This window comes from Methylobacterium sp. J-090 (assembly GCF_022829345.1).
Lineage (GTDB): Bacteria > Pseudomonadota > Alphaproteobacteria > Rhizobiales > Beijerinckiaceae > Methylobacterium.
In genome coordinates this window covers 1-55,704 of sequence record NZ_JAKSXV010000060.1, presented here as the reverse complement: position 1 = coordinate 55,704, position 55,704 = coordinate 1, and the positions used below count along the sequence as shown (strand labels likewise).

General features: G+C 68.5%; 59 protein-coding genes, 1 other RNA gene and 1 pseudogene (1 of these 61 only partly in view). 36 read left to right on the top strand and 25 right to left on the bottom strand.

What is annotated here, in order from left to right:
- Positions 1–207 carry the 5' end (the start) of an autotransporter domain-containing protein gene (locus tag MKK49_RS08425; protein WP_244027681.1) on the bottom strand. 2,877 nt of this gene lie to the left of the window's left edge, so 207 of the gene's 3,084 nt are visible here — the first part of the coding sequence; its start codon is at positions 205–207; the stop codon falls past the left edge of the window.
- Positions 208–715: 508 nt separating this feature from the next.
- Here MKK49_RS08425 and MKK49_RS08420 point away from each other — a divergent pair.
- Positions 716–928 (top strand): hypothetical protein, encoded by a 213-nt coding sequence (locus MKK49_RS08420; protein WP_244027679.1) that lies wholly within the window; start codon positions 716–718, stop codon positions 926–928.
- An 82-nt stretch (positions 929–1,010) separates the two neighbouring features.
- Here the strand turns inward: MKK49_RS08420 and MKK49_RS08415 are convergent, their stop codons facing one another.
- From MKK49_RS08415 to MKK49_RS08395, 5 genes are all read right to left on the bottom strand, one after another.
- Entirely contained in the window at positions 1,011–2,369 is a 1,359-nt protein-coding gene (locus MKK49_RS08415; protein ID WP_244027678.1) for a diguanylate cyclase domain-containing protein, read from the bottom strand.
- A gap of 140 nt (positions 2,370–2,509) precedes the next feature.
- The gene (locus MKK49_RS08410; protein WP_244027677.1) at positions 2,510–2,932 is read right to left on the bottom strand and encodes a hypothetical protein; all 423 of its coding nucleotides are present in this window, start codon (positions 2,930–2,932) and stop codon (positions 2,510–2,512) included.
- A 178-nt stretch (positions 2,933–3,110) separates the two neighbouring features.
- Complete coding sequence (locus MKK49_RS08405) at positions 3,111–3,485, bottom strand: hypothetical protein (RefSeq protein ID WP_244027676.1); 375 nt, start codon at positions 3,483–3,485, stop codon at positions 3,111–3,113.
- Between the two features lie 67 nt (positions 3,486–3,552).
- Entirely contained in the window at positions 3,553–5,403 is a 1,851-nt protein-coding gene (locus tag MKK49_RS08400) for a methylmalonyl-CoA mutase subunit beta (RefSeq protein WP_244027675.1), read from the bottom strand.
- A 171-nt stretch (positions 5,404–5,574) separates the two neighbouring features.
- The gene (locus tag MKK49_RS08395) at positions 5,575–6,378 is read right to left on the bottom strand and encodes an undecaprenyl-diphosphate phosphatase (RefSeq protein ID WP_244027755.1); all 804 of its coding nucleotides are present in this window, start codon (positions 6,376–6,378) and stop codon (positions 5,575–5,577) included.
- Between the two features lie 247 nt (positions 6,379–6,625).
- Here MKK49_RS08395 and MKK49_RS08390 point away from each other — a divergent pair, with 247 nt between their 5' ends.
- From MKK49_RS08390 to MKK49_RS08380, 3 genes are all read left to right on the top strand, one after another.
- Positions 6,626–7,318: a glutathione S-transferase family protein gene (locus tag MKK49_RS08390; RefSeq protein WP_056171871.1), complete on the top strand. Its 693-nt coding sequence runs from the start codon at positions 6,626–6,628 to the stop codon at positions 7,316–7,318.
- 65 nt (positions 7,319–7,383) lie between these two features.
- Positions 7,384–8,502: a tRNA epoxyqueuosine(34) reductase QueG gene (gene queG / locus MKK49_RS08385; RefSeq protein WP_313899150.1), complete on the top strand. Its 1,119-nt coding sequence runs from the start codon at positions 7,384–7,386 to the stop codon at positions 8,500–8,502.
- 19 nt (positions 8,503–8,521) lie between these two features.
- Entirely contained in the window at positions 8,522–9,394 is an 873-nt protein-coding gene (locus MKK49_RS08380; RefSeq protein WP_244027674.1) for an SDR family oxidoreductase, read from the top strand.
- Here MKK49_RS08380 and MKK49_RS08375 read toward each other — a convergent pair.
- From MKK49_RS08375 to MKK49_RS08365, 3 genes are all read right to left on the bottom strand, one after another.
- On the bottom strand, positions 9,391–10,509 hold the full coding sequence (locus tag MKK49_RS08375) for an acyltransferase family protein (RefSeq protein WP_244027672.1): 1,119 nt from the start codon (positions 10,507–10,509) through the stop codon (positions 9,391–9,393). The genes MKK49_RS08380 and MKK49_RS08375 overlap by 4 nt on opposite strands.
- Positions 10,510–10,578: 69 nt before the next feature.
- Positions 10,579–11,607 carry a GNAT family N-acetyltransferase gene (locus MKK49_RS08370; RefSeq protein ID WP_244027670.1) on the bottom strand — a complete coding sequence of 343 codons (1,029 nt, stop codon included), beginning with the start codon at positions 11,605–11,607 and terminating at the stop codon, positions 10,579–10,581.
- Between the two features lie 201 nt (positions 11,608–11,808).
- Positions 11,809–12,195, bottom strand: a complete 387-nt coding sequence (locus MKK49_RS08365; protein WP_244027668.1) for a DUF2267 domain-containing protein — start codon at positions 12,193–12,195, stop codon at positions 11,809–11,811.
- A 170-nt stretch (positions 12,196–12,365) separates the two neighbouring features.
- Here MKK49_RS08365 and MKK49_RS08360 point away from each other — a divergent pair, with 170 nt between their 5' ends.
- The 15 genes from MKK49_RS08360 (at position 12,366) to MKK49_RS08290 (ending at position 26,087) form a co-directional block, all read left to right on the top strand.
- Positions 12,366–13,901, top strand: coding sequence for a helicase HerA-like domain-containing protein (locus tag MKK49_RS08360; protein ID WP_244027667.1), 1,536 nt, complete (start codon positions 12,366–12,368; stop codon positions 13,899–13,901).
- Between the two features lie 208 nt (positions 13,902–14,109).
- Positions 14,110–14,424, top strand: a complete 315-nt coding sequence (rplU, locus tag MKK49_RS08355) for a 50S ribosomal protein L21 (protein ID WP_244027666.1) — start codon at positions 14,110–14,112, stop codon at positions 14,422–14,424.
- 38 nt (positions 14,425–14,462) lie between these two features.
- On the top strand, positions 14,463–14,729 hold the full coding sequence (gene rpmA, locus MKK49_RS08350) for a 50S ribosomal protein L27 (RefSeq protein WP_244027665.1): 267 nt from the start codon (positions 14,463–14,465) through the stop codon (positions 14,727–14,729).
- Between the two features lie 120 nt (positions 14,730–14,849).
- A complete protein-coding gene (locus tag MKK49_RS08345; RefSeq protein ID WP_244027664.1) occupies positions 14,850–15,311 on the top strand; it encodes a hypothetical protein in 462 nt (153 codons plus the stop codon).
- Between the two features lie 75 nt (positions 15,312–15,386).
- On the top strand, positions 15,387–16,421 hold the full coding sequence (obgE, locus tag MKK49_RS08340) for a GTPase ObgE (RefSeq protein ID WP_244027663.1): 1,035 nt from the start codon (positions 15,387–15,389) through the stop codon (positions 16,419–16,421).
- Positions 16,418–17,572: a glutamate 5-kinase gene (proB, locus tag MKK49_RS08335; protein ID WP_244027662.1), complete on the top strand. Its 1,155-nt coding sequence runs from the start codon at positions 16,418–16,420 to the stop codon at positions 17,570–17,572. The genes obgE and proB overlap by 4 nt, the downstream gene beginning before the upstream one ends.
- Before the next feature lie 106 nt (positions 17,573–17,678).
- The gene (locus tag MKK49_RS08330; RefSeq protein ID WP_244027661.1) at positions 17,679–18,974 is read left to right on the top strand and encodes a glutamate-5-semialdehyde dehydrogenase; all 1,296 of its coding nucleotides are present in this window, start codon (positions 17,679–17,681) and stop codon (positions 18,972–18,974) included.
- Between the two features lie 36 nt (positions 18,975–19,010).
- Positions 19,011–19,622 carry a nicotinate-nucleotide adenylyltransferase gene (locus MKK49_RS08325; RefSeq protein WP_244027660.1) on the top strand — a complete coding sequence of 204 codons (612 nt, stop codon included), beginning with the start codon at positions 19,011–19,013 and terminating at the stop codon, positions 19,620–19,622.
- A 115-nt stretch (positions 19,623–19,737) separates the two neighbouring features.
- On the top strand, positions 19,738–20,181 hold the full coding sequence (gene rsfS / locus MKK49_RS08320) for a ribosome silencing factor (protein WP_244027659.1): 444 nt from the start codon (positions 19,738–19,740) through the stop codon (positions 20,179–20,181).
- Between the two features lie 21 nt (positions 20,182–20,202).
- Positions 20,203–20,700 carry a 23S rRNA (pseudouridine(1915)-N(3))-methyltransferase RlmH gene (gene rlmH / locus MKK49_RS08315; protein WP_244027658.1) on the top strand — a complete coding sequence of 166 codons (498 nt, stop codon included), beginning with the start codon at positions 20,203–20,205 and terminating at the stop codon, positions 20,698–20,700.
- Entirely contained in the window at positions 20,697–22,100 is a 1,404-nt protein-coding gene (locus MKK49_RS08310; protein WP_244027657.1) for a murein hydrolase activator EnvC family protein, read from the top strand. Before rlmH ends, MKK49_RS08310 begins: the two co-directional genes overlap by 4 nt.
- Positions 22,100–23,422: a S41 family peptidase gene (locus MKK49_RS08305; RefSeq protein ID WP_244027656.1), complete on the top strand. Its 1,323-nt coding sequence runs from the start codon at positions 22,100–22,102 to the stop codon at positions 23,420–23,422. The genes MKK49_RS08310 and MKK49_RS08305 overlap by 1 nt, the downstream gene beginning before the upstream one ends.
- A gap of 133 nt (positions 23,423–23,555) precedes the next feature.
- Complete coding sequence (locus MKK49_RS08300; RefSeq protein WP_244027750.1) at positions 23,556–24,764, top strand: divergent polysaccharide deacetylase family protein; 1,209 nt, start codon at positions 23,556–23,558, stop codon at positions 24,762–24,764.
- A gap of 67 nt (positions 24,765–24,831) precedes the next feature.
- Entirely contained in the window at positions 24,832–25,389 is a 558-nt protein-coding gene (locus tag MKK49_RS08295) for an RNA pyrophosphohydrolase (protein WP_244027655.1), read from the top strand.
- Positions 25,390–25,430: 41 nt separating this feature from the next.
- Entirely contained in the window at positions 25,431–26,087 is a 657-nt protein-coding gene (locus MKK49_RS08290; protein ID WP_244027654.1) for a DUF2939 domain-containing protein, read from the top strand.
- Positions 26,088–26,187: 100 nt separating this feature from the next.
- Here the strand turns inward: MKK49_RS08290 and MKK49_RS08285 are convergent, their stop codons facing one another.
- Positions 26,188–27,267, bottom strand: coding sequence for an ROK family protein (locus tag MKK49_RS08285; protein ID WP_244027653.1), 1,080 nt, complete (start codon positions 27,265–27,267; stop codon positions 26,188–26,190).
- Between the two features lie 214 nt (positions 27,268–27,481).
- Positions 27,482–28,759 (bottom strand): MFS transporter, encoded by a 1,278-nt coding sequence (locus MKK49_RS08280; protein WP_313899149.1) that lies wholly within the window; start codon positions 28,757–28,759, stop codon positions 27,482–27,484.
- A 120-nt stretch (positions 28,760–28,879) separates the two neighbouring features.
- On the opposite strand from MKK49_RS08280, the gene MKK49_RS08275 reads away from it, so the two are divergent.
- Positions 28,880–29,809 (top strand): LysR substrate-binding domain-containing protein, encoded by a 930-nt coding sequence (locus MKK49_RS08275; RefSeq protein WP_244027652.1) that lies wholly within the window; start codon positions 28,880–28,882, stop codon positions 29,807–29,809.
- Positions 29,810–29,832: 23 nt separating this feature from the next.
- On the opposite strand, the gene MKK49_RS08270 is transcribed toward MKK49_RS08275, so the two are convergent.
- The gene (locus MKK49_RS08270) at positions 29,833–30,201 is read right to left on the bottom strand and encodes a photosystem reaction center subunit H (protein ID WP_244027651.1); all 369 of its coding nucleotides are present in this window, start codon (positions 30,199–30,201) and stop codon (positions 29,833–29,835) included.
- Between the two features lie 24 nt (positions 30,202–30,225).
- The gene (locus MKK49_RS08265) at positions 30,226–30,669 is read right to left on the bottom strand and encodes a response regulator (RefSeq protein WP_244027650.1); all 444 of its coding nucleotides are present in this window, start codon (positions 30,667–30,669) and stop codon (positions 30,226–30,228) included.
- A 168-nt stretch (positions 30,670–30,837) separates the two neighbouring features.
- On the opposite strand from MKK49_RS08265, the gene MKK49_RS08260 reads away from it, so the two are divergent.
- The 10 genes from MKK49_RS08260 (at position 30,838) to MKK49_RS08215 (ending at position 39,065) form a co-directional block, all read left to right on the top strand.
- Entirely contained in the window at positions 30,838–31,506 is a 669-nt protein-coding gene (locus MKK49_RS08260; RefSeq protein WP_244027649.1) for a YoaK family protein, read from the top strand.
- A 52-nt stretch (positions 31,507–31,558) separates the two neighbouring features.
- Positions 31,559–32,566, top strand: a complete 1,008-nt coding sequence (locus tag MKK49_RS08255; protein WP_244027648.1) for a WD40 repeat domain-containing protein — start codon at positions 31,559–31,561, stop codon at positions 32,564–32,566.
- Between the two features lie 3 nt (positions 32,567–32,569).
- Positions 32,570–32,857 carry a hypothetical protein gene (locus MKK49_RS08250; protein ID WP_244027647.1) on the top strand — a complete coding sequence of 96 codons (288 nt, stop codon included), beginning with the start codon at positions 32,570–32,572 and terminating at the stop codon, positions 32,855–32,857.
- 175 nt (positions 32,858–33,032) lie between these two features.
- Positions 33,033–33,236, top strand: a complete 204-nt coding sequence (rpmI, locus tag MKK49_RS08245; protein ID WP_018044555.1) for a 50S ribosomal protein L35 — start codon at positions 33,033–33,035, stop codon at positions 33,234–33,236.
- A 50-nt stretch (positions 33,237–33,286) separates the two neighbouring features.
- Complete coding sequence (rplT, locus tag MKK49_RS08240; RefSeq protein ID WP_244027646.1) at positions 33,287–33,661, top strand: 50S ribosomal protein L20; 375 nt, start codon at positions 33,287–33,289, stop codon at positions 33,659–33,661.
- Positions 33,662–33,875: 214 nt separating this feature from the next.
- Positions 33,876–34,958, top strand: coding sequence for a phenylalanine--tRNA ligase subunit alpha (gene pheS, locus MKK49_RS08235; protein ID WP_244027644.1), 1,083 nt, complete (start codon positions 33,876–33,878; stop codon positions 34,956–34,958).
- Between the two features lie 9 nt (positions 34,959–34,967).
- Complete coding sequence (locus MKK49_RS08230; protein WP_244027643.1) at positions 34,968–35,276, top strand: hypothetical protein; 309 nt, start codon at positions 34,968–34,970, stop codon at positions 35,274–35,276.
- Complete coding sequence (locus MKK49_RS08225) at positions 35,276–35,761, top strand: hypothetical protein (protein WP_244027642.1); 486 nt, start codon at positions 35,276–35,278, stop codon at positions 35,759–35,761. The genes MKK49_RS08230 and MKK49_RS08225 overlap by 1 nt, the downstream gene beginning before the upstream one ends.
- 18 nt (positions 35,762–35,779) lie before the next feature.
- Positions 35,780–38,203, top strand: coding sequence for a phenylalanine--tRNA ligase subunit beta (pheT, locus tag MKK49_RS08220; RefSeq protein ID WP_244027641.1), 2,424 nt, complete (start codon positions 35,780–35,782; stop codon positions 38,201–38,203).
- A 25-nt stretch (positions 38,204–38,228) separates the two neighbouring features.
- Positions 38,229–39,065 (top strand): DUF1186 domain-containing protein, encoded by an 837-nt coding sequence (locus tag MKK49_RS08215; protein WP_409565040.1) that lies wholly within the window; start codon positions 38,229–38,231, stop codon positions 39,063–39,065.
- A 3-nt stretch (positions 39,066–39,068) separates the two neighbouring features.
- On the opposite strand, the gene MKK49_RS08210 is transcribed toward MKK49_RS08215, so the two are convergent.
- On the bottom strand, positions 39,069–39,845 hold the full coding sequence (locus MKK49_RS08210) for a HesA/MoeB/ThiF family protein (RefSeq protein WP_244027639.1): 777 nt from the start codon (positions 39,843–39,845) through the stop codon (positions 39,069–39,071).
- A 112-nt stretch (positions 39,846–39,957) separates the two neighbouring features.
- Between MKK49_RS08210 and dapE the strand changes: the two genes are divergently transcribed.
- On the top strand, positions 39,958–41,142 hold the full coding sequence (dapE, locus tag MKK49_RS08205; protein WP_244027638.1) for a succinyl-diaminopimelate desuccinylase: 1,185 nt from the start codon (positions 39,958–39,960) through the stop codon (positions 41,140–41,142).
- Between the two features lie 10 nt (positions 41,143–41,152).
- On the opposite strand, the gene MKK49_RS08200 is transcribed toward dapE, so the two are convergent.
- The 5 genes from MKK49_RS08200 to recR form a co-directional block, all read right to left on the bottom strand.
- A complete protein-coding gene (locus MKK49_RS08200; RefSeq protein WP_244027637.1) occupies positions 41,153–42,409 on the bottom strand; it encodes a hypothetical protein in 1,257 nt (418 codons plus the stop codon).
- Positions 42,410–42,605: 196 nt separating this feature from the next.
- On the bottom strand, positions 42,606–43,391 hold the full coding sequence (truA, locus tag MKK49_RS08195) for a tRNA pseudouridine(38-40) synthase TruA (protein WP_244027636.1): 786 nt from the start codon (positions 43,389–43,391) through the stop codon (positions 42,606–42,608).
- Positions 43,391–44,323: a methionyl-tRNA formyltransferase gene (fmt, locus tag MKK49_RS08190; RefSeq protein ID WP_244027635.1), complete on the bottom strand. Its 933-nt coding sequence runs from the start codon at positions 44,321–44,323 to the stop codon at positions 43,391–43,393. Before fmt ends, truA begins: the two co-directional genes overlap by 1 nt.
- A 22-nt stretch (positions 44,324–44,345) precedes the next feature.
- Entirely contained in the window at positions 44,346–44,861 is a 516-nt protein-coding gene (def, locus tag MKK49_RS08185; protein WP_244027634.1) for a peptide deformylase, read from the bottom strand.
- 100 nt (positions 44,862–44,961) lie between these two features.
- The gene (gene recR, locus MKK49_RS08180; protein ID WP_244027633.1) at positions 44,962–45,567 is read right to left on the bottom strand and encodes a recombination mediator RecR; all 606 of its coding nucleotides are present in this window, start codon (positions 45,565–45,567) and stop codon (positions 44,962–44,964) included.
- 338 nt (positions 45,568–45,905) lie between these two features.
- On the opposite strand from recR, the gene MKK49_RS08175 reads away from it, so the two are divergent.
- Complete coding sequence (locus MKK49_RS08175) at positions 45,906–47,525, top strand: phosphoenolpyruvate carboxykinase (RefSeq protein WP_244027631.1); 1,620 nt, start codon at positions 45,906–45,908, stop codon at positions 47,523–47,525.
- Positions 47,526–47,564: 39 nt separating this feature from the next.
- Here MKK49_RS08175 and MKK49_RS08170 read toward each other — a convergent pair whose 3' ends face one another.
- The 3 genes from MKK49_RS08170 to ffs form a co-directional block, all read right to left on the bottom strand.
- Positions 47,565–47,885: a YbaB/EbfC family nucleoid-associated protein gene (locus MKK49_RS08170; protein WP_056087003.1), complete on the bottom strand. Its 321-nt coding sequence runs from the start codon at positions 47,883–47,885 to the stop codon at positions 47,565–47,567.
- A 63-nt stretch (positions 47,886–47,948) separates the two neighbouring features.
- Positions 47,949–49,832 (bottom strand): DNA polymerase III subunit gamma/tau, encoded by a 1,884-nt coding sequence (locus tag MKK49_RS08165; protein ID WP_244027629.1) that lies wholly within the window; start codon positions 49,830–49,832, stop codon positions 47,949–47,951.
- A gap of 70 nt (positions 49,833–49,902) precedes the next feature.
- Positions 49,903–49,999: signal recognition particle sRNA small type (gene ffs, locus MKK49_RS08160), an RNA gene on the bottom strand.
- 150 nt (positions 50,000–50,149) lie between these two features.
- On the opposite strand from ffs, the gene MKK49_RS08155 reads away from it, so the two are divergent.
- Entirely contained in the window at positions 50,150–50,557 is a 408-nt protein-coding gene (locus MKK49_RS08155) for a DUF5991 domain-containing protein (protein WP_244027627.1), read from the top strand.
- 30 nt (positions 50,558–50,587) lie between these two features.
- On the opposite strand, the gene MKK49_RS08150 is transcribed toward MKK49_RS08155, so the two are convergent.
- Positions 50,588–50,851, bottom strand: coding sequence for a PepSY domain-containing protein (locus MKK49_RS08150; protein WP_244027625.1), 264 nt, complete (start codon positions 50,849–50,851; stop codon positions 50,588–50,590).
- Positions 50,852–51,020: 169 nt separating this feature from the next.
- Here MKK49_RS08150 and MKK49_RS08145 point away from each other — a divergent pair.
- A pseudogene (locus MKK49_RS08145) lies at positions 51,021–51,674 on the top strand (magnesium chelatase domain-containing protein); the annotation flags it as partial.
- Positions 51,675–51,716: 42 nt separating this feature from the next.
- Positions 51,717–53,462, top strand: coding sequence for a recombinase family protein (locus tag MKK49_RS08140; RefSeq protein WP_244027623.1), 1,746 nt, complete (start codon positions 51,717–51,719; stop codon positions 53,460–53,462).
- A 443-nt stretch (positions 53,463–53,905) separates the two neighbouring features.
- Here MKK49_RS08140 and MKK49_RS08135 read toward each other — a convergent pair whose 3' ends face one another.
- Positions 53,906–54,670, bottom strand: a complete 765-nt coding sequence (locus MKK49_RS08135; protein ID WP_244027621.1) for a hypothetical protein — start codon at positions 54,668–54,670, stop codon at positions 53,906–53,908.
- 142 nt (positions 54,671–54,812) lie between these two features.
- Here MKK49_RS08135 and MKK49_RS08130 point away from each other — a divergent pair, with 142 nt between their 5' ends.
- A complete protein-coding gene (locus MKK49_RS08130) occupies positions 54,813–55,184 on the top strand; it encodes a hypothetical protein (protein ID WP_244027619.1) in 372 nt (123 codons plus the stop codon).
- Positions 55,185–55,194: 10 nt separating this feature from the next.
- Here the strand turns inward: MKK49_RS08130 and MKK49_RS08125 are convergent, their stop codons facing one another.
- Positions 55,195–55,413 (bottom strand): hypothetical protein, encoded by a 219-nt coding sequence (locus MKK49_RS08125; RefSeq protein WP_244027617.1) that lies wholly within the window; start codon positions 55,411–55,413, stop codon positions 55,195–55,197.
- Positions 55,414–55,704: the final 291 nt, after the last annotated feature.

Genomic DNA, 55,704 nt, shown 5'->3' with positions numbered 1-55,704 from the left:
CGCGTTGTTGATCGCGATCGACTGCTGGAGATTGTCGCGCAGCGTCTGCCGCCCGATCGCGGTCGCGTTCAGACCGAGAAACGGGGACAGCAGGTTCAGAACGTTGGCGTCGGCGGGTGTGACGGTGGCGGTCTGCGCCTGCGCGACCGTCGATCCGAACGCCGCGACCATCACCGCGATGATCGAGACACTTTGCTTCAAATCCATGATTCGCCCCTCTCACGCCGTTCCGGACGGCGGCCGGAGAGGTCCTAGCGAAGTCTACGCATGAGTCTTGGTCATAATTCGTACATAAAACATCCGTTTTTCTTATGTGGTCTTAAAACAACACACTATAGATATAGTCGACAAATTATATACTCCAGCATGTTCGCGATAGTAATATGCTTATACTATGAATGTTTTAGGTATGTATTGAGATATATAATTGCGAAATCATTCCCTGTACGGACCTGTGTTTCATAAGAGACACGGTATTTCGAGATGACGTGGGGGATTCGGCGTTGACGTGGACGCAGTGGGTTGGCCGTTCGTCTTCGTCGGCGTCGCCGCGTGTCATGAGGCGGTCCGGGGCCGCGCATGCCGATTCCTGCCGATACCGAGAACGTGCTCACGCAAGAACGGATGGACGCACGCGATCGTCTTCGGATTTCGCGGGCACGGGGGGCGCAGGCGTTCCGGTCGGCCTGCTGGGGTGTGATGTTTCGAGGGTTGCATGGATGCGCCGCCGATCGTCGTCGCCTTCGATGAAGGCGACCCGGTCGCGCCGGGCTTCGTCCCGGGCCGACGCACGTCGCTGGCGGCGGTGTTCGATCGTGCGGGTCTCGAAGACGCTTTCCCTCGGCACGTCGACGCCCGTCTCTTCGTCGACCGAGCACCGCACCTGATACGATCGTCCGAACGAGGCCGACGGTCGGGATGGGCGTGACTGTGCGGTCCCGATCTTCGAGGACCCATTGAGGTCTACCACACTCCAACCGCCCCATGACGGACGGGCGTACCCCCACGACTCAGGCGATGGCACCTCGCCGCGTCCGGGCCGGTGCGCCCGGGGCGAGGGCCGGGGCGAAACTCCGAACGGTGTTCCGGCCCGCGGCCTTGGCGGCGTAGAGCGCCCGGTCGGCGCGGGCGAACAGCTCGGTCGCACCGCAATCCCCGGTCCGCGCCAGGCCGACGGAGGCACCGAGCCGCACGCTCAGGCCGTTCCCCCGGACCCGGGAGCGGAGGGCCGCGACGATCCGTTGGGCGCAGGCCTCGGGCTCCGCTCCGGCGAGCGGGCCGCCGAGCAGGACGGCGAACTCGTCCCCGCCGATCCGGGCCACGAAGTCGCCGGGGCGGCAGGCCTTCCGCAGGCGCTGGGCCGCCTGGGCCAGGCAGGTGTCGCCCATGGCGTGCCCGAAGGTGTCGTTGACCGCCTTGAACCCGTCGAGGTCGATGAGCAGCAGGGCACCGTAAGGCGCCGCACCCGGCGAAAACGGGTCCGCGCCGGGTCCGTCCAGGGCGGCGAGCCGCGCCTCGAACACGCTGCGGTTGGGCAGGCCGGTCATCCCGTCGGTCTCGGCGCGGTGCCGGGTCCGGTCGGCCTGGAGCCTCTCCTCGGTGATGTCCTGCTTCATGCCGAAGAGGCGCACGGGCACGCCGTCCGCGCACGCGACGGTCGCGGTCAGGCGCATCCAGCGGTGCCGGCCGCGCGCGGTGACGATGGGCGTGTCGAGGTGGAAGCCGCCGCCCTCGGCGATGGCCCGGGCCCGCAGGGCTTCCATGGTTTCGCGGGAGCCGGGCGGATAGCAGCGCAGGGTCGCGTCACGGTCGAGGACGCTGCCGCGCTGAAACTCGAAGAGGTCGTAGACGGCGTCCGTCCAGGTCAGGCGCTGGTCGCGCAGGTCGCATTCCCACACGCCGATCCGGGCGACCTGACTCGCCGCCTCGAAGGTCTCGCGCAGGTGGGCGAGGGCGGCGGACTGATCGCGGACGATGGCGGCGAGGATCGTCCGCTCGGTGCCGAGGCGCATCAGGGTGGCGGCGTCCCGCTCCCGCTCGAGGACGAGGCTCGCCGCCAGGACGAAGCCCGACAGGCAGGCCTCCTGGGCCGCCGACGGGTGTCGCGCCCACGGAGCCGACAGGCTCAGGGTGCCGAGAGGCCCGCCGTTTTCCGAAGGCCCGTTCCCCAGCGGAATGTCCACGGACGGATGCGGCTCCGCGCGGTCGCGGCCGTCGCCGCTGCGCATTACGGACCCGTCTGACAGGCGGATGTCCGCCGACGCGATCGCCAGGGCCTGGCACAGCCGGTCCAGCAGGGCGACGAGGCCGACCGGCGGCGACGCGATCTCGTACGGGAGACGCGTTTCGGGCCGCCGCACATCCAGCATGAAGCCGCTCTCCCTCCGCGCAAAGCGGCACGGAGACGCCATCCTGCCACATGAGTCTGAAGGATCGGTGTCGGGCGGTCGCTCGCGTGCGGTGGCCGGTTCGCCCGATCCCGTCGGGATCGGGCCGGCCCCGCATGCGCCTACTCGGCCGGCTTGTCCGTCTCGGCCTTGTCCGGTGCGGGCTCGGCACTGGCGACATCCTGTCGCGTCAGCATCGGCAGGAGCCGCCCGGCGAGTTCCTCGCCGAGATGCCGGGTGTACGCGGTGCGGAAGAAGCGCTCGCCGGTGCCGCGGCCGTGAAGGCCGTCATGCGCCCGCACCATGGCGTCCACCTCGGGCCGACACAGGAACCCGATCACGCCCGCGGCCTCGTACCAGCGCCCGGCGCGGGCATGCCGCATGGCGGCGGGATTCGACAGGATGGTCTCGGCGAAGCACGCCGTCGCCGCCGTCTCGAGGGGCGACATCACCGGGTGCGGGCGCCCCGGTACCCGCGACGCGGCCTGGGCCTCGGCACCGAGGCCCGTGAGAAGAACGAGCGCACCCAGCCACCATGTCTTCATCGCGTGAAGCCCCGTTCGAAACCATCTTCGATTCTGAACAAGTCTTCAGGGAAGATTCCGGCGGGAACAGGGCCTTCGCGCCGCGCCGTACGGTTTTGACGGCCCTGTGACCGGCGCATCACACGGGTGGAACGGGGCCGCTTCCGGCGCGGGGCGGCGTGGACCGGTCCGTCCCGCCTCAGCCGCGCCGCTCGGCGTTCCAGCGTCCGCTGCAGCCGATGACGCCCGTGGTGTTCCAGGTGCCGCCGCCGGTACCCTGCCGGCCGAGGCGTCCGACCACGTCGGCGCTGTCCGAACCCCGGCTGATGACGGCGCGCACGGACCCGTTGCCGGAGACCCGGCCGTTGATGGTGAAGTCGCCCCCCGCGTAGGTCGCCGCGCCCCGGCGGATCTGGACGCCGTAGCGGTAGGCGCGGTCGCACGGGCCGTCGAGGGTGACGACCTCGATGCTCCAGGCTCCGTCGTACCGGTGCGGCACCTGGACCTTCTTGGTGGCGGCCGACGCCGGGGCGGTCAGGAGCACGAGGGCGGCGGTAAGAAGTTGGAAGCGCATGGTTTTCCGTTCCGGGAGTGATACGGCAACGCTCGTAGAACGCCCCGGCGCCGGTTCGGTTGCCGCCTCAGCGCGCCGCGTCCTGGGCGTCGGTGAGGAGGGCCAGCAGGTCGCCGCCCGCGAACAGGAAGCCGTGGATTCCGGCCTGGGTCAGGGCGTCGCCGAGGTCGCCGGGCTTGCCCGCGAGGTAGATCCGCGCGGCACCGGCCGCCGCGAGGGCCCGGGCCGCCGCCACCGCCCGGGTCGCGTAGACCGCGTCCGACGAGCACAGGCAGGCGACGCGGGCGCCCGACGTCGCGAACGCCTGCGCCACGGCGTCGGCCGCGTCGAACCCGTCCTCGTTCACCGCCTCGATGCCGCCGGCGGCGAATGCATTGGCGGCGAAGGTCGAGCGGGCGTTGAACACCGCCACCGTCCCGAGATTGGCGAGGAACACCTGAGGCCGCTTGCCGGACGCGGCGAGGTGCGCATCGGACGCATCGCGAAGCGCCTCGTAGGGCTCGGCCAAGCGGCGCGACGACAGGGGGTCGCAGGTCAGCGTCTCGCCAGAGCCGAACGTCACGGGCTCGTTTCGAAGCGGCGCGACGTCGAGGGTGGTCACCGGCTTCTCGGCCAGGAACGGGAACTCGCTCGCCCCGGTCAGGGCCTCGCGGCGGGTGGCGACGTTTCGTTCGCGAGTCTCCCGCATCATGGCGATCCGGGCTTGAAGGGCACCGGCCCGGAGACTCGCGACGATGCCGCCCTCGGCCTCGATGGCCTGGAATCCGCTCCAGGCGGCCCGGGTCAGTTCGTCCGTCAGGGTCTCGAAGCTGCCCGCGCCCGCCGCCGGATCGGCGACCCGGGCGAGGTTGGATTCCTCGATGAGGACGATCTGGCTGTTGCGCACCACCCGGCGGGCGAAGGCGTCGGCGAGGCCCAAAGCCGCCGTGTAGGGGAGGGCGGTGACGCTGTCGGCGCCGCCGAGGCCGGCCGAGCCCGCCGCCATGGAGGTGCGCAGGATGTTCACGAACGGGTCGTTGCGGTTCATCATCCGCCACGCGGTTTCCGCATGCAGGCGCAAGGGCTTGGGCTCCAGGCCGCAGGCCGCCTCCACCCTGGCCCAGAGCCGGCGCATGGCGCGGAACTTGGCGATGGTCAGGAACTCGTCGGCATCGGCCACCAGCAGCACCGCGACGGCGTCGCGCGCGCGGGCGATGTCGTGGCCGCCGGCTTCCAGAGCGCGGAGATAGGCCACCGCCGTCGCGAGGCTGGCGGCGAGCTCCACCGCCTCGCTCGCGCCGGCCTCGTGATAGGGGCGTCCATCGGCGAGGCAGGCCCGCCCGGCGAAGCCCGCGGCGTCGAAGGCCGTGAGCGTGTCGGAGAGGTCCTTGCCGAAGTCCGCGCCGAGGCGGCCCGTGCCTGCGAAGGTGCCGATGGGATCGAGACCGAGATCGAGGTCGAGGCCGCCCAGGGCCTCGCCGCGCCGCTCGGTTACGCCCTTGAGGAGCGTGGCGGCCTCGACGCCGCGTCCGCCCGCGTCGAGGCGGATGGCGATGAGGGGCAGCATCACGCTGGAGAGCGCCGCGTCGAGATCCGCGGCGGTGGCGGCGGTGAGGCCGTAGCCCCTCGCGGAGGGGGCGCCCGAAAAGACGAGGGTCAGGGCGTCGGCCCCGCCTTCGAGGTCGGCGAGCGCCAGCGCCCGGGCGGGCTCCGTCTCGGGATGGTCGACGCGCTGCGCGATGCGCCAGGGGCCGGGCGCGCGCATGGGCTGGGCCACGGGTGCGGCCGGCTCGTAGAGGGGTTCGATCCGGATGCCGTCGGCGGTCTTCGAGACAAGCCGCTTCTCGAAGTCGCCTCCCTTCAGCACACCCTCGACGAGGCCGATCCAGCGCTCACGGGTCGCGGGCGGAAACAGGTCGGCGAGGGGACGGTCTTCCATCGTTCGGGCTTTCGCGATCAGGACGCCCGCCGCGTCGGGCCGGGCTCGGCAAGATATCCCGAAAGCCCTTGCACCGTGAGGCGCGTCGACGCAATCGCCCCCGATCCTGGATATCGAATACGCTGGCCCGGTCCCGGAATTGTCCTCCGGTCCTCGCCGAAACCGCCCGCGTCAACCGAAGACGATCAGCCCGAAGAAGCCGAGGGAGCCGACGATGATCCGCCACCACGCGAACAGGCGAAAGCCGTGGGCGGCGACGTAGTCGAGCACCGTGCGGACCACGAACAGGGCCGAGAAGAACGCCACGATGAAGCCGATGACAATGAGGCCGGTGTCGTCCCGGGAGAGGTTCTTGTAGTTGTCGAGCAGATCCTTGGCGAAGGCGCCGGCCATGGTGGGGATCGCGAGGTAGAACGAGAATTCCGTGGCCGAACGCTTGTCGGCGCCCATGAGCATGGCGCCCACGATGGTGGCGCCGGAGCGCGACACGCCGGGGATCATGGCGATGCACTGGAACAGGCCGATCTTGAAATCCATCGGCAGGGAGAAGTCGAACACGTCGCGCTTCTTCACCTCGAGGTCGGTCTCGTCGAGGACGAGGAGGACGAGGCCGCCCGCCACCAGGGTCGCGCACACGATCCACGGGTTGAAGAGGTAGTACTTGATGTATTTCGAGAACAGGCCGCCGATGATCGCCGCCGGCAGGAAGGCGAGGAGGATGCCGAGAACGAAGCGGCGGGCGTTGGGATCGTTCGGCAGGGCCTTGGCGATGCCGAGCAGGCGCCCGAAATAGACCGCCAGGATCGCCAGGATGGCACCGAGCTGGATCAGCACCTCGAAGGTGTTGTTGGGCGACTGGAAGCCGATGAAATGGCCGACCAGGAGCTGGTGCCCCGTGGACGAGACCGGGATGAACTCCGTCGCGCCCTCCACGACGGCGAGGACGACCGCTTTCGCGATGCTCGTCGCATCCATCATCGTATCGCCTCGCTCCGGGTTGTCAGGGGGACCGTGTCGTGGCGTGGCCACGCGTTCCGCATGCCGGGAACGGCCTCGGATCTGATCCGAGGCTTCGACCATGTCGGTTGACGGATGGTTACCGGCTTTGGTCGAGCGTGTTAATGAGGCGGCAACGATCGAGCAATATGTCTCGAAAGGCGACCCTCTGCGAGGGGCCCGATACGGCTCGTCCCCGGCAGCTTCCCCCGTCCGAACGGCCTCGATGGCGACGCTTCACCACTCCCCCTTCTGCCCCCATTCGCGCTTCATCCGCCTCGTGCTTGCCGAGATGGGGATGGAGCCCTCCCTGCTGGAGGAACGCCCGTGGGAGCGGCGCGACGCCTTCCTGATCATCAATCCGGCCGGCACCACGCCGGTCCTCGTGGAGCAATCGGGCCTGGCGATTCCCGGTGCCGGCATCATCGCCGAGTATCTCGACGAGACGCGGGGGCTCGGCCTCAGCGGCCGGCGCCTCCTGCCTGAGACCACGGCCGCCCGGGTCGAGGTGCGCCGGCTCCTCGACTGGTTCCTGGTCAAGTTCGACGCGGAGGTGACGGGCTACCTCGTTACCGAAAAGATCTTCAAGCGCTTCATGAACAGCGCCGCCGGTGGCGGCCCGCCGGACATGAACGCCATCCGGGCGGCGCGCACCAATGTGCGCTATCACCTGAAATACATCGGCTATCTCATGTCCCGCCGCAAATGGATTGCGGGCGACCATCTGACCTATGCGGATCTGGCGGCGGCGGCCCACCTCTCCTGCGTGGACTATCTCGGCGACGTGCCATGGGACGAGGACGAGACGGCGCGGGACTGGTACGCTCGGGTGAAGTCGCGCCCGTGCTTCCGCACGCTCCTGGCCGACCGGGTGCCGGGCATGGCGCCGGCCGACCACTACGCGGATCTGGACTTCTGACCGACGCCCCGACGAAGGTCCGTCCGCCGAGGAAGATTCTGTCGGGGGACGAGCTGCGCCGGGCCGTGGAGGCCCGTGCCCAGCACCTCGGCTTCGACGCTGTGCGCGTGACCCGGCCCGATGCGGTGCCGGCCCTGGTCGAGCGCCTGCCCACTTGGCTCGCCGCCGGCCATCACGCCGACATGGCCTGGATGATGGACCGGGCCGACCAGCGCGCCGATCCGGCGACCCTGTGGCCGGGCGTCCGCAGCGTGATTATGCTCGGCATGACCTACGGGCCGGAGGAGAATCCCCTCGAAGCCCTGAAGCGGCGCGACCGGGGGGCCATCGCGGCCTATGCGCAGCGACGCGATTATCACGAGGTGTTGAAGGGCAAGCTCAAGGAGCTCGGCGGCTATCTCTCGGCCAAGGGCGACGTCCGGGTGAAGGTGTTCGTGGACACCGCTCCCGTGATGGAGAAGCCGCTGGCCGAAGCCGCCGGCCTCGGCTGGCAGGGCAAGCACACGGTCCTCATCTCGCGCGCCCACGGCAACTGGCTCCTGCTCGGGGCGATCTACACCTCGGCCGATCTGGTGGCGGACGCATCAGAAACCGACCATTGCGGCTCGTGCCGGCGCTGCCTCGACATCTGCCCGACGGGTGCCTTCCCGGCACCCTACCAGCTCGACGCCAGGCGCTGCATCTCCTACCTCACCATCGAGCATCGAGGCCCGATCCCCCGCGAATTCCGCGCCGCCATCGGCAACCGCATCTTCGGCTGCGACGATTGCCTCGCCGTCTGCCCGTGGAACAAGTTCGCGGCCGTGGCGGGGGAGGGGCGCCTGACCGCCCGAAGCGATCTCGTCGCGCCGCCCCTCGCCGATCTCGCCCGCCTCGACGACGCGGCCTTCCGCGTGCGGTTCGCCGGCACGCCGATCAAGCGCACCGGCCGCGACAGCTTCCTGCGCAACGTCCTCATCGCCATCGGCAATTCAGGCTCGCTCGCTCTGGCCCCTGAGGCCGCGCGGTGTCTGGCCGATTCCTCGCCCCTGGTGCGTGGAGCCGCCGTCTGGGCGGTCGGCCGCCTCCTCGACGCGTCGTCCCTGCGCGCCGAGTTCGCCCGCAGCGGCACGGAGGAGATGGATGACGAGGTCCGTGCGGAGTGGCAGAACGCGCTTGCGCAGCACCTGGCGGCACCGGGCTAAGGCAGGACTCGGCAAACCCATGAACCTCTTCGTCTTCGGCCTCGGCTTCACCGCGCGCCGGTTCGTCGAACGGGCCTTCGGGCGGTTCGGCCAAATCCGCGCCACGGTCACCGATCCGTCGCGGTCCGGGGCCGGCCTCGACGGTGTCTCCCTGCGGACATTCGGACCGGAGGGCGACGACGACCGCATCGCGGCCGACCTCGCCGACACCGACGTGCTCCTGATCTCGGCCCCGCCCGCCGGCGACGGCGACACGGTGCTGGCCCGCTATGCCGACGCCATCGGCAAGAGCCGCATCGGCTGGATCGGCTACCTCTCGACCATAGGCGTCTACGGCGACCAGCAGGGCGCCTGGATCGACGAGGAGACGATGCCCCGCCCGACGAGCCGGCGCTCGCACGGACGCCTCGCCGTGGAAGAAGCCTGGCTCGCCCTCGGTCGGGAGGCGGACAAGCCTGTGCAGGTGTTCCGGCTGTCCGGGATCTACGGGCCGGGCCGCAACCCCATCGTGAAGCTGCGCGAGGGCAAGTCGCAGCGCATCATCAAGGCGGGGCAGGTGTTCAACCGCATCCACGTCGACGACATCGCGACCACGCTGCTCGCCTCCCTCGACCGACCCCGCTCGGGCGCGATCTACAACGTCACCGACGATGCGCCGACCCCGCCGCAGGTGGTGACCGAGCACGCCGCCGCCCTCGCCGGCCTGCCGCTGCCGCCCGAGATCGATTTCGAGACCGCCGATCTCAGCCCGATGGCGCGCAGCTTCTACGGGGAAAACAAACGTGTGAGGAACCGGCTGATCCGCGAGGAGCTTGGGGTGGATCTGGCCTATCCGACCTATCGGGAAGGGCTGGCGGCTCTGGTGGCGGATGCGCGGGCTGACGCGCGTTAGGCCGACCTCGACACCGCGCCCGCTAGGCCGATCCGGCCGAGCAGGCGGAACAGCGCGGCGCGCACCGGCTTCGGACGTTCCAGGCCGCGCGCGGCCGTGATGGCCACGGCCTGGGCCGCGAGCCACGCCGCTGCCAGGGTCGCGGCGCTGCCGGTCCAGCCCGGCACCCAGCCGAGATGCGCGCGCAGGGAGAACACCAGGACCAGAATCGGCATGTGCACCACGTAGAGGGTGTAGGAAAACGCCGCCGCTCCGGCGCAGGCCGCGAAGCCCCGGGAGATCGGAGCCTCGTCGGTCGCGAGGCCGAGGAGGCAAAGCCCCAGGGGCAAGCTCAAAGCCGCCTGATAGGTGAGGAACGGAGCCCACCCACTCATGCTGTCGACGAACCCGGGCTGGCCGACGAAGGCGAGGGGCGCGGCCAGCGCCATCCCCGCGATGGGCATGAGCGCTCGTGAGGCCGCCAACCGGCGCAGGCCGGGATGTCCGCCAAGCAGGGCCGCGCCCGCTCCCGCTCCGAACAGGGCCAGGGATTGCAGGTAGAAGAACCGGTTCGCCGTGACGAGGACGAGACCCGATGCCAGGGCAATCCCCACGGCGCGCCAGGCGCCACGCCCGACGATGGCCAGGGTTGCGAAGGCGGCCACACCATAGAGGTAGACCTCCTGGCGCAGGGACCAGAGCGGATTGTCGATGACGAAGGTCGCGTCGTTGGGGGCGAAGATGAGGGTGATCCCGCGCAGGAAGGCGAGGACGCCCATGGTGTAGGGCTCGCCCGTCCGGGTCAGGAGGGGGAGGCCGGCCCGGCCGAGGGCGCCCACCGCGAAGGTGATGGCGATGGCAAGGATCAGGGGCGGTGCGATGCGCGCGACCCGGTGAACGGCGTAGGGCACGAGGAAGCGGCCATCCCGCCCCGCCATCCGGCCGAGACTCGTGGCGATGACGAAGCCGCTGAGCGCGAAGAACGTCATGACCGAGACCCGGCCGATCCAGCCGGTGACGGCCGCCCCGGGCCCGTGGAGGGGCAGGAACGCCATCTCGACGGCATGGGTGATCACCACCGCCTGGGCGGCGAGGCCCCGCACGCCGTCGAGCGCCTCGTATCGATAGCCCCGCATCGTCCCGCCCCCGGCTCCGGGCACGCCCTTGGACGGGCGATGCGGCGCCCGCGTGGCCGGCGGGACGGATCAGGCGGCTTTTCGGTTCGCCGCCGGGCCGAAATGATCGATGTAGCGCGCCGCGATGGCCGAGACCGGCAGGACCACGAACACGTCGGTTGTGCCGAATTGGTGGTCGACCACCGCGCCGTCGCCGAAGGTGGCGCCGACGCGCAGGTAGCCCTTGATCAGGGGCGGCAAGGCCTGGAGGGCCGCCTTCGGGTCCAGGGCCTCGCGGGCGAGGCGGTCCATGGCGACGTAGCGCCCGGGCAGCGCCCTGGCGCCCCAGCCCTCGGGCGCACGGGCATGATGATGGAGGAAGCTCAGCGGCAGGGCGAGGCGATCCGGATCGGTTCCCTCCAGGCTGGCGCAGCCGAGCATGGCGTCAATGCGGTGGTGCTGGACGTAGGCCCAGATTCCGGCCCAGAGCAGTTCCACCGTGCGCTTGGTCCGGTAGGGTTTTAGGACGCAGGAGCGGCCGAGCTCGAGGAACCGCTTGCTTGGATGCGCGGCGAGCAGGGGTGCGATGTCGTACTCGCCGGCCGTGTAGAAGCCGAAATGCCGGTCGGCCGTCTCCTGGCGCAGGAGGCGGTAGGTGCCCACCACCTTGGGGCGCGGACGCCGGAACGGGGTCTCGTCCGTGGCGGCGTGGTCGATGACGAGAAGGTGGTCGCAGACCGTGTCGTAGGCGTCGATATCGCGGCGCGACAAGAGGGACAGGCCGGTGGCCACGGCCTGCATCTCCTCGAAGAACACCCGGTAGCGAAGACGCTGCGCTCGGCGGATCTCGGAAACCGACGTGGCCAGCCGCACTTCGAGGTTGCCGATGCGCCCCAGGCTCGGATCGAGGCCGGGGGCCGGCAACGGCTTCTTGAGGCGCTGTTTGAATCGGATCGGCACGGCACCGGGCGGGATCAGGGCACGCCCGTTGAAGCCTGGCAGTCCCGACAGACCGGTCTCGCCGCGCTTCTGCTTCATTCGGACGAAGGGCGCATGGACATGCGTCTCCCAGCCGGTGAGCCACGCCGCGGACGCCTCTCGCGCGAAGTTCGGGACCATGGTCGAATCCGCCTGTCGGGACCGCGAGGCGGGCTCACCCCGGAGCCCCCGGCCTCGCGCCTTCGGGGGGCCACATCACCATGCCGCGCGCACGCTTTTATGACACGGATTGTCTTTCTGCGAGAGGGGCTTGGCAAACTTAGCCGGACCTGCTTCGGCGGCCGCCGCGTGGATAGCCGCCGAAGGAGATCGGACGGCGGTTCAGACGAACTGGTTCAGGCCCGGGATCGCGCCGACGATGGGACCCATCACGTCCTCGCCCGCCGTCTCGCGGCCGTAGGCGAACAGCTCCCGGCCGAGCGGCTGCATCTGGCCCATGGGCACGCCGGCCGCCATGAGCTTCTGGCCGAGCGCCATCACGCCGCCGCCCATCATGCCGCCGAGCATGCCCATCAGGCCACCACCGCCTTCGCCCGCATTGGACTCCGCGATGGCGGTCTCCGAGCCCGGCAGGGCGGCGAGGAGCTGGCTCACCTCGGTGGCAGGCCCTTCCTTCTGGAGGAAGGCCAGGATGTGGCCGATGGCCGTCTGGGCCGTCGCGGCGTCCAGGCCCGTCACGGTGGTGACGCGGGCAATCAACTCTTCCATCTTGGGTCGCTCCTGGGCGTTCGGGATTGTGTCTGTCCGGCCTCGCCGCGCGTAAATCAAGGGCAGGACCCGCGTCCGGGCGTGGTCGCTGGAAAATGCCGCGCCCGAGCGGCATAACCTGACGTGAGCGAGGCGGCGCGCCGCTTGTCGGGGTTCGGGAGCGGGCGATCATGCGGGACGACGGCACAATCCTGGTGGGGAAAAGCCTTCTTAAGGGCGGCGGCACCAAGTCCGAGGCGCTGACCCTGCGGCTCGCCAACCGCCACGGCCTCGTGGCAGGCGCCACCGGCACCGGCAAGACCGTGACCCTGCAGGTGATGGCCGAGGGTTTTTCCAACGCAGGCGTTCCGGTCTTCGCCGCCGACATCAAGGGTGATCTCTCCGGACTGGCGGCGGCGGGCGAATCGAAGCCCCACTTCGTCAAGCGCGCCGAGGAACTGGGGATCATCTACGAGCCCGACCGCTTCCCGGTGGTGTTCTGGGACCTGTTCGGTGACCAGGGGCATCCGATCCGCGCCACCGTAATCGAGATGGGGCCGCTGGTGCTGGCCCGGCTCCTCGAACTCAACGACACCCAGGAGGGCGTACTCAACATCGCCTTCCGGGTCGCCGACGACAACCAATGGCCGGTCCTCGACCTCAAGGACCTGCGGGCGCTGCTCCTCTACGTCTCGGAGAACCTCAAGGCGATCTCGGGCCAGTACGGCAACGTCTCGGCCGCGAGCGTCGGCGCGATCCAGCGCCAACTCCTGATGCTGGAGAATCAGGGCGCGGACCAGTTCTTCGGCGAGCCGGCCCTCGACCTCAACGATTTCATGAAGACCGACCGCGAGGGGCGCGGCATCGTCAACATCCTGGCCGCCGACAAGCTCATGCAGCGGCCCCGGCTCTACGCGGCTTTCCTGCTGTGGATGCTGTCGGAGCTGTTCGAGCAGCTGCCCGAGGTCGGCGACCTCGACAAGCCCAAGCTCGTCTTCTTCTTCGACGAGGCGCACCTGCTGTTCGACGATGCGCCCAAAGCCCTGCTCGACGCCGTCGAGCAGGTGGTTCGGCTGATCCGCTCCAAGGGCGTCGGCGTCTACTTCGTGACCCAGAACCCTCTGGACGTCCCCGAATCGGTGCTGGGCCAGCTCGGCAACCGGGTGCAGCATGCCCTGCGCGCCTTCACCCCCCGAGACCAGCGCGCCGTGAAGGCGGCGGCCGAGACGTTCCGCCAGAACCCGGGTTTCGATGTCGGACAAGCCATCACCGAACTCGCCGTCGGCGAGGCGCTGGTGAGTTTCCTGGAGTCCAAGGGGACGCCCTCCTTCGTGGAGCGGGCGCTGATCGCACCACCCCAGGGGCGCGTCGGCCCCATCACCCCGGCCGAGCGTGCGGAGCTCATGGCGAAGAGCCCCGTGCGCGGCAAGTACGACGAGGCGGTCGACAACGAGAGCGCCTACGAGATCCTGGCCAAGCGCAAGGGACTGGACGCCGCTCCGGCCGAAGCGGCACAGCAATCCGAGGGCGGGCTGACCGGCATGCTCGGCGGCCTCCTGGGCGGCGTGTTCGGCTCGAAGCCCGTCGCGAAGGGCGCGCGGCGTCCGCCGCAGAGCTTGGCGGAGCAGGTCATCGGCAATGCGGCGCGCTCCATGGCCCGCAAGGTCGGGACCGAGGTCGGCAACGCGATCCTTCGCAACGTGCTGGGCGGATTGACGAAGCGGTAGATCCGGAGCTCAACCTCCCGCATCCGGACCGGCGCCACATTGACAAATCACCCCCTGCGCGCCTATGCACCGGCGCAATGCGCGGCTTCCTCGACGAAGTCCGCGCGTTTCGCGTTCGCGCCCGGCTCGACCCGGTGTCGCGGATGACCTGAACAAGAAGACGGTCCAGGCATTTGCCGGAGGCCGGCAGAGAACACGAAAGAGAACGATGTTCGCAGTCATCAAGACGGGCGGCAAGCAGTATCGCGTTGCCGCCAACGACACCATCACGATCGCCACCCTCGAGGGCGAAGCCGGCTCCGCCGTGACGTTCGGAGACGTGCTGCTCTTCGCCGACGGCGCCGGCGCCACCCAGATCGGCGCACCGCTGCTCTCGGGCATCAGCGTCACCGGCGAGATCGTCAGCCATGGCCGTGACGCGAAGGTCATCGCCTTCAAGAAGCGCCGCCGCCAGAACTCGCGCCGCAAGCGGGGCCACCGCCAGCACCACACGGTGGTGCGCATCACCGGCATCAGCGCCTGACGGGCAGATCGTTTTTCGAGATTTCGGAGTAAGCCACAATGGCCCATAAAAAAGCAGGCGGCTCGTCCCGCAACGGCCGCGATTCCGCCGGCCAGCGCCTCGGCGTGAAGAAGTTCGGTTCGGAAGCCGTCATCGCCGGCAACATCATCGTGCGCCAGCGCGGCACCAAGTGGCACCCCGGCGCCAATGTCGGCATCGGCACGGACCATACCCTGTTCGCCAAGGCCGATGGCCGCGTATTGTTCATGACGAAGCGCGGTCGCGCCTTCGTCACCGTCGTGCCGGTGCAGGAAGCCGCTGAGTAGCGTTTTTGATCGGCCGGCTTCCGGCTGACCGGGATGTGCGTGGGGGAGGATGGTCATCCATCCTCCCTTTCGTCGTCTGAGGCGGACGAAGGCTCCGCCCGCAGCGATGGGGTCGGGGCGATGAAGCGTACCCTCGTGGTCTCCGGCGCGGCAGCCCTGGCGGCAACGGCGCTTGCCGCCGTCATGCTGCGTGGCTCCGGCCCCGAGCCCGCACCCGTCGAAGTCGCGGCCAAATCCGCGATGCCGACGCTGTATTGCGAGTTCTACAACTTCGTCGGCCGTGCCCCGAAAGTCGGATTCACCTTCGCCGTCGCGCGCACGGGAGATGCCCCGACCTTCACCCAGGTGAACCAGATCGAGGCGGATGGGACGCGCATCGCTTTCGGTGGTGACGGCGCGGCGCCGCCGCGTTGGACCTTCGAGGCGGAAACCCCGCCCAATCTGGTCTCGCCGGACGACGCCATCCGCATCGTCCTGTACGGATACGAGGGCACCAAGTCCGCCGGAACATGGTTCGAGGCGGGGCTTCGGAGTATCCAGTACCTGAACCTCGACGGAAAATGCCGTCGCTACGGCACCTGACACCGGCATCCTGCCGGAACCGACCCGCGAGGCCGCTTCGCGTGTCCGAGACGATCCAGTGAGACGAGCAGTACCGTGAAATTCCTCGACGAAGCCAAGGTCTATGTCCGCTCCGGCGACGGTGGCGCCGGATGCGTGGCCTTCCGGCGCGAAAAGTTCATCGAGTTCGGCGGCCCCAACGGCGGCGACGGCGGCCGGGGTGGCGACGTCTGGGTCGAGTGCGTCGATGGACTCAACACCCTCATCGACTACCGCTACCAGCAGCACTTCAAGGCCAAGAAGGGCGAGCACGGCATGGGCTCGAACCGCCACGGGGCCAACGGCGCCGACGTGGTGCTCAAGGTTCCGGCCGGCACCGAGATCATTGCCGAGGACGGTGAGACCTTGATCGCCGACATGACCCATGTCGGTCAGCGCGTGCGCCTAGCCAAGGGCGGCAACGGCGGCTTCGGCAACGCCTACTTCACCACCTCGACCAATCGCGCCCCGAAGCACGCCAATCCGGGCCTCGAAGGCCACGAGCAGTGGGTGTGGCTGCGCTTGAAGCTCATCGCCGATGCGGGTCTCGTCGGCTTGCCCAATGCCGGCAAGTCCACCTTCCTGGCGACCGTGACGGCGGCCAAGCCGAAGATCGCCGACTATCCCTTCACCACCCTGCATCCGGGCCTCGGCGTCGTGCGTTCCGACGAGCGTGAGTTCGTGCTGGCCGACATTCCCGGCCTCATCGAGGGAGCCCATGACGGCGTCGGTCTCGGCGACCGGTTCCTGGCCCATGTCGAGCGCTGCCGCGTTCTGCTCCACCTCGTCGAGGCGACGAACGAGCATGCGGGCAAGACCTACAAGCTCGTGCGCAAGGAACTCGAAGCCTATGGCGGTGGGCTGGTGGACAAGCCCGAGATCGTCGCCCTGTCGAAGGCCGACGTGGTCGATGCCGATACGCTCAAGGAGCAGGTCGCTCGCCTGAAGCGCGCCTCGAAGAAGGTCCCGCTGATCCTGTCCTCGGCCACGGGCCTCGGCGTGCAGGACGCCCTGCGGGCGATCACCCGCTCCATCGACGACGATAAGCGGGCCGAGGCGGAGGCGCAGCCGGCCGAGGCGTGGCAGCCGTGAGCGAGGGCGCGGCACTTCCGTCTCACGGCGCGATTCCAAACCTTCAGGACTTCCGCCGTATCGTCATCAAGGTCGGCTCCGCGCTCCTCGTGGACCGTGCGCGCGGCCGCCTGCGCCATGCCTGGCTCGCGGCTCTGGCCGAGGACATCGCCGACCTGCACGCGCGCGGGGCCGACGTGCTCGTGGTCTCGTCGGGGGCCATCGCCCTCGGGCGCACGGTGCTGGGCTATCCGCCCGGTACCCTACGCTTGGAGGAGAGCCAGGCGGCGGCGGCCGTGGGTCAGATCGCGCTCGCCCGGCACTGGTCGGAGGCGTTGGGCCACCATGGCATCGCGGCGGGCCAGATCCTCGTGACGCCGCAGGACACCGAGGAGCGCCGCCGCTACCTCAATGCGCGCGCCACGGTGCTCAAGCTCCTCGAAGTGCGCGCCGTGCCCGTGGTCAACGAGAACGACACGGTGGCCACCAGCGAGATCCGCTACGGCGACAACGACCGGCTCGCCGCCCGCGTCGCCACCATGATCGGCGCCGACGTGCTGGTGCTGTTCTCGGACATCGACGGCCTCTACACCGCTCCGCCCCATACCGATCCGCAAGCCCGCCACCTGCCGGTGATCGAGCGCATCACGCCCGAGATCGAGGCCATGGCCGGCGGCCCGGCCTCGGAACTCTCGCGCGGCGGCATGCGGACCAAGATCGAAGCGGCCAAGATCGCCGCCAGCGGCGGGACTCATATGATCATCGCCGATGGACGCGAGAAGAATCCCCTGCGCACCATCCTGAGGGGCGGTCGCTGCAGCTGGTTCCTGTCGGGCTCCAATCCCGTGGCTGCGCGCAAGGCGTGGATCGCGGGGTCCCTCGAGCCGCGCGGCATCCTCATCGTCGATGACGGGGCCGCTCGCGCGCTCCAGGGCGGCGCCAGCCTCTTGCCGGTGGGCGTCACCGGAATCCAGGGCGGCTTCGGGCGCGGCGACGCCGTGGTGATCCGGGACGCCGCCGGGCGGACCCTCGGGCGCGGCCTGGTGGCCTATGACAGCGATCAGGCCGTGCGCATCATCGGCCGGCCGAGCCGCGAGATCGCAGATCTCCTGACTCATCCCGGACGCGCCGAGATGGTGCATCGCGACGACCTCGCCATGGTGGGCGAATAGCCGGGTTGTCACGCGTTCCGCTTGTTTCACCAGTATCCGGCGTGCGATGACGGGTGGGACAACAGGCGGTCGCGCCATATCGCGACGGCCCGCAAGGATGAAGGCCGTGCCCGTTCTGAACCTGCGTACCGATTTCCACGCTCCCGATCTGTCCGTCGAGATGCACGCCATCGGCCTGCGGGCCCGCGCGGCCGCGCGCGGCATCGCCCTGGCGCCAGCGCAGACCAAGGACATTGCGCTGCGCACCATCGCCGAGCGCCTCCGTGCCGCGCAGGTCGAGATCCTGGCCGAGAACGCCCGGGACGTGGAGGCGGCCCACGCCGCCGGCCAGACCCGGGCGCTCATCGACCGGCTCACCCTCGATTCCGCCCGCCTCGGCGCCATCGCCGACGCCGTCGAGAAGATCGGCGCGCTGCCCGATCCCGTCGGGCGTCAGGTCGCCGCTTTCGAGCGCCCCAACGGCCTGCTCATCGAGCGCATCGCCGTGCCGCTGGGCGTCATCGGCGTGATCTTCGAGAGCCGCCCCAACGTCACCGCCGATGCTGGCGTCCTTTGCCTCAAGGCCGGCAATGCCGCGATCCTGCGGGCGGGATCCGATAGTCACCGCACGGCCATGGCCATCGCGCGCGCCATGCGGGCGGGCCTGGAGGCATCGGGATTGCCGGCGGATGCGATTCAGATCGTGCCGACCCGCGACCGGGCCGCGGTCGGTGCGATGCTTTCGGGTCTGCAGGGCTGCATCGACGTGATCGTCCCTCGCGGCGGACGCGGCCTCGTGGAACGCGTCCACGCCGAGGCTCGGGTGCCGGTCTTCGCCCATCTCGACGGCATCTGCCACGTCTACGTTGCGGCCGGCGCCGAACTCGAGATGGCCCGTACCATCGTCCTGAACAGCAAGATGCGCCGCACGGGCATCTGCGGCGCCGCCGAGACGCTGCTGGTCGACCGCGCCTGCGCCGCGACCCATCTGCCCGCCCTCGTCACCATGCTGATCGAGGCCGGCTGCGCCGTACGCGGTGACGCCGACGTGCAGGCCGTCGACGCGCGCGTCACACCGGCCACCGAGGCGGACTGGCGCACGGAGTACCTCGACGCCATCATCGCCGTGCGCGTGGTCGATGGTCTGGAGGCGGCCATCGCCCATATCGAGACCTACGGCTCCCACCACACCGACTCCATCGTCACCGCCGACGGGGCGGAGGCGACGCGGTTCCTCGCCGAGGTCGACTCCGCCATCGTGGTACACAACGCCTCGACGCAGTTCGCCGATGGCGGCGAGTTCGGATTCGGGGCCGAGATCGGCATCGCCACCGGCCGGATGCATGCGCGCGGTCCCGTCGGCGTCGAGCAGCTCACCACCTTCAAGTACCGGGTCCACGGAAGCGGGCAGACGCGTCCTTGATCCGTCCCGGCGGTCGCCCATCATCGCCCGGCCCCGATGCGCCTTGACGTATCGGAGCCGGTTCGGCTTCCGCCGGCCTGCCCCGGGTTGCGGATCGGCCTCTACGGCGGCTCGTTCAATCCGGCCCACCTAGGGCACCGGCATGTGAGCCGTGTCGCCCTCCGGCGCCTTGGGCTCGACCGGGTCTGGTGGATGGTGACGCCCGGCAATCCCCTGAAGGACCGGACCGACCTTGCGTCCATCACCGCGCGCGTCTCAGCTGCGCAGGCGATCGCCAACCATCCGCGCATTGCCGTCACGGCCTTCGAGAGCCGCATCGGCGCCCGCTACACCCGCCAGAGTCTGCGCTATCTCACGGCACGCCATCCGGCCGTGCGCTTCGTCTGGATCATGGGCGCCGACAGCCTCGCGACATTTCATCGCTGGGCCGGGTTCCGCGAAATCGCCGAGACCATGCCCATCGCCATCATCGACCGGCCCGGCTTCACCCTGAAGGGCCCGAGCGCCCGCGCTGCGCACGCACTCGGGCGCTGGCGCATCGCCGAATCCGATGCCGGCCTCATCGCCGATCTCGATCCTCCGGCCTGGGTGTTCCTGCACGGCCCGCGCTCGCATCTGTCCTCCACCGCCCTGAGGGCGAAAGCATGAGGGGACACGGGATGAGGATCCGAAGAATACCGGTACAAAGGTGTGCGAGGGGGCGATTTACCGAACACGCAACTGGAACGTTCCCTGCGGCACACTTTCGGGGTACGATCGCCCCATGATGATGGCCATTGCAGGAATCGAGACGCTGAACGACGCGGTCCACCACGGAACTTCGGGTTCCGACAGCGACGCCGACCGTAAGATCGGCAGCCTGAAAACACTCGCCCTCGATTGCCTCGAGGACATGAAGGCCGAGGAGACCATCGAGATCGATCTCATGGGTCGCACCTCGCTCGCCGACACCATGATCATCACGTCGGGGCGCTCGCAGCGCCATGTCGGCGCCATCGCCGACCGCATCCTGCAGGACATGAAGGCTAAGGGCCTCGGCTCGGCCAGGGTCGAGGGCATGCCGGCCTGCGACTGGGTGCTGATCGATGCCGGCGACATCATCGTCCACATCTTCCGCCCGGAAGTGCGCGGCTTCTACAACCTCGAGAAGATGTGGGGCGCCGATCGCCCGGCCGCCGATCTTCCCAGCGTCGCCATCGCCGAGTGACTTCAGGTCGGGCCGCGATCCGTGCGCCTGCTCGTCGCCGCCGTCGGCCGTCTGAAGGCCGGACCCGAGCGTGATCTCGCTGCACGCTACCGCGAGCGGGCGGCCCAGCTCGGACGCGGCCTCGGATTTCCGGCTTGCGAAATCACTGAGATCCCCGAAAGCCGGGCACGCCGTCCACAGGACCGGTGCGCGGAGGAGGGCGCTGCCCTCCTGTCTCACGCGATTGGCGCGGCCCTCGTCGTCTATGACGAGCGCGGACGCGCCGACCTCACCAGCGAGAGCTTCGTCCACCGGCTGACCGCCTGGCGTGATGCCGCGCGGCCGAGCCTCGTCGTTGCCATCGGTGGTGCGGACGGACTCGACCCCAGCGTCCGATCGCGAGCCGACCTCACCCTCTCCTTCGGGGCGGCGACGTTGCCGCATGGCCTTGTGCGCGTGCTGGCCCTGGAGCAGGTGTATCGGGCGCTGACCATCCTGGCCGGCCACCCCTATCACCGTGGAAATCTCGACGAACGATGACGGCGCGCGGGGCAGGCACGGCGGCGGAGACGGAAGGGCGCGGTTCGCATGCCCTGATCCTGACCGCGGCACTCATGGCCACCTTGTCCATGGCCGCGCCCGCGATCGCGCAGGAATCCACCGCGCAAGACTCCAACGCGCAGGACTCAACCGCCAAGACAGCGGTCGCCAAGCCGGATGCGATCCAGAACGCCCTCGACGAAAAGAACCGCCGCGCCGAGAACCTGAAACGCATCGAAGAGGCGCTGGCCGCCTCCACGGGCACGAAGGCTCGGTTGGAGGCCGAGATTGCTTCCATCGGCGGGGATCGGGCCAAGTTCAACATCGCGCTCCTCGATGCCGCCCGGCAAGCCCAGGCGACGGAGGACCGTATGACCCGGCTCGAAGAGCGCCTGAAGACCTTGGGTACCTCCGAGGCGGCCATCCGGCGCTCGCTGGACGGGCGGCGCGGCGTCATTGCGGAGATCCTGGCGGCCCTCCAGCGCATGGGGCGGCGACCGCCGCCGGCTGTACTGGTGCGGCCAGAGGACGTGCTCGCCGTCATCCGTACCTCGATGCTGCTCGGCGCCGTCGTGCCCGAACTGCGTGGCGAGGCCGAGACCCTGGCCGCCGACCTCACCGAGCTCGTGCGCCTGAAAGGGCTCATCGCCGCCGATCGTGAAGGCCTGAAGAACGATCTAGCCGGCTGGGCCCGCGAGCAGCAGCGCCTGAACGGCCTGATCGCCGCCCGTCGGACGCGCTTGGCCGAGGCCGAGAGTGGCCTGGCCGCAGAGCGCATGCGCGCCGCGGAACTCGGCGTCCAGGCCAGGAGCCTCAAGGAACTCCTGGACCGGATGGAAGGCGAGGTCGCTTCCGCGCGGCGCGCAGCGGACGAGGCCCGCGCGGCCGAGACCCGCGAGGCGCGCGTGACCCAGGAGCGTTTCGCGGCCGCCGGTGCCCGCGATCCGGCGCGCCTGGCTCCCAAGGTCCGGTTCGTTGATACGCGCGGCGATCTGCCCCGGCCCGTGAGCGGCGCCCTCACGCGCGGTTTCAATCAACCGGACGGGAACGGCGGCGCCACCCGCGGCATTTCGCTCACCACTCGGCCCAAAGCCGTGGTTTCCTCGCCGGCCGATGGGTGGGTGTCGTTCGCCGGCCAATTTCGCTCGTATGGCCGTCTCTTGATCATCAATGCCGGCGATGGCTACTATCTGCTGCTGGCCGGGATGGATCAGATCGACGTCGAGGTCGGCCAGTTCGTCCTCGCGGGTGAACCCGTGGCGGCCATGGGCGAGGGCGGCGCGGGTGCGGCCCCGGCCGGCGGCGATCCGGTGTTATACGTCGAGTTCAGAAAAGACGGCGGCTCCATCGATCCGGAGCCTTGGTGGGCCAAAAGCCCCAGCGAGAAGGTTCGCGGATAATGCGCAAGGTTTCCCTCGTTCTCCTCGGCGCGTTCCTCGGCGTCGGGTCATCCATGGTCGCGACCCAGACCCGCCTGCTGTCCGGGACCAGCGCCGTGGCGGCCTCGGCCGAGACCTACCGCCAACTCAGCCTGTTCGGGGACGTGTTCGAGAAGGTCCGCACCGACTACGTCGAGAAGCCCGACGAGGCGAAGCTCATCGAGGCGGCCGTGAACGGCATGCTGACCTCGCTCGATCCGCATTCGAGCTACATGGATTCCAAGAGCTTTCGCGACATGCAGGTGCAGACGCGCGGTGAGTTCGGCGGCCTCGGCATCGAGGTCACCATGGAGGACGGCCTGATCAAGGTCGTGACCCCCATCGACGACACCCCCGCCTCGAAGGCCGGCATTCTCTCAAATGACGTGATCACGCAGATCGACGAGGATCAGGTCCAGGGGCTCACCCTGAACCAAGCCGTCGACAAGATGCGCGGTCCGGTGAACTCGCCGGTCAAGCTCAAGATCAGCCGCAAGGAGTCGAAGGACCCGATCGAGGTCGTGCTCAACCGCGATGTGATCAAGATCAAGCCCGTGCGCTCGCGCGCCGAGGGCGGCGATGTCGGCTACATCCGCCTCACCCAGTTCAACGAGCAGACCTTCGATGGCCTGCGCGCGGCCATCGACAAACTGAACACCGAGATCGGTGCGGACAAACTCAAGGGCTACGTCCTCGACCTGCGCAACAACCCGGGCGGCCTCCTCGATCAGGCCGTCATGGTGTCCGACGCGTTCCTCGACCGGGGCGAGATCGTCTCGACCCGCGGCCGCAATCCCGACGAGACCCAGCGCTTCTCGGCCAAATCCGGCGACCTGACCAAGGGCAAGCCCATCGTCGTTCTGGTCAATGGCGGGTCGGCCTCGGCCTCCGAGATCGTGGCCGGCGCCCTGCAGGACCACAAGCGCGCGACGGTGCTCGGCACCCGTTCGTTCGGTAAGGGCTCCGTGCAGTCGATCATCCCGCTCGGCGGCAGCGGCGCCCTGCGCCTGACCACGGCACGCTACTACACGCCGTCGGGCCGCTCGATCCAGGCCAAGGGCATCGAGCCGGATCAGGAGGTCCTGCAGGAGGTGCCGGACGAGCTGAAGGGCAAGGACGAGACCAAGGGCGAGGCCGGCCTCAAGGGCCACCTCAAGCAGAAGGACGTCGAGGAGCGCGGCGGTTCGTCGGCCTACGTGCCGCCCGACCCGGCCAAGGACAAGCAGCTCACGGCCGCTTTCGACTTCCTGCGCGGCATTCAGAAGGGCGCGGCCAACACGCCGAAGGCCGCCGTTCCGAACTGAGGCGAAGCGCGCCCGTCACTTAGCGAAGCGTTAACCATGGCGGCCCCCAATGTCGGTTCAGAACCGATGTCGGGGGCCCGCTCTCGTTTGGGACCCGTCAACCCGATCTCGTCCCAGATTCTGAGGGAAGCGGCTGAGCGTGGCCTCCGACGACATCCTGACCCGGCCGCTCGGCGCCAAGCCTACCCCCCGTGAGCGGGTTCGAGCGCTGGCCGCCATGCGTCCGACACCCAGGCTGATGTTGGGTGTGCTGGGGCTCGGCTTCATTACGGGTGTCAGCATCCTCGTCGTCACGGGCGATCCGCAGGGGGGAGAGCCTGTGGCGATCGCGACCATCTCCTTGCGGGACCCACCGCCCACGCCGGTGGCCGCGACCCCGGCCTCCGAGAAGCCCATCGCCGCCCAGCGTTCCGCCGATGCGGTCGAGACCGCCTCCGGCGTCACCGTCGTGCGGGCCGGGGGCGGCAACGCGCCAAGCGAGGCGGTGGTGATTCGCGTGCCCGACACGGCGCCCGTGAAGCTGGCCCCCGCGCCTGATCCCCGTCTCGTCGAGCGTGGGCGTCATGGCTCCGTCCCACGCCTCGGCGAGGGCCGGGTCCGCGCCCTCGACATCTATGCCCGGCCCGACCCCGCCACCACAGGTCCACGCATCGCCATCCTCGTGTCGGGCCTCGGCATCGGCCAGTCCGCCACCGCCAGTGCCATCACCCGGCTGCCGCCCGAGGTCAGCCTCGCCTTCGGCCCCTATGGCAGCGACCTCGAGCGCACCGTCGCCCGCGCCCGCGAGGCCGGCCACGAGGCCTTGCTCCAGGCGCCGATGGAGCCGTTCGACTATCCCGACAGCGATCCGGGACCGCAGACCCTGCTCACCACCGCCCGTATCCCGGAGAACATCGACCGCCTCGCCTGGGCGATGAGCCGCTTCTCGGGCTTCATTGGCATCGTCAACTACATGGGCGCCAAGCTGACGAGCGATGCTGCCGCCTTCGAGCCCGTCCTGCGCGAGGTCGCCGCGCGGGGCCTCGGCTACGTCGACGACGGCACCTCGCCGCGCTCCCTGGCCGCCACCCTCGGCGCCAAAGTCCGCGCGCCCACGGCCCGCGCGGAGATCGTCCTCGACGCGCTGCCCCGACCCGAGGCCATCGACCGCGAACTCACCCGGGCCGAGGCGCAGGCGCGCGCCAAGGGGTTCGTCCTCGTCTCGGCCACCGCCATGCCGATGACCATCGACCGGATCGCGCGCTGGTCGAAGGACCTTGAGGCTCGGGGTGTCCGCCTCGTGCCCGTGAGTGTCGCCCTGCGCGGACCGGCCGGCACCCGCCTCACCAGCGCCACGCCCTGAACGGGCATCGGACGAATCGTCACGCGGTACCGCCATCGTGCGTTGCGGCACGGGGATGGCCTGCCCTATGGTCGCGCCGATGACAGCCTCTCCGAACGACACCGGCCTCGACCTGCCGTACCGCGCCTGCGTCGGCATCACGCTGATCGCCCGCACCGGCCTCGTGTTCATCGGGCGTCGTCGTGCCGATGCCGGCCCGGAGCATGTCGCCGATGGGCGTGCCTGGCAGATGCCGCAGGGCGGGATCGATCCGGGCGAGGCGCCGCAGGACGCGGCGTTGCGCGAACTCTACGAGGAGACCAACGTCGCTCCCGGCTCCGTCCGGCTGCTCGCCGAAGCGCCCGACTGGCTCACCTACGATCTGCCGTCCGACGTGATGAAGCAGGTCTGGAAGGGCCGCTATCGTGGACAGACCCAGAGGTGGTTCGCCTTCGGCTTCCTGGGCGAGGACAGCGAGATCGACGTGGCCGCCCCGGGCGGGGGGGCACACCCGTCCGAGTTCGACGCCTGGCGCTGGGAGCCCATGGCCGGACTGCCGGAGCTCATCGTGCCGTTCAAGCGGCCGGTCTACGAGGGGGTCGTCGCGGCGTTCGGCGGGTTGACCGACTGGTGTGTCCCGGCGTGAGGCCCGCCCCCTCTCCGGTCCGCGGTTAAGGTCGCCCGCCCATGCGCTGGTGGTCGATTCCCGTCGTGCTGGCGCTCGGCTGGTTCGTGTTCACCCTGACGCCGTTCTGGGCGCTCTACGACCTCGCCCGTGCGGTGCAGGCGCATGACGCGGCCTATGTCGAGCGCCACGTCAATTTTCGCACCCTGCGCCTCTCGGTGATCCGGCAGGTGGCCGCCGCCGCTCAGGCGCGCGGCGACACGGGCGCCGCCGAGCCGCGCGAGCGCCAGCGCGTCACCGATGCCCTCGTGGCGCTGGCAATCCCCATCGCCGAATCCCTGGTGACGCCCCGGACGGTGGTCGATCTGCTGGATGACGGCTGGCCGCAATCCATCGACCTCGGACCGCCCGAGGCCGGCCCACCCGAAACGCCCGTCGTCGCCCCGCCCGATGCCGCACCCTCGTTCTCCCCTGAGCGCGGGAAACCCGGATTGCACGTCGACAACCTGCGTCGTCTCTTGCCGTTCTATCTCTCCTCCGAGATGCGCGGCTTTCGCACGGTGGTGATTCCCGTGCCGCCCGAAGCGACGCGGGCTCGGCAGTTCCGCCTGCGGCTGCGCCTGCGCGGGTGGACGTGGAGACTCGTCGACATCGAACTGCCCGAGGAATTGCGTGGGCGGATCGCCCAGAAGCTCGCTCGTGCGGGCCGCGGCCGCTAGAGCATCGGCCCGAAAGGCGGTCGCGGGCTTTCGGGTAAGCGCCGATGCGCAAACAGTGATCGGGAGCATCGTCCGCGGTGCGACTTTTAGGGCGATGCCCTTAGCCGGCGGCCTCGTCCGCGCTCCGGTTGGTGAAGCGGGCATTGCCGAGCCCGGTGCCGATGGTGAGGATGCCCCAGCGGGTCAGGTCCGCCCGGTACGGCACCTCGCTCAGGCCCTGTACGACGGCGTCGTTGTGCATCACCACCATGGTGGCGTGCTCGCCGATCCGGGGAATTGCCGCAACGAGGCGTTCGGCGAGGTTGAAATGGTCGGCCTCCCAGTTGCCGGGGAGGTTCTGGCCGCCGCGGTCGATGGTGCCGTCGGCCGCGATCACGCCCGGGCAGCCGATGCCGATGAAGGGCGCCAGAGCGAGGTTGGCCCGATCGGCGCGGCGGATCAGGTCCGTCAGCATGGCGATGAGCCGGTCCACGGCCGCGTCGCGGGAAGGGGCCGGGTCCTCGTCGCAATGACGCCAGATCTCCGAGCGCCAGACGGCGCTGCGCGACAGGTCGGACGCCTTGCGCAGGTTCGTCGCCACCACGCCCGCGCGGATGTTGCTGCCGCCGATATCGACGGCGAGCAGGCTGTCGTAGCCCGAGAAGATCCAGGCCGGCGCGAGGTGCACCGAGCCGATGAGGCCGGCCTCGTCGGGATGATGACGGATCGGCTCCAGGGTGAGGTCGAGGCCGCCCGCCCTCAGGATCACGCCCGCCCGGGCGATGGCGAGGTGGCCGACGCGGCTGTCGCTGAAGCCGCCGCCCACCACGATGCCTTCGGTGTCGCGCCAGCCCTTCTGCCTCAGAAAGCGACGCACCACCCCGGCGAGTTCCTGGCCGAAATCCTCGATGGCGCTGAATACCAGGCCGGAGGTCAGGGGATCGTTCCCTTCCAGGGCTCGGTCGAGGGTCTTCTTGCTGAGCTCGGCGCTCGGTTTGTCACCGAAGGGGTCGGAGCCGATCTTGCGCAGGGTCTCCCGCCACGTCTCCAGGATCTCGCGAAAGGCCTTTTTCGAGACCTTGTCACCGACGAACCCGTCGTCGGTCTTCAATTCGCTGTTGTAGTCGTCGACGATCACGGAGGGGAGCCGGTTGGCGGCATGCGCGATGCCCGCCTCGCGGGAGAGGATGTCCGTGGCCATGCTGTACGCTACCCCTGATACGCGCTGCCCCACCAACGTGCCGCTCCCGCGATTGGTCGAGCGCGCCCGTGAATAAAGATGCCGTGGTCGTAGCGTGGCGGTTCGGGTACGGGAAGCCGGATCTGAACCGGTTCCTGACTGGGCGTGGGCTCCGGACTTGGCTCGGGGCGAGCGTCCGATCCCGCATGCCCGTCATACGGCGCTCCCCGAGGCTTCAGCTCCGCCGTTCGGTCCACCACAGGCGGCCTGCGATCGTTCCGGCGAGACCGAGTAGGACGGCGTTGAATCCGGCTACCGTCGTCCAGCCGCCATGGGTCCAGAACCAGCCGCCGGCCGAGCCGAGGCAGCTGGAACCGAGGTAGTAGGCCAAGAGGTAGAGGGAGGCCGCGTGCCCCTTGGAGCCCACCGCCATGCGGCCGACCCAGCCGCTCGCCACCGCATGCGCCACGAAGAAGCCGACGGTGATGCCAACGATTCCGAAGATCACCATCGCCAGCATCGGCAGGAGCGTGAGGCCGAGCCCGAGCGCCATGATGCCGACGCCGGCGGTGAGAACCGGGCCACGGCCGAACCGGTCGGCCAGCCGCCCGGCCGCCGTGGAGGCGACCACGCCGAACAGGAACACCGCGAAGACCAGGCTGATCTGCGTCTGGCTCAAGCCGTAGGGCGCCGCACTCAGGCGGAAGGTGAGGTAGTTGAACGTCGCCACGAAGACCCCGAGCACCAGAAAACCGGTGACGAACAGCAGCGGCAGGCCGGGATTGCGCAGGTGAGCGCGCCACGCCTCGAAGTGATAGGCGGCGTTCACCCCCTTTCGCCGCACGAAGTTGCGGGAAGGCGGCAGCAACCAGAGGAAGCCCAGAGCCGCGAGGAGGTCGATGACGCCCAGGGTTCCGAGTGCCACGCGCCAGGAGGCGAGTTCGGTCAGCGCGCCCATGCCGAGCCGGCCCATCATGCCCCCGAACGCCGTGCCGCCGACGTAGAGCCCCATGCTCGCCCCGAGGGCCCTCGGATCGATCTCCTCGGCGAGGTAGGCCATGGCCACCGCCGGAACGCCGCCGAGCATGAAGCCTTCCAGCGCCCGCAAGGTCAGGATCGTGTGCCAGCCCGGGACCACGGCGCAGGCGATATGCAGCAACGCGCCGCAAGCCATGGAGCCGAACATGAGGCCGCGACGACCGATGGCCTCCGATACGGCACCGGCGCAGAGGATCGAGAAGGCGAGGAAGCCCGTGGTGAGCGAGAGGGCCAGGGATGCCTCGGAGGCGCCGACGCCGAATTCCGAGGTGAAGCTCGGGAGCATCGGCTGCACCGCATAGAGCAGCGAGAAGGTGGAGAAGCCGGCCAGGAACAGGGCGAGGCGCGTGCGTGCATAGGCGGCCGTACCGGGCCGGATCACACCGGTGGCGGGCACCGCTCGGTGGACAGACGTCGGAGCCGGCGTGCTCGTGGCGATGGGGGGGCGATCGAGACGTACGGCGGATGCGGTCACGGCGTGCTTTCGGGGCGGGGCGACCCGCAATTTGGGAACGGCTCGTCCTACTGCCGGACCGGCTATCACGCCTCAGCAATCGAGATTGAACAGCTATCGCCGTTCGGCATAGGTTCTCGGATGGACCTGACCCAGCTCCGCACCCTCGTTCACGTCGCCGAACTCGGCAGTCTCAGCAAAGCGGCGAGGCGTCTGCGCATCGCGCAACCGGCACTCAGCCGGCAAATTCGCCTTCTGGAGGAGGAACTCGGCCTGCGCCTGTTCGACCGGCACGGGCGTGGCATGGTGATCACCGAGGTGGGGCTGGACGTGCTCGCTCATGCCAAGCGGGTGGTCGCCGAGGTCGAAGCCTTGAAGGCCTGCGTCACCGGGCCGGGCTCGATGCTGGGCGGGCATGTCGCCATCGGCCTGCCGCCGACCATCGCCGACCTGATTTCGGTGCCCCTGGTCGCGGCCTTCCGCGAACTGCACCCGAACGTGACCCTGCAACTCGTCAGCGCCTACACGGGCCACCTCCTCGATGGCCTTCACCGTGGCCAGATCGACCTGGCGGTTCTCTACGATCCGCGCGTGACCCGGTCCCTGCGCTCCCAGCCTCTGATGCTGGAGCAACTGTTCCTCATCGGGCCGAACGACGCCGGTCTATCGCTCGAATCCCCGGTCGCGTTCGGTGCCCTGGCGCGTCAGCCCCTCCTGCTGCCGAGCGATCGGCACGGTCTGCGCAACATCCTCCAGCACTTCGCCACCGGGGCCGGCTTCACCCTCGACGTTCCCATCGAGATCGACAGTTATACCGCGCTGAAGGACCTCGTGCGCGAGGGCCATGGACGGACGATCCTGCCGCTGGCTCCCATTCACGCGGAGATCGAAGCCGGCCGCCTGACGGCGGCCCCCCTGGTCGATCCGGCGCCGAACCGGCGCCTCGTCCTGTCCTATCCGCCGGACCGGCCGGCCGCGCGCGCAACCGTGTTCGCCGGTGAGACCATCACGGCGATCATGACGGAACGCGTCGCACGCGGCCTCTGGAGCGGCGAGATCCTGAAAGGATGAGATCCTCCCGGCAATGGGCGTCGTCAGTTGGCTTTCGGCGCAGCGGGCACGGCTTCGGCCGGAGGAGCCTTCGGCTCGCGGGTCTCCAGCACCTCCTCGGCCTTGTCCTCGTCGGTGTCGCCGCCCCGCTCGATGGTCTTCGCCGGATTGGCGGCCAGCGTCTTGACGATCTCGACGAGCCGCTCGCACTCGGAGCCGAACTGGTAGGTCTCGAGCACGATGGCTGCGTCGCGCAGGGTGCGCAGGTCGCGCACGGTCTGTTTGTTGGCGGTCTCGCGCAACTGACTCTTGGCGGCGATGGCCTCCTCGAGCTTGGCCGCTTTCACGTCGCAGGCGGAAGCGGCGCCCGTGCAGGCGGCCAGGAGGGCGAGGGCGGCGAGGAGGTGGCGCATGGGGCGGGGTCCGGGGGCTGGCGCTCAAGCGTTGTGGGCGGGTGAGCGCAGGATGTCGTTGGCCAGGGCCACGAGAGCACTGAGGCGATAGGGCTTGGGTACGAAGACCGAGTCCGTCACGGCGTCGCCGTGGGCGATGTGGCCGCGTCCGCCAGAGGTGTAGACCACGGGCAGGTCAGGCCGAAACCGGCGCGCGCGGTGGGCTAGCGCGATGCCGTTCGTGTTGCGGGCCAGATCGATATCGGTGAAGAGCAGATCGACACGCTCGCGGGCCAGGATGCCCTCCGCTTCGTCCGCGTCGGATGCGGTGAGGACCCGATAGCCCTCCTCCAGCAACGCCTCGGCGGCAAGTTCGCAGACCATGGCCTCGTCCTCGACGACGAGCACGGTCTCGGCGATCCCACGGACGGAAAAGGTGGGCAGGGTGAAGGCGGGCAGGGCAAGGGCGGCGCAGGCGAATGGGATCATGACGCAACTCCTACTCACCCGGCGGGGGACGCGCGGTCCCGTGCCGGATCACCCAACCAACGGGCCGCGGCGGCGCGATGTTCGGGTGCGTTCACTCCAATTGCGCGGACTTGGTGAGCAAAGCTTTAACCCTGCTGGCCCGGTGGTGAATGCGGAAGGGCGCTGCCGGTGACACGGCCCTGGCATCTCGGCTTCGGCCTGATCCTCACGGCGCTCGCCGGGTACGTCGATGCCCTCGGCTTCATCCGGCTCGGTGGCCTCTACACCTCGTTCATGAGTGGCAATACGACCCAGTTCGCCGTGGCCCTCGGGCATGGCCAGCCCCATCTCGCCCTGCTGCCGGCCCTGCTCATCGTCGCCTTCCTCCTCGGTGGTATCTGCGGGGGCGCCCTCTCGGCCCTGACCCCTGCGCGCTGGAGCACGCCCGTCATCCTCGGCTTCGAGGCGGCCGTCGTCGCCGCGGCCTTCGAGGCTGCCGTCGCCGCACCGGATTCCGGGTTGGCGTCGCTCATGCTCGCCCTCGCCATGGGGGCGCAGAACGCGGTCCTGTCCCACGTCCAGGGCTTTCGCGCCGGGACCACCTTCGTCACCGGCGCCCTGTTCAGCTTCGGCCAGAAGCTCGCCCTGGCGCTCGCCCGCCGCGGCGCCCGCTACGCCTGGGTGGGGGACGGCGTGGTGTGGTTCGCCCTCCTCGTCGGCTCGCTCGCCGGAACGGTCGCCTACGGGCGTCTGGCGTTGTATGCCCTGGCCATTCCCGCCGGCATCGCCGGTATCCTGGCGCTCGTCGCCACGATCCTGACGGCGCGGCGCGCGTTCTCCGGCGCGGCCGCCCTGTGAGGCCCGTGGTGCCCGTGCCCATCGAAACCGTGTGACGAGAGATTCCCACCGGATGGCCGAGACCACCCCCTCCCTCCTCGATCACGTCACGCCCCTCGCGGCCGGAGCCCACGTCACCGCCGCCGTGTGGCTGAAGGACACCCTGGCCCTGGCACTCGGCGACGGTGCCGTGCTCCTCGCCGGCCGCGGTGAGGTCCGCCGGATCGAATCCCACCCGGAGGGCGCCATCCTGGTCGCCGCCGGCGATGGGCGCCGCATCGTCACCGGCGGCGATGACGGCCGCGTCGTGGCGACCTCTCCCGAGGGCGATGCCGTGGAAGTGGCGCGCGCCAAGGGTGGGGCCTGGATCGACGCCCTGGCCCTCCATCCCGATGGCGCCATCGCGTACGGCGCCGGCCGCAACGTCGTGGCCCGCGATGCCAAGGGCCGGGAGAAGGTGTTCGCCGCGCCCTCCACGGCGCGCGGCCTCGCCTTCGCGCCGAAGGGCTATCGCCTCGCCGTCTCGCACTACAACGGCGCCACCCTGTGGTACCCGAATCTCGAGACCGCCCCCGACTTCGTCGAGTGGAAGGGCTCGCATATCGACGTGACCTGGTCGCCGGACGGCCGCTTCGTCGTCACGACGATGCAGGAGAACGCCCTTCACGGCTGGCGCCTCCAGCCCGACCGGGGCCACATGCGGATGTCGGGCTATCCCGGCAAGGTGCGCTCCGTGGCGTGGTCGGGGGACGGCGACTGGCTGGCCACCGGCGGCGCCGAAGCCGCCATCATCTGGCCGTTCGATTCCAAGGAAGGCCCGACCGGCAAGCCGCCGCGCGAGTGCGGCGTGCGGCCGGCGCGGGTCTCGCGGGTGGCGTTCCACCCCAAGGCCCTGGTGCTCGCCATCGGCTACGAGGACGGCTGCATCCTGCTCGTGCGCTTCGCCGACGGCTCCGAACTGCTGGTGCGCCCGGCCGTGAAGGGCAGCGGCGTCACGGCTTTGGCCTGGGACGCGCGCGGCGCCCGCCTCGGCTTCGGCTGCGCCGACGGTGCCGCCGGCCTCCTCACCCTGCCGGGCTGACCCGTGGCCCTGTTCGGACTCGGACGCCGCCAGCCCCCCGCCGACGGGGCGATGCGGGGCGCCATCCTCGCCTGGACGCGCGCCGCCGCCGGCCTCGGCGCGGACGGCGTGGTCAAGGTCAACGAAATCGTCTGCGCCGATCCGGCCTGCCCTGGCATGGAGACGATCCTCCTGCTCATGCCGCCTGGGCGGCCGACCCGCGCGGTGAAGATCGCCAAGCCCATGGCGGAGGTCACCGAAGGCGACGTGATCCTGGCCCTCGTGCGGGACGAACGTCCCGTGCGGGACTGAGGGTCCCGTGCAGGATTGAAACCGCGTCGCTTTTCTGTCATACGCCGCCTCGCGTTGAACCGCCCGGCCGATCGGGCTGCCGTGGCGGTTCGTGCTGCTCCATCAGAAGCATCAACCGAGCGCATCACCTTCGATCCGTTCCGGATCGGGGTGCGTGCGCGTTCAGGAGAGCCAAATGCCCAAGCTGAAAACCAAGTCGGGCGCGAAGAAGCGCTTCAAGATCACCGGCACCGGCAAGGTCATGTACGCCCAGGCCGGCAAGCGCCACGGGATGATCAAGCGGACGACGAAGCAGATCCGCAACCTGCGCGGCACCACCACCCTGTTCGAGGGCGATGCCGCCAACGTGAAGAAATACTTCCTGCCCAACAGCCGGTAAGTCTTTCGTCACCCGCCGAACTGCCTTTTTCGTAATCCAGGAGAGAGCCCATGGCCCGCGTCAAGCGCGGCGTGAACAGTCACGCGAAGCACAAGAAAGTCCTCAAGGCCGCCCGTGGTTACTACGGTCGCCGCAAGAATACGATCCGGATCGCCAAGCAGGCGGTCGAGAAGGGCATGCAGTATGCCTACCGCGATCGTAAGAACAAGAAGCGCACGTTCCGCGCCCTCTGGATCCAGCGCCTCAACGCCGCTGTCCGTGAGCATGGACTGACCTATTCGCGCTTCATCAACGCCCTCGCCAAGTCCGGCATCGAGGTGGACCGCAAGGCCCTGTCCGAGCTCGCCATCCACGAGCCGGCGACCTTCGCCGCCGTGGTCGAGAAGGCCAAGGCCTCGCTGCAGGACGTCGCCAAGGCCGCCTGACCTCGAGGCCGCCCGAGCCTTTTCGTCCGGCCTCCGGGTCGGAACCCTACGGACAAGGCGCGGCCCCGCATGGGCGCCGCGCCTTTTCGTTTTCGCAGCACGCGCCGGGTTTTCGGGCGTTCGACGGCTTGCCAAGGCCGCTTCGACCCGCAAAACCCTCGCCTCGTGACCGCTCGACCGTCACGGGTCGCGCCGCAGCCGGTGAGTTGAACCGATGACCGATCTCGACACCCTCGAAGGCGACCTCATCGCCCAAGTCGCGGCCGCCTCCGACGAGGCCGCCCTCGACGCCGTGCGCGTGGCGGCGCTCGGCAAGAAGGGCTCGGTCTCCGAACTGCTCAAGACCCTCGGCGCCATGACACCGGACGAGCGCAAAGCCCGCGGTCCCCTCATCAACGGTCTTCGCGATCGCGTGCAGGGCGCTCTGGGCACCCGCCGCGAGGCCCTCGCCGAGGCGGCGCTCACCGCCCGCCTGTCTGCCGAGCGTATCGACGTGACCCTGCCCGTGCGCGAGGCACCTGAGACGCGCGGGCGCATCCATCCCATCAGCCAGGTCATGGACGAGATCGCGGCGATCTTCGCCGATATGGGCTTCTCCGTCGCCGAAGGCCCGGACATCGAGACCGACGACTACAACTTCACGGCCCTCAATTTCCCGCCCGGCCACCCGGCGCGGGAGATGCACGACACCTTCTTCCTGGCGCCCGACCGCAACGGCCAGCGCAAGGTGCTGCGCACCCACACCTCGCCGGTGCAGATCCGCACCATGCGTTCGCAGCAGCCGCCGATCCGGGTGATCTGCCCGGGCCGGACCTACCGCCACGATTCCGACCAGACCCACACGCCGATGTTCCATCAGGTCGAGGGTCTCGTCATCGACAAGGCGGCCAACATCGCCAATCTCAAATGGGTGCTGGAGGAGTTCTGCCGGACCTTCTTCGAAGTGGAGGCCGTGAAGATGCGCTTCCGCCCGTCGTTCTTCCCCTTCACCGAGCCCTCGGCCGAGGTCGATATCCAGTGCTCGCGCAAGGGCGGCGAGATCCGCTTCGGCGAAGGCACCGACTGGCTCGAGATCCTCGGCTGCGGCATGGTCCATCCGAACGTGCTTCGGAATTGCGGGCTCGACCCCGACAGCGTGCAGGGCTTTGCCTTCGGCATGGGCATCGACCGCATCGCCATGCTCAAATACGGCATGCCGGACCTGCGCCCGTTCTTCGAGGCCGACGTGCGCTGGCTCGACCATTACGGCTTCCGGCCGCTCGATATCCCGAGCTTGGTGGCCGGTTTGACGGGGTAGGAGGCAGGAATGACCGGGGACGAAATTCATCGGATCGCTAACGAGGTACTTCGCGAGACGCTCGGTCCCCATGGCTTCGCCCATGCTGAGGTTCGGCCTGCGCCGAATTTCGACGGCGAGCCCTCGCTCTACGTGACGGCGCATTTCAAGCCGCAGGCTGGTGTGACCAATGGAGAGGCTTCAACGAGAGCACTGTCGTCCTTGCGCCAGCGCCTCCTCGACAAGGGCGAGGAGCGGTTTCCTTATATCCGTTACGATTACCCCGATGACGAAGTGCTGGGCGACGACCCCTCGGATGAGATTTCGGACCAGCACTGATGCCGAGACTCGGAAATCCGCTCGTCTATGATTTGATCGAGACATCCCGCGCGCTTGCGAACATGCGCGGACGTGTGAATCTGCGTAAAGCAGCCATGCGCAGGGCCATCAGCGGGTCCTACTACGCTGTCTTTCACGCACTCTGCTTCGTTTGCGCGAGCGAACTGATTGGATGGAGCCAGGAGAACGCGGTGCTGGAGCCGATCTATCGGCTCCTCGATCATGGAACGGCGAAAAAGCGTCTCAACAGTCGGGACGCGAACCTGATCGGCTCTTGCGTAACCGATATCGGCAACAATTTCCTGAGTTTGCAGGAAGCCCGAAATGCTGCCGACTATTCGCCGCCGGCTTTGACGGTCCGCCACGACGAGACATTGCGCCTGATCGAACTCGCGGAACGGACGGTGACGTTGATCGAATCCCTTCCGACGCTTGACCGCAAGAAGCTTGCGGTTCTCCTGATCGCCAGAACCCGGCCGCTCTAGGGCCGAAGAGTCGTACCCATGAAATTCACCCTCTCCTGGCTCAAGGATCACCTCGACGCCGAGGCCTCCCTCGACACGATCGCCGAGACGCTGACGCGCATCGGCCTCGAGGTCGAGGGCATCGAGGACAAGGCCGCGAGCCTGAAGCCCTACGTCATCGCCCATGTGCTCACGGCCGAGCAGCATCCCAATGCCGATCGTCTGCGCGTCTGCTCGGTGGATGCCGGCGACGGGCAGCCCGTGCAGGTGGTCTGCGGTGCGCCGAATGCGCGGGCCGGCATGAAGACCGTGTTCGCCCCCCCCGGCACCTATGTGCCGGGCAAGGCCATCACCCTCTCGGTCGGCACCATTCGCGGCGTCGAGAGCCGGGGCATGCTGTGCTCGGGCGCCGAACTCGGCCTCGGCGAGGATCATGACGGCATCCTCGACCTGCCGGAAGACGCGCCGACGGGCCAGCCCTACGCCGTCTATGCCGGCCTCGACGATCCGATCATCGAGATCAACCTGACGCCGAACCGCGCCGACTGCACCTCGATCCACGGCATCGCCCGCGATCTCGCCGCCACCGGCCTCGGTGGCCTCAAACACAAGGCCCAGCCGCCCGTGCGCGGGGAGGGGGCCTGTCCGGTGCCCGTCACCCTCGACTTCGAGCCGGCGGATCGCGGCCTGTGCCCGTACTTCACCCTGCGCCGCGTCACCGGCGTCAGGAATGGCCCCTCGCCGGACTGGATGCAGGCGCGCCTGCGCGCCATCGGCCTGCGCCCGATCAACGCGCTCGTCGACATCACCAACTACCTCACCTTCGACCGGGGTCGGCCGCTCCACGTCTTCGATGCCGCCAAGGTCGCGGGCGGGTTGACCGTCCGCCGTGCCCGCGGGGGCGAGGACCTGAAGGCCCTCGACGGCAAGACCTACGTGCTGACCGACGACACCGTCGTCATCGCCGACGATAACGGCGTGGAATCCATCGGCGGCATCATCGGCGGCGAAGCCTCCGGGTGCGATGCCGGGACCGTGGATGTGCTCATCGAATCGGCCCTGTGGGACCCCGTGAACATCGCCCAGAGCGGGCGGCGCCTCGGGATCATCACCGATGCGCGCTACCGCTTCGAACGCGGCGTCGATCCGGCCTTCACCCTACCTGGCCTCGATCTCGCCACCCGCCTCGTCCTCGAGATCTGCGGTGGCACCCCGAGCCAGCCCGTCATCGTCGGCGAGCCGCCCGAAACCGAGCGGGTCATCGATTTCCCCTGGACCGAGACCCGCCGTCTCGCCGGCCTCGAACTGTCGCGGGCCGAGATGAAGGTCACCCTGGAGGCTTTGGGCTTCCATGTCGCCGGAAGCGGCGATCGGGTGAAGGTGCTCACCCCGTCCTGGCGCGCCGACGTCGAGGGCAAGGCCGATCTCGTCGAGGAGATCATCCGCATCGCAGGCCTCGATCGCATCGAGCCCAAACCCCTCGCGCGCATCGAGGCCCAGGTGGGCAAGCCCGTGCTGACGGTGATCCAGAAGCGCACGCGCCTCGCCAAGCGGGCGCTCGCCGCGCGCGGCCTCGTCGAGGCGGTGACGTGGTCGTTCATTCCCCACGACGACGCCGTGCTGTTCGGCGGCGGCCGGGCCGATCTGGTGCTGGCCAATCCCATCGCGGCCGACCTCTCCGACATGCGCCCGAGCCTCGTGCCCGGCCTCCTGCGCGCCGCCCAGCGCAATGCCGACCGGGGCTTTGCCGACGTCGCCCTGTTCGAGGTCGGCCAGTGCTTCGAGAACGATCAGCCCGAGGGCCAGACCATCCGCGCCACGGCGATCCGTCGGGCCACCGCCGGCCATCTCGGCGGCGGCCGTCACTGGGACGGCGCCGCGGACACCGTGGACGCGTTCGACGCCAAAGCCGACGCCCTGGCGCTCTTTGCCGCCTTCGGCATTCCCACGGGCGGGTTGCAGGTGGTGGCCGGCGGTCCGGACTGGCTGCATCCCGGTCGCTCCGGCACCCTCCAGTTCGGGCCGAAGAACCCGGTCGGGTATTTCGGCGAGATCCATCCGCGCGTGATGAAGGCGCTGGACCTCAAGGGGCAGATCGTGGCGTTCGAGATCACCCTCGATGGCGTGCCCTTGCCGAAGTATCGCCCGACCAAGGTCAAGCCGGCCCTGGCCCTCTCCGACTTCCAACCCGTCTCGCGCGACTTCGCCTTCGTGGTGCCCCGCGACGTGGCGGCGGGCGAGGTGGTGAAGGCGGCGCAAGGAGCGGAGCGCAAGCTCATCGCCGGCATCGACGTGTTCGACATCTATGAGGGCGTCGGCATTCCGGAAGGCTCGAAATCCGTGGCCATCGCCGTGCGCCTCCAGCCGGTGGACCGCACCCTGACGGACGCGGAAATCGAGGCGGTGACGGCCAAGATCGTCGCCGAGGTCGGACGCAAGACCGGCGCGACCCTGCGCGCCTGACCCCCGGACCCGGAGCCCCACCATGATCGACCGCGCCCTCGTCGATGCCCTCTCGGCGGCCGAGTACTTGCCGGCCGCCGAACTGCGCCAGGCCGTCAAAGCGCCGGAGACCATCGCCGACGAGGTCCTTCGCGTACTGGCCGGACCCGTGGACGGAACCGAGGTCTCCGAGGCCGACGCCAACCTGCTATTCTACGGCTTGCATGTTCTCGCCGCCGCCCGCGACACCCGCGTGTTCGCCCCCCTGGTCCGTCTGCTGCACCAGGATGGCGACACCCTCGACGCCCTGCTGGGCGACGCGGTGACGACGACGCTCGCCCGCATCCTCGTCAGCGTCTTCGACGGGGAGGTGGTCCCCCTCCACCGACTCATCCTCGACAGCACCCTCGACGATTTCGTCCGAAACGAAGCCCTCGCGGCCCTGACCTTCCTGACCCAGACGGGGCGCGTCGACCGGCAGGCGACCCACGACCTCCTCGTGCGCTTCGACGACAGACGGGTGGCCGTCGAGGGCGATATCGGCTGGGTCGGCTGGGAGGAGACCATTGCGCTGCTGGGGTTTCGCGATCTGGCCCCGCGCTCGGCGGCCGCGCGCAAGGACGGACGCCTGACCGACGAGTTCAGCGACGCGCCGTGGTTCCGCACCACCCTGCGGCAGGCCGAAGCCAAGCCCGACGACCTCGCCCGCTTCGATCCGCGCCGCTACGGCACCCTCGACGATCCCGTCGCGGATCTCGCCTGGACGGCCGAAGATGCCGGACAGCCGGTGCGAAACCCCCTGAAGGATGTCGGCCGCAACGATCCGTGCCCGTGCGGCAGCGGCAAGAAGTTCAAGAAGTGCTGCCTCGACAAGGCCGCGTGAGGATCACGCTGTCGTCCCGCTGAGCGGGTTCTCCGGGTCCCAGACGTAGCCCAGGGTCTCGAACCGCATCGAGCGCGCATCGACCATGAGCAGGCGTCCGACCAGGGGCTCGCCGAACTCGGCCACCGCGCGGATCACCTCCAGGGCCATGAGCGAGCCCATGATGCCGGCGAGCGCGCCCAGCACCCCGGCCTCGGCGCAGGCCGGCACGGAACCGGGCGGCGGGGGGCTCGGGAACAGGCAGCGATAGGTCGGGTTCGGCCGCCCGTCCGCCCCGGTTTCGTGGGCGCGGATCGTGGTGAGCGAGCCGTCGAACTGGCCCAGGGCCGCCGTCACCAGGGGGCGCCCGACGTGGAAGCACGCATCCGAGACGGCGTAGCGCGTGGCAAAATTGTCCGAGCCGTCGGCGACGAGGTCGTAATCCGCGATCAGGTCCGTGGCGTTCTCCGGCGTCAGCCGAAAGGGGTGCGCTACGAAACTGACATGCGGGTTGAGCCGGGCCACGGCGTCGGCCGCACTCTCGACCTTCGGCCGGCCGAGATCCGGCGTGCCGTGGATCACCTGCCGCTGAAGGTTCGACAGGGACACGGTGTCGTCGTCGACGACCCCGATGGTGCCGATGCCGGCGGCCGCGAGATACTGGATCAGCGGCGCGCCGAGGCCGCCGGCCCCGATCACCAGGATGCGCGCCGCCTTGAGGCGGGCTTGGCCCGGTCCGCCGACCTCGCGCAGGACGAGGTGGCGGGCGTAGCGTTCGACTTCATCGGATGACAGGGCCATGACCGGGAGATAACCCTCGCGAACCGCCACCGGAAGCCCCGCGATTTGCGTGCGCTGCGGCCCGCGCCTATGGCCGTGGCGATAGTCGCCGAGACCCTGCGAGATTCTGGCCGTGCCCGATTCCCTCGACCGTTCGCCGCTCAAGCTGGCCCAGGCCCTGATCCGTTGCCCCTCGGTGACGCCGGAGGAGGGCGGCGCCCTCTATTGGCTCGGCGGTGTCTTGGAAGGCGCCGGCTTCACGGTCCATCGGCCGCGCTTCTCGGACGTGGGCACGCCCGATATCGACAACCTCTATGCCCGCATCGGCACCGGCGCGCCCTACCTGCTGTTTGCCGGCCACACCGACGTCGTGCCGACGGGGGATGTCGCGGCCTGGCGCCACGGGCCGTTCGCCGGGACCGTCGCCGATGGAATCCTGTACGGGCGCGGCGCCGTCGACATGAAGGGCGGCATCGCCTGCATGCTCGCCGCCGCCCTCGACTACCTCGATGCGGTCGGACCGGACTTCCGCGGTTCCCTCGGCTTCCTCATCACCGGCGACGAGGAAGGGCCGGCCATCAACGGCACGGTGAAGCTCCTGGAATGGGCGCGGGCGCGCGGCGAGCGCTTCGACCATTGCCTGCTCGGCGAGCCGACGAATCCCGAGCGCCTCGGCGACATGATCAAGATCGGCCGGCGCGGGTCGCTCACCGGCAAGCTCACGGTCCATGGCCGCCAGGGCCATGTCGCCTACCCGCACCGGGCCGAGAACCCGATCCCCGGGATGCTGCGCCTCGCGGGTGCGCTGCTGGCCGCGCCGCTGGATGGCGGTACCCGGCATTTCGACGCGTCGAACCTCGAATTCACCACCCTCGATGTCGGCAACCCGGCCACCAACGTCATCCCGGCGGAGGCGCGGGCGACCTTCAACATCCGCTTCAACGAGGGCTGGACGGCCGAGACGCTCGGCGCCGAAATTCGCGCCCGCCTGGAACGCGCCGCCGGCAACGCCGTGCGCTACAGCCTCGACCTACAGCCCTCGAACGCGCCGGCCTTCCTCACCCGGCCCGACGCCTTCACCGACCTCGTCGTCGCAGCCATCGAGACCGAGACCGGCCGGGTGCCGAAGCTTTCAACCACGGGCGGCACCTCGGATGCGCGCTTCATCAAGGACGCCTGCCCGGTCATCGAGTTCGGCCTCGTCGGCGAGACCATGCACCAGACCGACGAGTGCGTGGCCGTGGCCGACCTGAACCGGCTGACCGCGATCTACACGCGGGTGATCGGGGCTTACTTCGATGCGGCACGGTCGGCGTGAGCCGCACCCGTCAGGCGGCTTTGGGCTTCAGGGTCCGGCACAGCCAGCCTCGACCCGAGCGGTAGCGGCACCGGTAGAGGAGCCGGCTCGACCGAAACCGCCGACTGCTCGCGCCAAGGCGGTCGCCCACGGCGATGTAGATCTGGCGCAGGCGCTGAACGTGCGGATCGTCGAGGCGCAACTCGATGCTGGCCCGTACCAGGGCGGCCGCAGCGGCACGGTTCGAGACGTCTTTCGGAACCAGTCCCTCGCCCAGGATCACTCGCCCGACTTCCAGGAGCAGGGCTTCGTTCGCCCCGTCGCTGGAGGCGGCCAGACGCTCCAGATCGAACAGGGTTCGCACACCGAGGGGCCAGAGCCGGATGACCCGATCCCGCCCGACGGAGCAGCAGAGCTGAGCCTGGGCGACCCAATCCATGATCTGATAGACTCCGTAAGGCGTCTCGACGAACAGCATCAGGGGGTTGGCAGCGGCAAGGTTCTGCGTCGAGTGGATGTGGTAGTCTTCAAGGCGGATGCGGATATCGCTGTCGATGCCATCGATGATTTCCACCGGCGTGATCTTAAACGCCTCGAACACCTCCTCTTTCTCGCGCTTGAAGTTTCGCAGCTTATCCCGCTGGATGATGCTGCGCAGGACGACCTCCGGCATCACGCCGGCAATGAAACTCGCGGCAACCACGAGGGCGATGACGGACGGCGCTGTGAGCGTGGCCTCACTGATCGCCAGGGCCCTGATCGTTTCGGTTCCGATCCAAAGCAGGCCGACCACGAGGATCGGGGCCAGCACGGCACTCAGGAGCATCCGGATCGTCTCGCCGACCAGGGTCCCGGGACTGAGGTCGAAGTTCTTGATCGCCCGGTAGAGATTGCGCAGGGCCGTGAGGTAGCTGCCGGCGAACGCTGCGCACAGGCCGAGCAACCATACGATCCCGAGATCTCCAGGCGTCGGGTAGGTCACGCCCGGCCAGCGGAACGGTGTCGAATCACCCCCTGCCGGGGCCAGAAGCGAAACAAGGAGCGATAGGGCGTAGAACATCGTCAAGCCCGACAGGACGCTGAACGGGATGCTGCCGATGAGCCATGAAACAGTCGCGAAATCTTCCTTCCGGCGTGGGAGGTCTGCGATCACCGCGGTCTGATGGGTCGGACCGACGACCGGCCCAAGCCGGCGCTTCGAACCGATGAAGTATTTGTACTTCACGAATTCGAAGGAGGGGATCAGCGATGGGCTCAACCGATCGGCGATCTCGAAGACCAGGGCCAAATCTTTGATGGTTTCCTGCCGCTGGCGTTTGATCGCTTCTCGGATCGCGATGAAAATGAGCGGTGACAGGGCTGCGAAAGTGGTGGCGAGAAAGATGACGATTCGAAAAGGTGTTTCCATGAGTTCGATCCCACGCTACCCGACAAAAAACCGCTCAGGTTGTGCGAAAGAGCCCATTATCCCGTAAAAATGCAATCTAAGATTTATTGTTGGTCGGGAATTGGTTGTGGGTTGCGTAATCCACTCCCACCAGCGTCAACCCACACGACGGCGCCAGTGGCCCGCAGCGACTGCGGTCGCGGCTCGCCAGGATTGCGGCGACGTCGTCGGCCGTGATCTTGCCGGAGCCCGCGAGCACGAGGGTGCCGACGAGGCCCCGGACCTGATGGTGCAGGAACGAGCGCGCGGAGGCCGCGACCACGATCTCCTCGAAATGGCCCATGGGCAGCACCGCGACGTCGAGCTGCTCCAGGGTCCGGATCGGGCTTTTGGCCTGGCACTCTGCGGCGCGGAAGGCGGTGAAGTCGTGGCAGCCGAGGAGCGGGCGGGCAGCCGCCTGCATCCCGGCGACATCGAGGGGCCAGGGCACCTGCCAGACCTGGCCGCGCGTCAGGGCCGCCGGGCTGCGCCGGTTGAGGATGCGGTAGCGGTAGTGCCGGCGAAACGCGGAATGCCGGGCGTTGAACTCGGGGGCGACGATCTCGACACTGAGAATCGAGACCGGGTGCGGCCGAAGATGCGCGTTGAGGGCGTCGCGCACCACGTCCGTCCGCCACGCTTTGGCCAGGTCGAGATGCGCGACCTGATGCGTCGCGTGAACCCCCGTATCCGTGCGGCCGGCGCAGGTGAGGCCGGCGGTCTCGCCGGAGAACCGTGTCACCGCCCCCTCGATGGCACCCTGCACGGAGGGCTGCGCGGACTGGCGCTGCCAGCCGCAGAACGGCGTGCCGTCGTACTCGATGACGAGCTTGTAGCGCGACATCAGGCGCCGAGGGACGCGCCGGGCGCCAGACGAGCGCCGCGAAGGAATTCCGGCCCCGTGGCGGCGCCGCCCTTGCCGGCGCGGCGCAGGGCCGTGAGGCGGACGGCACCCGTATCGCAGGCGAGGGTGCAGGCCTCGTCGAGGATCGTGCCGGGGGCGCCCGAGCCGTCCGTCGCAATGGCGCCCAGAACCTTCACGCGCTCGACGCCCTTGCCGAGATCGGCCTCGACGAAGGCACCTGGGAAGGGGCTGAGCCCGTTGATGTGGTTGGCGACCGCCGCCGCCGGGCGGCTCCAATCGATGCGCGCCTCGTCGTTGGTGATCTTGTGGGCGTAGACGACACCCTCCGTGGCCTGCGGCGTGAAGGTGAGGTCGCCGCGCGCCAGACTCGCGAGGGCTCGCGCCATCAGGTCGGCGCCGAGGGGCATCAGGGCATCGTGCAGGTCACCGGCGCTCATGCCGGCCGTGATCGGCAGGCGCGCCTCCAGGGCCACCGGGCCGGTGTCGAGGCCGGCTTCCATCCGCATCACGCCAACACCGCTTTCGGCATCACCCGCCATCACGGCGCGCTGGATCGGGGCCGCACCGCGCCAGCGCGGCAGCAGAGAGCCGTGCAGGTTGAGGCAGCCGTGGCGCGGCAGATCGAGGATCGCCTGCGGCAGCAGCATCCCGTAGGCCACCACCACGGCGACATCGGCCGCGTGCCCCCGGAAGGTCTCGGCTGCCTCCGGCGTCTTCAGGGTCGCGGGCGTCAGCACGGGCGCGCCGAGACCCTCGGCCATCACCTGGACGGGAGAGGCCTTCAGGGCCATGCCGCGCCCGGCTTTCGCCGGCGCGCGAGTGTAGACCGCGACAATGGCGTGGCCGTCGGCGTGGAGGCGCGACAAGGTCGGCACGGCGAAATCCGGCGTGCCCATGAACACGACGCGCATGGATTTTGTCCTTGATACCGGTTCAGGCGGCGTCGCGCTTGGCCGCCTTGGCGAATTTCTTCACCACCCGGTCGCGCTTCAGCTTCGACAGGTGATCGATGAACAACACGCCGTCGAGGTGGTCGATCTCGTGCTGGATGCAGGTGGCGAGCAGCCCGTCGGCCTCGATCTCCTGGGTCGCACCGTCGAGGCCGCGGAACCGCACGCGGACCCGGTCCGGGCGCTCGACCTCGCCGTAATACTCGGGGATCGACAGGCAGCCCTCGTCGTAGACGCGCTTCTCGTCCGAACTCCAGACGATCTCGGGATCGAGGAAGATCTGCGGCCGGCGGTCGTCCTCGTCCTTCGAGGTGTCGATGGTGACGACGCGCTTCGCCACGCCGATCTGGATTGCCGCCAGGCCGACGCCGGGGGCGTCGTACATGGTCTCCAGCATGTCGGCCACGAGGGTGCGGACCTCGTCCGTCACGGGGCCGACCGGCTCGGAGATCTTGCGCAGGATCGGGTCGGGCAGGATGACGAGCGGACGAATGGTCATGGGATTCGGGCTTGGGCTGTGAGGCGGGGCCGCGCCCCGATCCTCCGCAGATAAGGTTGCGCCGATGAGCGGTCAAATGACCGCTCCAGTCGACCGTCGTTCAGAACGGCGTGCGGCTTCGGATGGCGGCCGTGAGCGTGCCTTCGTCGAGGTAGTCGAGCTCGCCGCCCACCGGCACGCCGTGGGCGAGGCGGGTGATCTTCAGGTTATGGCTTTTCAGCGATTCGGTGACGTAATGCGCCGTGGTCTGACCATCGACGGTGGCGTTCAGCGCCAGGATGATCTCGCGCATGGCCGGGTCGGCGGCCCGGGCCACGAGGCTGTCGAGGTTGAGGTGCTCGGGACGCACGCCATCGAGGGCCGAGAGCACGCCGCCCAGCACGTGGTAGCGGGCGGTCACCGCGCCCGAGCGCTCCAGGGCCCACAGATCCGACACGTCTTCCACCACTACGAGGGTGGACGGATCGCGGCTCGCGTCGCGGCAGATGGTGCAGGGCTCGGCGGTATCGACGTTGCCGCAGGCGCTGCACACGACGATGCGCTCGGAGGCGATCCGCATGGCGTCGGCCAGGGGAGCGAGCAGGGTCTCGCGCTTCTTGATCAGTTGCAGGGCGGCGCGCCGGGCCGAGCGCGGGCCGAGGCCCGGCATGCGGGCGAGGAGCTGGATCAGGCGCTCGATCTCGGGACCGGCGACGGCTTGGGGCATGGACGGTCCGTCTGGGCTCGTGCGGCCGCTTGAGGCCGCCGCGGGGTTCGTGCCGGATAGCGGGTGAAGCGTTCCCGGCGAAAGCGGGGATCACCGTTACATAGGGTCGCCCACCTCCGGTTTCGCCCCCGCGCACGCGCCGAGGCCGGATGGCCAAACGTCAAATTTCTTTTTCCATTGTCGCAAACGTGATTTGTCGGCAAGATTTGAGCAACCGAGCACAAACGGTGACTCGTGGGGCGGCGAACCTGCGCGCGGCGGACCTGAACGACCGCGCGGACGCCCCAGACAACGAGTTCGGCCCGGCGGAGCGATCAGGTGCCCGAGGAGGAACGCGCATGACCAATATCGGACTTTTCAATTCGGGCCACGGCGCCGAGGCCATCGGCCTGCGTCACCTGAAAGCCGTGCACTGGAACCTCGAGGCACCCCGCCTCTACGAGGAGGCCTTGCGCCGGAACGAGGCCGAACTCGCACAGGGCGGTGCCCTCGTGGCGACCACCGGCAGCCATACGGGACGCTCGCCCAAGGACAAGTTCGTGGTGCGCGATGCGGCCACCGAGACCGAGGTCTGGTGGGAGAACAACGGCGCGATCACGGCCGAACAGTTCGAGACGCTGTTCCAGGATTTTCTCGCCCATGCCGAGGGCCGCGAGCTGTTCGCCCAGGACCTCCACGGCGGCGCCGATCCGTGCCACCGGGTGAAAGCCCGTGTGTTCACGGAGCTCGCCTGGCATTCGCTCTTCATCCGCAACCTGCTGATCCGGCCCGAGCGCGAGACCCTGTCCGATTTCGTGCCGGAGCTGACGATCATCGACCTGCCGAGCTTCGAGGCCCAGCCGCATCGCCACGGCTGCCGTTCGAAGACGGTCATCGCCATCGATTTTTCCCGCCGCATCGTCCTCATCGGCGGGTCGGCCTATGCGGGCGAGATGAAGAAGTCGGTCTTCACCTACCTCAACTACCGCCTGCCCAAGGTCGGCGTGATGCCGATGCACTGCTCGGCCAACGTGGCGCTGAACGAGGCCGGCCAGTCGGCCCTGTTCTTCGGCCTGTCGGGCACGGGCAAGACCACCCTCTCCAACGATTCTTCGCGCATGCTGCTCGGTGACGACGAGCATGGCTGGAGCCCGGACGGGATCTTCAACTTCGAGGGCGGCTGCTATGCCAAGACCATCCGCCTCTCGCGCAACGCCGAACCGGAGATCTACGCCACCACCGAGCGCTTCGGCACGGTGATGGAGAATGTGGTCGTCGACCCCGAGACCCGGGTGCCGGATTTCGACGACGCTTCGCGCACGGAGAACACCCGCTGCGCCTATCCCCTCGACTTCATCGCCAACGCGAGCACCACGGGGCGTGCCGCACACCCGAAGAACATCGTCATGCTCACCTGCGACGCGTTCGGGGTGATGCCGCCCATCGCCCGGCTCACGGGGGCGGAAGCGATGTATCACTTCCTGTCCGGCTACACCGCCAAGGTGGCCGGCACCGAGCGCGGCCTGACGGCGCCCGAGGCAACGTTCTCGACCTGCTTTGGAGCGCCCTTCATGCCGCGCCACCCGAGCGTCTACGGCAACCTCCTGCGCGACCTCATCGCGAAGCACGACGTCGATTGCTGGCTCGTCAACACCGGCTGGACCGGGGGCGGCGTCGGCACCGGCCGGCGCATGCCGATCCGTGTCACCCGCCGCCTGCTCGCGGCCGCCCTGGACGGCTCCCTGTCCCAGGTCGAGTTCCGGCGCGACCCGTATTTCGGTTTCCAGGTGCCGGTCTCGGTGCCGGGCGTCGAGCCGCACGTCCTCTCGCCGGTTCAGACCTGGGCCAACAAGGCGGCCTTCGCCGAGACGGCGACGCGCCTCGTCGCCATGTTCCAGGAGAACTTCAAGCGCTTCGCCGAGCATGTCGATGCCGACGTGCGGGCGGCCGAACCGTCCGCGCAGGCCATCGCGGCCTGATCCTTGGGGGGCGGCCTCCGGGCCGCCCCCTGCGAAATCCTAGAAGAGCTTCAGGCCGGGCGGCAGGGGCAGGCCCTTGGTGAGTTCGCCCATCCGCTCGGCGGCGACCTGCTCGGCCTTGCCGCGGGCGTCGTTCATGGCGGCGACGATGAGATCTTCCAAAATCTCGCGCTCGTCCGGGTTCATCATGGCGGGATCGAGCTGGACGCCCTTCACCTGACCCTTGGCCGTCATCGTCACCCGCACGGCGCCGCCGCCGGAGGCGCCCGAGACCTCCACGGTGTCGAGTTCGCCCTGCAGGGCGGCCATCTTCTCCTGCATGGCCTGGGCCTGCTTCATCATGCCCATGAGGTCGCGCATCGGTGGGATTCCTTGGCTGTGAGGGCTGTCTCGGCCTGATCTGGGGACGGCTCGGTGCCGGCGCTATGCCTCGCCGTCGGTCTCGTCGGTCTCGGCCTCGCCCGTGGGCGGCGCATCCGCCGTGATCTCGGGCGCACGGTCGCGCACATCGACGATCTGGGCTCCGGGGAAGCCGGCCATCACCGCGCGCACGAGGGGGTGGGCGGCGGCATTCTGGTGGCGGGTCTCCGTGGCGGCCCGGGCCGTGGCGTCGAGGGTCGGTTCGCCGCTCTCCTTCGACAGGGCGACGATCCAGCGCCGGCCCGTCCAGGCATCGAGGGCCTTGGCCAGATCGTTTGCGATGGTCTGGCGACCGCCCTCGGCGAGGCGGAACTCGATGCGGCCCTCCTCGAAGCGCACGAGGTGGACCTCGCGCTCCAGGGCCATCTTCAGGCCGATGTCGCGCTTGGTGTCGGCCAGCGCGACGACATCGGCGAAGCCCGTGAGGCGCGGCCCCTCGGGCTCCGGCGCCGCCAGCGGGGCGATGGACGGTGCCGGAGACGGCGCGACCATGGTGAGGGCCGGGCGGGTGCCACCGCCGCCCGCCGCCAGGGCGACGACCGGGCGCGGCGGCGCCTCGGACGAGAAGGTCGGGATCGGCGGCAGGGCCGGGCGCCCCTGCGCCGTCACGGATGCGGCATTGGATAGCGCGTCCGTCGGGGTACGGGCGGGCGCCGCCAGGGCCTCACCGCGCATCTGGCGCAGGGCCTCGTCCGGGGTCGGCAGGTCCGCGGCGTAGGCGAGGCGCACCAGGGCCATCTCGGCGGCGGCGAGGGGGCGTGTCGCCGTCTGCACCTCGGGAATCGCCTTCAGCAGGATCTGCCAAGCCCGCGACAGTACCCGGACGGACAACCGTTTCGCGAAATCGCCGCCGCGCGAGCGTTCGGCCTCGCTCAGGGTCGGGTCGGCGGCGGCCTCCTCCGGCACCAGCTTCAGGCGGGTGACGAGGTGGGTGAAGCTCGCGAGATCGGACAGGATCACGGCCGGGTCGGCCCCGGCCTCGTACTGGCCGCGCACCTCCGCAAAGCTCGCCGGGATGTCGCCGCGCATCACCGCTTCGAACAGGTCGACGATCCGGCCCCGGTCGGCGAGGCCGAGCATGTCGCGCACGCCTTGGGCGCTCACGTGTCCGGCGCCGTGCGCGATGGCTTGATCGAGGAGCGAGAGGGCGTCGCGCACGGAGCCTTCCGCCGCCCGCGTGATGGCGGACAACGCCTCCGCATCCGCCTCCACGGATTCGGCCGCGCAGATCCTAGTCAGGTGTGAGACCAGGGTGTCGGCCTCGACGCGGCGCAGGTCGAACCGCTGGCAGCGCGACAGGATCGTCACCGGGACCTTGCGGATCTCGGTCGTCGCGAACACGAACTTGGCGTGGGGGGGCGGCTCCTCGAGGGTCTTCAGGAAGGCGTTGAACGCCTTCTCGGAGAGCATGTGGACCTCGTCGACGATGTAGACCTTGTAGCGGGCCGAGACCGGCGAATAGCGGATGCCGTCGATGATCCCGCGCACGTCGTCGATGCCCGTATGCGAGGCGGCGTCCATTTCCAGCACGTCCATGTGCCGGGATTCCATGATCGCCTGGCAGTGGCGCCCGAGCTCCGGCATGGCGATGGTCGGGCCGGTATCGGGGTGCCCGTCGCGGACGTAGTTGAGGCCGCGCGCCAGGATACGGGCCGTGGTGGTCTTGCCGACGCCGCGCACGCCGGTCAGCATCCAGGCCTGCGGGATGCGGTTGGCCGAAAACGCGTTGGCCAGCGTCCGCACCATGGCGCCCTGGCCGATCAGGTCGTCGAAATTCTGCGGTCGATACTTGCGGGCGAGCACCCGATAAGGCGTCGCCGCCGCGGACGACTCGGGAAAACCCGGAAGGCCGGGTGCGTCGCTCGGTGTACCGGAGGTCGCGTCCATGCTGCCTTGCGTGGGTTGGCGCCGCCCTGGTCGGAGGGATGCCGCCACGCGGGCTACTTACGACAGATAAGGTGGGAGGCTGGACAAAGACCCGCTCGGTCTCGTTAGGGCTGCTTCCTTCCGGACCTGACCCGGTTGGCGAGTGAAACGTCCCTCGCCAACCTCCCGTGCGCTATATGGCCGGCGTCGGCGGCGGATGCAAGCGGCCGGACCGAAGCAACCGCGAGGGAGAGCGAGGGATGGTTTCGTCTCACACACGTCGGGTTCGTGCATGCGGGGTTCGCGCGGCCCTGGCTATCACGGCCTGTCTCCTCGCGATGCCGGCGGTCCTCGCCGCCCCGGAGCCCGCACGATCCTGGGCGGGCACCTACGTCTTCGAGCACAGCGCGGGCCGGACCGCGGGAGGCTCTCCCATCGTTGTCGCCTACCGCCTCGATCTCGTGCCGGGGCGGGGGACCCGCGACTGCCTGCTGCGGGTCGAGGGCTTCCAGACGAACGAGACCATCGTGTGCAAGCTTCGGGGTGACGCGAATTCGGTCTCGGTGGATTTTCACACCTACGGAGACGGGCGGATCGTCAACGCCTACGGCACGAAGCGCTACGATGTCGGGGCGCCGCTCTTCAGCATGGAGCGGAGCGGCGCCCTCGTCACCCGGTGGCAGGCGCTGACGCCGGACGGCGTCGGCGCGGGCACGGCGATGGCCGCCTTCCAGCGGCAGCGGTGATCCCGGTGCGGGCAACCGCTGCCGATCGTCCTACTCGGCCTTGCGCTTGACGATGGCGAAGGTCTTGGGATCGAGCTTCAGGTCGAACTGCTTGCCGTTGGCGTCGATGGCGTCGTCCACCTCGATCTCGTCGTCCTCGACCTCGACCTTCTTCCACTTCGTAAAGCCGGCTTCCTTGAGCACGGCATCGATCCGCGTCAGCTCGGCGGCGGTGGGCTCGCGGTCGGCGCGAGCGGCGCCGGTGAAGGCGAGGGCGAGGGCGAGGGCGGCGAGGCCGGTGGTCCTGAACGACATGGGAACTCCTTGAAAATCGTTGGGGTGCGGTGCGAACGACGCACCGTACGATTCTGTTCCCAGTTCCTGAGATGTGCCCCACGCGCGCCGGTTGTTTCCGTTTGAGCTGCCGCCTAGGCTTGCACCTGCCAAGCCATCATGTGGCGAGCCATCCCGAGGGCGAAGAACCATGGTCACCCGCGTCGCCACCGTCGCCTTCGAGGGAATCGAGGCGCGGGCCGTCGATGTGCAGGTGCAGATCGCGCCCGGCCTCGTGGCCTTCACGGTGGTGGGGCTCGCCGACAAGGCGGTGGGCGAATCGCGCGAGCGGGTGCGCTCGGCCCTCATCGCCTCGGGGCTGGCGCTGCCGGCCAAGCGCATCACCGTGAACCTCGCCCCGGCCGACCTGCCGAAGGAGGGCTCGCATTACGACCTGCCCATCGCGCTCGCCGTGATGGCGGCCATCGGCGCCCTGCCGGCCGATGCCCTCACGGGGTATTGCGTCCTGGGCGAACTCGCCCTCGACGGCACCATCACGGCGGTGTCCGGCGTGCTGCCCGCCGCCATGGCGGCCAACGCGCGCGGCCTCGGCCTCATCTGCCCGGCCGCCACCGGACCCGAGGCGGCGTGGGCGGCGGGCGACATGGATGTGCTGGCACCCCGCTCGCTCATCCAGCTCGCCAACCACTTCAAGGGCACCCAGGTGATGGCCCGGCCCGAGCCCGCTATCGCCGCACCGGGCGGTGCCTTGCCGGACCTGCGCGACATCAAGGGCCAGGAGGGCGCCAAGCGCGCACTGGAGATCGCCGCGGCCGGTGCCCACAACATCCTGAGGTCGTGTCCCATTTCATTGCCTGTTTAGGGCCTGGCCCGTAGGGTCCGGATCATGGCAGCCAAGGCTTACAGCTACATCCGGTTCTCGCGCCCGGAGCAGATGCGGGGCGACAGCCTCCGACGGCAAACGGAGGCGGCCCAGGAATGGGCTGCGGAGAAGGGGCTCGTCATTGACGAAAGCCTGACCGACCTCGGCATCAGCGCCTTCCGTGGCCTCAATCGGACGCGAGGCGCTCTCGGCAAGTTCCTCAAGCTCGTCGAGGAAGGCCAGATCCCGCGGGGATCGTTCCTGGTGATCGAGAGCCTCGACCGCTTCAGCCGCGAGAGCGCCCTCGACGTCCTGGAGGAGTTCAACAAGCTGCTGAAGGCCAGCATCAACGTCGTCACGCTGATCGACCGGCAGGTCTATTCCCGGGAACGGATCGAGGCCGAACCCTTCGCGCTGTTCGGGTCGCTCATGGTGATGATGCGAGCCCACGAGGAGTCGAAGACCAAGGCTGTCCGGCTCGCGAAGTCATGGGTGAAGAAGCGCGGCAACGCCTCCACCCAGGTGATCACCGCGCGGGTGCCAGGCTGGCTCCACGTCGTCGATCAAGACGGTACGCGCCGGATCGAGTTCAAGCCCGGTGAGGGCGACCTTCCCTCTGGACGCGACATCGTTCGCCGCATCTTTTCCGAGACCCTCCGAGGCTACGGCAAGCGTCGGATCGCAACGAGGCTGAACGAGGCCAAGATCCCGACCTTCGATGGCGGGAAGGAATGGCACGCTTCCTACATCCAGAAGGTGCTGCAGAACCGGGCCGTCCTCGGCGAGATGCAATCGTACCGACGGGACGAGCAGGGCCAACGCCATCCCGCCGGCTCACCGATCCGAGACTATTACCCAGCCGCCGTGAATGAGGCCGAGTTCATCCAGGCCAATGCCACGAAGGCGAGCCGAACGGGTGCCGCTGGCAAGCACGAGACAACCGGTGTTGCGAACCTATTCCGTGGCCTGGCCTTCTGCTCCTGCGGCGGGAAGATGAAGAGGATCAACAAGGGCGTGCCTCCTAAGGGGGCTGCCTACCTGACTTGCGCTGAGGCCGGCCGGGGTGCGTGCACGAACACTCGGAGGTGGCGGATCGACTGGGCCGAGAACCAGATGCTCGGGTCGACCGTAAGGCTCGACCTCGACAAGGTGCTGGCCAAGGCTACTGAGGAGCCGGCGGCAAGGAGGCTCACCGCCGCCGATCTTGAGGCCAAGGTCGAAGCACTGAAGACGAACCTGGCCAACATCCGCGGCGCGGTGGAAGCTGGCGTTAGCGGGTATCTGGAGCGGGCCATCGAGATCAGCGCGGAGATCGAGGCCACCAGGGCGGAGCTGACCGAAACGAAGCGCCAGGCCGTCATGGGCGCCCACGAGCCATCCGGCGAACGCCGCCGGGCGATGATCCAGGACCTGCGGGCCAGGCTGGCCGCCGCCAGCCTCGATGAACGTGCCGACCTTCGGACGCGATTGGCCCAGCAGATCCGGGGCACGGTCAAGAAGGTGGTGTTCGAGCCCGATAGGATCACCGCGACCTACAAGGGCTACCGCATGTTCGGGAAGGTGGCCGAAGCTGCCGAGGTCCCGGTCCTGCTCTTCTCCGACAACCCGGACGACCTGCTCGACATGGCCGAGATGGTACTCGAACCGGAGGTGCTGGAACGGCAGGACAAGCTGGTAGCGGAGTTTCTGCGGCGGGCGAGGGTCAGGCGAGAAGCCCAGCAAGAGGCTGTGCCCGACGAGGAAGAGATGATCGCGGCGGCCCGGATGTGAGCCAAAAACTGGGTCGATTTCAAAGGGACCGACCGTGCAAGACCAGGGGCCTGCGTACGGTTAATTTGTGGTTCGCCTTGGTGGAGTGACTGCCAATAGCAAACCGCCTGCGATGGTTAATTTCTCTTGAATTTCGGGGCCTTGGCGAAGGTGGATCGACGCCGAAAAGCAGCAGCCAAAAATGCCACCCCCCGTTTTCCTAAACCCGGGGTCGGAGGTTCGAGCCCTCCCGAAGACGCCACCTTTCCGCGCGCATTAGTGTGAACAATCACAGTTGCTTAGACAATGAGACGCAGGGTGAGCGGGGCGCTGACAGCGTCCGCGGCTGACCGTCTCGAAGGGACTCGTGAGGAACTTTGCGTGCGCTTCTGTGCGCCTACATTCGCTTCTCAACGAAATGGCTGGTGACCAAGCGGAAGGCCGCGATCCACCGGGAAACGCGATCAGCGGCCGACCCAATCGCGCTTCGTGAACTGTTGGTCCGTCCGGTAGTAGGTGATGTTTCTACGACCGTCGTCATGCACGAAGACCGCGTGGACCCCGCGCTCATCGGTTTTCTTAAACACGATGCCGGTCTCGATTTCCGGTGTGATGCCGAAGGGGAGCGAGAACACCTCGACCTCGGCGTCCGAAAAGGTTTCGCGCGTAGCGGCGTAGGGTTCGCCTTTTCCGGCGTCAAAGCCCTGACGGTAGGCGTAGCAACGCTGCAACGCCTCGTCGATCCGGTCTCGGAAGCGGCGGTCCTTCAGGCTGCCCACCGTGTCCAGGAGCACCTTGTGCTCCTTCTCGTCGTGCAGCGGCCGCCGGCGGGCGACATCGGGCTGCAATCGGTTCCTCATGAAGACCAGCATGCGCGACAATTCGAGGTAGCGTTCGACCAGGTCGTCGTCGTCCAAACTGCGGCGACCCTCGCCATACGACACGAAGTGTCGGGTGCCGATCAGGTCAAATTCCTCGAACATCGGGAGCTTGGCGACGAGCGCCGCCTCGTCAGCCCGCAGCCGGTCCGGGTTCGAGGCCGTCTCCTGCTCCCAGGTCCAAGCCTTCTCGTATGACCGAACCATCAGGTCGGGATCGACCTCGACGATGAGGTTACCGATCTCGCGTCGGAGAACCTCCAGATACCGTATCTCGGCTTCGCGCAGATTGTTGGTGATCGCCCAAGCGGTTCCGCTTGGCTGCTGCGCCTTCCGCCCGAACAATCCCACGATTCGCTCCCTACTTGCGCCGAGAACTTAGCAGGGAGAGTGAGGATTTCTCAGGTACGGGCTGTGTCAAAGTCGACGAGGAAACTCAGGGCCGTGGTATGATTTAATCGTTCATCTCATTACGAATCCAAACGGCGGTCCCATGTTCAATTGGTTCGACGTGGCGATGGCCAATCGGATTGACATCCTGACACGGAAGCATTGTGAAAAATACAGATCTTCAGGAGAGCTTGATCAGTTAAGGCAGCTTTTTAGCGATGTCTATCTTAAATCTATCCACGGCGAAATGATTTCAAAAATTGTAGCCGGAGGCATGTCAAACCGAGTTTTACAGATAAATTTGGCTTGGATTGATAAATTTCACTCGCTGAAACAAAAGGTAAGAAAAAGAAGACAGAGCTTGGCGATGCCGTTGTTTTCTCCATCGAGGAACGCAGAATTGTCGGACGCCCTGATCCTGTCACGCGGGATGCAAGAGCCGTACTGCTACAAGCCAAAATCACGGATAAAGTGAATCAAATTAGTCAGCCCAGGGTGCCGATTTCTCCAATGTCGAACAGCACCAAGGACGAGTATGATTTAATTTCTGTTTGGCCTGAATTCAGCCTTTTCAAAACTTCAGGAAATAAAAGCCCGCTCGCAGCCGGAATAATATTAAACCCTGCTCGTTCGATGCCCCAGCCGTTTGGGTGGTATATGGTGGCGCCAAAAACTAGCCAAATCCCTTCGAACGTCACGACCACATGGCCCTCTTGGTGGATGTTGGGACCTCCAATCCAAGGCGACGGCTGCACTATGAGCTTTGGGACCTTTCTAAGGTCGTTTCTAAACAGCCTACCGGTCACTACTTCAGGCGGCCCCTTGGCACTCGGTAAGGCTTTTAATTACCCACCTTGGCCTGCCCCCGTTCGGTGGCCCATGTTCGAAGTTAGTGCATCGTCGGTCGCGTGACGATGGCAGGGCGAGCGGACGGCACTGATCCGCTCGGTTCGGTTGGCCAGATGAGGACCTCTGGCGCAGGCGGCTGGTAGCCG

Bases quoted from the DNA above. Each gene is read 5' to 3' on its own strand.
- MKK49_RS08375 (WP_244027672.1), bottom strand. From the start codon at position 10,509: ATGCGGGGCTATCGATACGAGGCGCTCGACGGCGTGCGGGGCCTCGCC.
- MKK49_RS08285 (WP_244027653.1), bottom strand. From the start codon at position 27,267: ATGGCCACGGACATCCTCTCCCGCGAGGCGGGCATCGCGCATGCCGCC.
- MKK49_RS08155 (WP_244027627.1), top strand. From the start codon at position 50,150: ATGCCGGCGGTCCTCGCCGCCCCGGAGCCCGCACGATCCTGGGCGGGC.
- MKK49_RS08415 (WP_244027678.1), bottom strand. From the start codon at position 2,369: ATGCTGGATGTGCGGCGGCCCGAAACGCGTCTCCCGTACGAGATCGCG.
- pheT (WP_244027641.1), top strand. From the start codon at position 35,780: ATGAAATTCACCCTCTCCTGGCTCAAGGATCACCTCGACGCCGAGGCC.
- recR (WP_244027633.1), bottom strand. From the start codon at position 45,567: ATGCCCCAAGCCGTCGCCGGTCCCGAGATCGAGCGCCTGATCCAGCTC.
- rplT (WP_244027646.1), top strand. From the start codon at position 33,287: ATGGCCCGCGTCAAGCGCGGCGTGAACAGTCACGCGAAGCACAAGAAA.
- MKK49_RS08170 (WP_056087003.1), bottom strand. From the start codon at position 47,885: ATGCGCGACCTCATGGGCATGATGAAGCAGGCCCAGGCCATGCAGGAG.
- MKK49_RS08405 (WP_244027676.1), bottom strand. From the start codon at position 3,485: ATGCGCTTCCAACTTCTTACCGCCGCCCTCGTGCTCCTGACCGCCCCG.
- def (WP_244027634.1), bottom strand. From the start codon at position 44,861: ATGACCATTCGTCCGCTCGTCATCCTGCCCGACCCGATCCTGCGCAAG.
- rsfS (WP_244027659.1), top strand. From the start codon at position 19,738: ATGATGATGGCCATTGCAGGAATCGAGACGCTGAACGACGCGGTCCAC.
- MKK49_RS08290 (WP_244027654.1), top strand. From the start codon at position 25,431: ATGCGCTGGTGGTCGATTCCCGTCGTGCTGGCGCTCGGCTGGTTCGTG.
- MKK49_RS08270 (WP_244027651.1), bottom strand. From the start codon at position 30,201: ATGCGCCACCTCCTCGCCGCCCTCGCCCTCCTGGCCGCCTGCACGGGC.
- MKK49_RS08390 (WP_056171871.1), top strand. From the start codon at position 6,626: ATGGCGACGCTTCACCACTCCCCCTTCTGCCCCCATTCGCGCTTCATC.
- MKK49_RS08140 (WP_244027623.1), top strand. From the start codon at position 51,717: ATGGCAGCCAAGGCTTACAGCTACATCCGGTTCTCGCGCCCGGAGCAG.
- MKK49_RS08380 (WP_244027674.1), top strand. From the start codon at position 8,522: ATGAACCTCTTCGTCTTCGGCCTCGGCTTCACCGCGCGCCGGTTCGTC.
- MKK49_RS08420 (WP_244027679.1), top strand. From the start codon at position 716: ATGGATGCGCCGCCGATCGTCGTCGCCTTCGATGAAGGCGACCCGGTC.
- MKK49_RS08310 (WP_244027657.1), top strand. From the start codon at position 20,697: ATGACGGCGCGCGGGGCAGGCACGGCGGCGGAGACGGAAGGGCGCGGT.
- MKK49_RS08410 (WP_244027677.1), bottom strand. From the start codon at position 2,932: ATGAAGACATGGTGGCTGGGTGCGCTCGTTCTTCTCACGGGCCTCGGT.
- MKK49_RS08365 (WP_244027668.1), bottom strand. From the start codon at position 12,195: ATGGAAGAGTTGATTGCCCGCGTCACCACCGTGACGGGCCTGGACGCC.
- rplU (WP_244027666.1), top strand. From the start codon at position 14,110: ATGTTCGCAGTCATCAAGACGGGCGGCAAGCAGTATCGCGTTGCCGCC.
- MKK49_RS08305 (WP_244027656.1), top strand. From the start codon at position 22,100: ATGCGCAAGGTTTCCCTCGTTCTCCTCGGCGCGTTCCTCGGCGTCGGG.
- pheS (WP_244027644.1), top strand. From the start codon at position 33,876: ATGACCGATCTCGACACCCTCGAAGGCGACCTCATCGCCCAAGTCGCG.
- MKK49_RS08165 (WP_244027629.1), bottom strand. From the start codon at position 49,832: ATGGACGCGACCTCCGGTACACCGAGCGACGCACCCGGCCTTCCGGGT.
- MKK49_RS08360 (WP_244027667.1), top strand. From the start codon at position 12,366: ATGCGGGACGACGGCACAATCCTGGTGGGGAAAAGCCTTCTTAAGGGC.
- truA (WP_244027636.1), bottom strand. From the start codon at position 43,391: ATGTCGCGCTACAAGCTCGTCATCGAGTACGACGGCACGCCGTTCTGC.
- MKK49_RS08150 (WP_244027625.1), bottom strand. From the start codon at position 50,851: ATGTCGTTCAGGACCACCGGCCTCGCCGCCCTCGCCCTCGCCCTCGCC.
- MKK49_RS08225 (WP_244027642.1), top strand. From the start codon at position 35,276: ATGCCGAGACTCGGAAATCCGCTCGTCTATGATTTGATCGAGACATCC.
- MKK49_RS08370 (WP_244027670.1), bottom strand. From the start codon at position 11,607: ATGGTCCCGAACTTCGCGCGAGAGGCGTCCGCGGCGTGGCTCACCGGC.
- MKK49_RS08210 (WP_244027639.1), bottom strand. From the start codon at position 39,845: ATGGCCCTGTCATCCGATGAAGTCGAACGCTACGCCCGCCACCTCGTC.
- fmt (WP_244027635.1), bottom strand. From the start codon at position 44,323: ATGCGCGTCGTGTTCATGGGCACGCCGGATTTCGCCGTGCCGACCTTG.
- MKK49_RS08275 (WP_244027652.1), top strand. From the start codon at position 28,880: ATGGACCTGACCCAGCTCCGCACCCTCGTTCACGTCGCCGAACTCGGC.
- MKK49_RS08130 (WP_244027619.1), top strand. From the start codon at position 54,813: ATGTTCAATTGGTTCGACGTGGCGATGGCCAATCGGATTGACATCCTG.
- MKK49_RS08230 (WP_244027643.1), top strand. From the start codon at position 34,968: ATGACCGGGGACGAAATTCATCGGATCGCTAACGAGGTACTTCGCGAG.
- MKK49_RS08255 (WP_244027648.1), top strand. From the start codon at position 31,559: ATGGCCGAGACCACCCCCTCCCTCCTCGATCACGTCACGCCCCTCGCG.
- rpmI (WP_018044555.1), top strand. From the start codon at position 33,033: ATGCCCAAGCTGAAAACCAAGTCGGGCGCGAAGAAGCGCTTCAAGATC.
- MKK49_RS08345 (WP_244027664.1), top strand. From the start codon at position 14,850: ATGAAGCGTACCCTCGTGGTCTCCGGCGCGGCAGCCCTGGCGGCAACG.
- MKK49_RS08400 (WP_244027675.1), bottom strand. From the start codon at position 5,403: ATGGAAGACCGTCCCCTCGCCGACCTGTTTCCGCCCGCGACCCGTGAG.
- MKK49_RS08265 (WP_244027650.1), bottom strand. From the start codon at position 30,669: ATGATCCCATTCGCCTGCGCCGCCCTTGCCCTGCCCGCCTTCACCCTG.
- MKK49_RS08295 (WP_244027655.1), top strand. From the start codon at position 24,832: ATGGTCGCGCCGATGACAGCCTCTCCGAACGACACCGGCCTCGACCTG.
- MKK49_RS08395 (WP_244027755.1), bottom strand. From the start codon at position 6,378: ATGGATGCGACGAGCATCGCGAAAGCGGTCGTCCTCGCCGTCGTGGAG.
- MKK49_RS08325 (WP_244027660.1), top strand. From the start codon at position 19,011: ATGCGCCTTGACGTATCGGAGCCGGTTCGGCTTCCGCCGGCCTGCCCC.
- MKK49_RS08175 (WP_244027631.1), top strand. From the start codon at position 45,906: ATGACCAATATCGGACTTTTCAATTCGGGCCACGGCGCCGAGGCCATC.
- rpmA (WP_244027665.1), top strand. From the start codon at position 14,463: ATGGCCCATAAAAAAGCAGGCGGCTCGTCCCGCAACGGCCGCGATTCC.